Here is a 55,952-nt window from a genome sequence, read left to right on the forward strand (position 1 = left end):
GGTCGTCACTCAGCCCACGCAACTCCTCGGCACTCGCCGGCTGCGGCAGCATGGCCTCCAGCGCCGCCGCCGAGCCGAAACGATTCAGGCAGTACTCGTTGAGCCATTGGTAGTCGCGCATGGGCGTTCCTTGCGGGTCAGAGGTTCATCACGTCGAGGAAGCGCGGCGTGGCGTTGTCGTCGATCTTCAGGTTGGCGAAGTCGAACAGGTTGCGGTCGGCCAGCTGCGACGGCACCACGTTCTGCAGGGCGCGGAACATGATTTCGGTACGGCCCGGGGTCTTGCGCTCCCACTCCTGAAGCATCTCCTTGACCACCTTGCGCTGCAGGTTTTCCTGAGAACCGCAGAGGTTGCACGGGATGATCGGGAATTCCTTGAGCCTGGCGTAAGCCTCGATGTCGGCCTCGTTGCAGTAGGCCAGCGGGCGGATTACCACGTTGCGCCCGTCATCGGCGCGCAGCTTCGGCGGCATGGCCTTGAGGGTGCCACCGTAGAACATGTTGAGGAAGAAGGTCTCGAGGATGTCGTCGCGATGGTGACCCAGGGCCATCTTGGTCGCACCGATCTCGTCGGCGAAGGTGTACAGGGTGCCGCGCCGCAGGCGCGAGCACAGCGAGCAGGTGGTCTTGCCCTCCGGGATCTTCTCCTTGACCACCGAGTAGGTGTCCTTCTCGACGATGTGGTAGGGCACGCCGATGGCGTCCAGGTAGGCCGGCAACACGTGCTCGGGGAAACCGGGCTGCTTCTGGTCCATGTTCACCGCGACGATTTCGAACTTGATCGGCGCGACTTTCTGCAGGTAGAGCAGCACGTCGAGCATGGTGTAGCTGTCCTTGCCACCGGACAGGCAGACCATGACCTTGTCGCCGTCTTCTATCATATTGAAATCGGCAATGGCTTCGCCGGCCTGGCGGCGTAGGCGTTTTTGCAGTTTGTTCTGGTTGACCGAGAGGGTGCCCATGGTGCGCTGGAGTCCGGAAAGTAGTGCTAGAGCGCGACATTTTACGCAGAAAGCGCGCTGCACCCCACCCCATTGGCGGCGAAGTGATAGGCTCAATCCATGAATGATGAACTCGACCCCGACCTCGAGTTGGCTGACCAGCTGTTGCACTTGCTGCAAACCGCGCCCGCCGGGCTCAGCGAGTATGAGCTGATCCAGCAGCTGAAAAGCAGCCACTCTACCCACATCCCCAATCTCCCCCTGCTCGACAACCTGGTGCTGTTTCGCACCCACTTTCTGGTGTTCAACGCGCTCTACCAGCTGCGCGAGCGCCTGTGGGACGAGCAGCGCGCGCACCTGGACATCAGTCCGCTGTGCATCCAGCTGCAACCCTACCGAAGCGGCGGCGCCGGGCTCACCGAGCACGACCCGCTGCGCGACTACTACCTGGACATGGACAACCTGCGCAATACGGACGCGGACGACGTGGAGAAGCTGCTCACCAGCTTCTGGACGCGCATGCAAGGCGGCGAGGAAAAGCAGGCGGCGCTGGAGCTGTTCGAGCTGCACGACCACCAGCATCCGCTCAACCTCGCCACCATCAAGCACCGCTACCGCCAGCTGGTGAGCCTGCACCACCCCGACCGAGGCGGCAACACAGAGCGCCTGCAGTCGATCAACAAGGCGATGGAAATACTAGAGCGCTATTACAGCTGACGTTGAGAGATCAATTTGCTCTAACTCCCTCCCCCGCGCGTCATCAAGCTCTTGCCTATACTGCGACATACGGTCGCATAGGTTCGGCCTGGCACCCGGTGGCGCTGTTCACGCACGCCGGGCGCTCCGCTGGGGGGCGATCGCTATAACAATAGGAGGTGTTTGGCATGATCCACCATGTTTGGGGGCTCTTCACCCATCCTGACCAAGAATGGCAAGAAATCCGTGGCGAGGAAGAAACCATCAGCCACATGTATCTCACCCACATCCTGGTTCTCGCGGCAATCCCTGCAATCTCCGCGTATATCGGCACCACCCAGGTAGGCTGGTCGATTGGCGACCGAGCACCGGTGATGCTGACCGAGGCCAGCGCGTTGCAAATGACCATCATGTCTTACCTGGCAATGCTCGCCGGCGTCGCAGTGATGGGCGCCTTCATCCACTGGATGGCGCGTACCTACGATGCCAGCCCCAACCTGACGCAGTGCGTGGTGTTTGCCGCCTACACCGCGACCCCGCTGTTCGTCGGCGGCCTGGCGGCGCTCTACCCGCACCTGTGGCTGGCGATGACCGTTGGCACGCTAGCGATCTGCTACACCGTCTACCTGCTCTATGTGGGCATACCGACCTTTATGAACATTCCCAAGGACGAAGGGTTCATGTTCTCCAGTTCGGTACTGGCGGTGGGGCTGGTGGTGCTGGTGGCGATGATCGCCAGCTCGGTGATTCTCTGGGGCTTTGGGGTAGGCCCGGTGTACACCAGCTAGCGCATTGACCGTAGCAACAGGACGAAACCACCTGCGGGTGGTTTCGTCGTTTTCGGGCTGTGGTTGGCGACGCGCTTGGGCATAATCGGGCGGCATTTTTGAGACCACCGCCATGCCCGAACGCATTCATGCCCGCGTCGAGGCCTGTTACCAGCAGGCCGAGACCTTCTTCAAGCGCCCCTTCACCCGCCCCGAGGTGAGTTTCAAGCTGCGTGGGCAGAAGGCTGGCGTGGCCCATCTGACCGAGAACAAGCTGCGTTTCAATCCGCAGTTGTACCGCGAGAACCAGGAAGATTTCCTCAAGCAGACCGTGGCCCACGAAGTGGCCCACCTGATCGCCCACCAACTCTTCGGACCGGATATCCAGGCCCATGGCGAGGAGTGGCAGCTGATCATGCGCGGCGTCTACGAGCTGCCACCGAACCGCTGCCACACCTATGAGGTGCAGCGCCGCCGGGTCAATCGCTTCATCTACCGCTGCAGCTGCCCCCAGGGCGAATTCCCGTTTTCCTCGCAACGCCACACCCTGGTCGCCAAGGGGCGCCGCTATTACTGCCGGCGCTGCAAGGCGACCCTGCACTTTACCGGTGAGCAGCGCCTGGTTTGATGCCCGTACCGGGCTGGGCTCTGCGCGGCGAGTGACCAATCAGCCGAGCAGACGCTGGTAGACCTGCAGGTCGCCAGCCGAGAAACAGCAGAAGATCACTTCCTCGATCCCATCGAAGTCCCTAAGTGTTTCGCGAACCGTATTGACGGCCGTCTTCGCCGCCAGGTCGAGCGGGTAGCCATAAACCCCCGTGCCGATGCTCGGAAACGCCAACCGTCGAACGTCGTGGGCGGCGGCGAGGCTTAAAGCGTTTCGATAGCAGGCCGCCAGCAACTGCGGCTCACCGCAATTACCACCCTTCCAGACCGGACCGACGGTATGAATGATGTAGCGGGCGCGCAGGTTGTAGCCCTCGGTCAGCCTGGCCTCGCCCGTCGGGCAGCCACCTAGCTGGCGGCAGGCCTGCGCCAGTTCCGGCCCGGCTGCGCGATGAATGGCCCCATCGACCCCGCCCCCTCCGGCCAAGGCACTGTTCGCGGCATTGACGATGGCGTCCAAGGACAAGGTGGCGATATCGGCACGTATGGCGCTGAGTTTGGCTGGCATGACCTGGCAGACCTCCTGCAATCGGGACCTTCCGGCAAGTTTAGCGGCCCCGAGACAGTGCGTGTCTCCCAAGAAGAACTTCGCACCGGACGCGGCTTCGAGCCCCGAACCCAAGCCCGCGGCAGGGGCCCGGAAACGCGAGAAATGGCCCAAGACCCATGCCCCACGGCCCCGGACAGGCGCCCCGGCGGCCCTGGGCCAGGCCTGAGAAATTGCAGTGCTATACTTCATCTCGACTGCAGTCAGTTCGCAATCTGTTCCACGGGGGAGCAATTACCAACTGCATGTATTTTCAATTATCGGCTTCAGGATGGAGGGGGTCTGGGCCAGGCACTAGATGAGAGGTGTGTCATGAATCGACACTATTACATCAGTGAAGATCTGGACGATCTTGAAACCGTTGAAAGCGAGTTGGAAGCCAACGGCATCAGCACGGAACAAATTCATGTGCTCAGTGAGAAAGATGCCGACGTGGAACATCATCACCTGCACGACGTCCCCTCCTTCATGAAACAGGACGTGGTCCACTCCGGCGAAATCGGCGCGGCGATCGGTGCGGTACTGGCCGCCGTGGTACTCGGCGGGGCCTACCTGCTGGGCTGGACCGAGTCGGCAGCCGGCTGGGTGCCCTTCATCTTCCTGGCCATCGTCCTGTTCGGCTTCTGCACCTGGGAGGGCGGCTTCTTCGGCATCCAGGTACCGAACGCCCACTTCCGCCACTTCCGCCAGAAGCTCAAAGAAGGCAAGCACGTGTTTTTCGTCGATGTCGAGCCGGAACAAGAGTCCATCCTGGATCGGGTCGTGCAGCACCACCCGGCTCTGGTGGATGCCGGCACCGGCGCCGCCTCGCCGCACTGGATAGTGGCCTGGCAACAGAAGTGGCATCAGTTCAAGCGCACCATCTGACCCGCCCCAGCCTTCCCTGTTAAGCCCTCCCGGATGACCGCAGCGGTCATCCGGGAGGCGCGCTAGTGGCCGAAGAAGAACTCCCGGCTCAGCAAGATGTAATCCGCTTCGGCCGCCATCAGCCCGACCAACACCAGCAGGCACAGCGGCGGCACCAGGATGGCATAGACCATGGCGAGCCGCTCCCAGGCCATGTGCATGAAGATGGCGACTATCAACCCTGCCTTGAGCAGCATGAAGATGATGATCAGCGACCAGCGCAGATAGCCGACGAAGTGGAAGTAGTCGACCAGATAGGAAAGCGTGCTGAGGACGAACAACAGCCCCCATATTTTCAGGTACAGGCTGATCGGATGTTGCTGGCCCTGTGCATGTGCCATCGCCCGGGCTCCTCTATAGATTCACCAGAGATAGAAAAAGGCAAAGATGAACACCCACACCAGGTCGACGAAGTGCCAGTAGAGCCCGGCGATCTCGACGATCTGGTAGTTGCCGGATCGCTCGTAGTCCCCGCGCAACACCTTGAGCGCGACGATGAGAAGGTAGAGCACCCCGATAGACACGTGCAGCCCGTGAAAACCGGTGATCATGAAGAAACTCGCACCGAACTGCGCCGCGCCCATGGGGTTACCCCAGGGCCTGACGCCCTCGGAGATCAGCTTGCTCCACTCGAAGGCCTGCATGCCGACAAAGGTCAGGCCGAAGGCGGCGGTGGCCAGCATCAGGGCGGCCGTCCTGACGCGATCGCGGCGATAGGCGAAGTTCACCGCCATGGCCATGGTGCCGCTGCTGGTGATCAACACGAAGGTCATGATGGCGATCAGGATCAGCGGGATCTCGGCCCCGGCGATGGTCAGGGCAAACACCTCGCTGGCGTAGGGCCAGGGCTCGGTGCTGCTGATGCGTACCGACATGTAGCCGGTCAGGAAGCAGGTGAAGATGAAGGTATCGCTGAGCAGGAATATCCACATCATCGCCTTGCCCCAGGACACCTGCTTGAAGGCATCCTTGTCCGACGACCAGTCGCGGGCGATGCCGCGCCAGCCCGGCGCCACGGCTTCGGCGGGGTTCAGGGGGGTGCTGCTAGGCGCTTCGGATGAGGGTCGATCGGCAGCCATGGCGTCATCACCTCAGGCCGCAGAACGCGGCGATGGCCCGATAGGTTTCCGGCGTACTGGTCAGCAAGGCGAACAGCAGCAGCCAGAGCCCCAGCAGGTAATGCCAATAGATGGCGCACAGCTCCACGCTGGCGCGCAGCTGCGCCGCCGGTGCCGGGCGCAGCAGCTTGCCCAGGGTGCGGCCCCAGGCCACCAGCCCGCCCAGCAGGTGCAGGCCGTGCAACCCGGTCAGCAAGAAGAAGAAGCTGTTGGCCGGATTGCCGGCGACGCCATAGCCCCAGGCGACAAACTGCCGCCACAGCCACAGCTGTCCGAGCAGGAAGGCCAGGGCGAAGCCACCGCCCAGGGCGAAGGCCAGCGTCGCCGCAGCGGACGGCCCCTGCCGAACCGCTATCCGCGCCCATTGCAGAGCGACGCTGGCGGCGACCAGCAGCGCCGAGTTCAGCCACAGCTGCCAGGGGTGGGCCAAAGGTGCCAACGGCTCTGTCAGGGGCTGCCAGTCAGCGACCTGGGAGCGGACGATAAAGGCGACCAGAAACAGCAGGAACAGTGAGCTCACCACCACCAGGAACAGCCGCAACCCGACCCGGACAGTACGCGCACGCTCCATGCCGGGAGCCGTCAGTCCGCCCGGTTCATGGCTCCAGCTACCGCCCGGCTCGGCACCGGCAGCATCGCGCAACAGCAACTTGTTCATGGTTTGGCATCCGCGGGGTTGGGGGCGGCGACCCGATGACGCCAGTGCTCCAGCTCCTCGGCCGACACGGTTTGCGGCACGAAATCCTGCTCGATGCCGGGCACGCTGTAGTCATAGGCCCAGCGGTGCACCACCGGCAGCTTGGCGCCCCAGTTGCCGTGCACCGGCGGGGTATCGGGGGTCAGCCATTCCAGGCTGGTGGCGCACCAGGGATTGGCCCCGGCCGGCTTGCCCTTGAACAGGCTCCAGGCCAGGTTGAACAGAAACAGCAGCTGGGCCACCCCGACGGTCAGCGCCGCCACCGTGATGAAGGCGTTCAGGTCCTGGGCCGACTGCGGAATGAACTCGTAGTTCTCGTAGGCGTAGTAGCGCCGCGGCATGCCCAGAAACCCCAGGTAGTGCATGGGAAAGTAGATGGCGTAGGTGCCGAGGAAGGTGATCCAGAAATGCAGCTTGCCCAGGTGGTCGTTGAGCAGGCGCCCGGTGATCTTGGGATACCAGTGATAGATGGCGCCGAACACCACCAGGATGGGCGCCACGCCCATGACCATGTGGAAGTGGGCGACGACGAAATAGGTGTCCGAGAGCGGGATGTCGACGATCACGTTGCCCAGGAACAAGCCGGTCAGGCCGCCCACCACGAAGGTGACGATGAAGGCCAGGGCGAACAGCATCGGTACGGTCAGGTGGATGTCGCCGCGCCACAACGTCAGCACCCAGTTGTAGACCTTGAGCGCGGTCGGCACCGCGATCACCAGGGTGGTGGTGGCGAAGAAGAAGCCGAAGTACGGGTTCATGCCGCTGACATACATGTGGTGCGCCCAGACCACGAAACTGAGCACGCCGATCGCCACGATGGCCCAGACCATCATGCGGTAGCCGAAGATGTTCTTGCGCGCATGGGTGCTGATCAGGTCGGAGACCAGGCCGAAGGCCGGCAGCGCGACTATGTAGACCTCCGGGTGGCCGAAGAACCAGAACAGGTGCTGGAACAGGATCGGGCTGCCGCCCTCATGATCCAGCGCCTGCCCCAGGGAGACGATCGCCGGCATGAAGAAACTGGTGCCCAGCAGCTTGTCGAACAGCATCATCACCGCGCTGACGAACAGCGCCGGGAAAGCCAGCAGCGCCAGGATCGAGGCCATGAAGATGCCCCATACCGACAGCGGCATGCGCATCAGGGTCATGCCGTGGGTGCGCGCCTGCAGCACCGTGGTCACGTAGTTCAGGCCGCCCATGGTGGCGGCGACGATGAAGATTGCCAGGGACACCAGCATCAGCACGATGCCCCATTCGGTGCCCGGCGAGCCCGCGGTAATGGCCTGGGGCGGATACAGGGTCCAGCCGGCGCCGGTGGGCCCGCCCGGGACGAAGAAGCTGGCCAGCAGCACCAGCACCGACAGCAGGTAGAACCAGTAGCTGAGCATGTTGACGTAGGGGAAGACCATGTCCCGGGCGCCGACCATCAGCGGGATCAGGTAGTTGCCGAAACCGCCGAGAAACAGCGCGGTGAGCAGGTAGATGACCATGATCATGCCGTGCATGGTCATGGCCTGGTAATAGGCGCTGGCGTCCATGAACTCCAGGCTGCCGGGAAAGCCGATCTGCATGCGCATCAGGCCGGACAGCACCAGGGCGATGAGGCCGACGAAGATGGCCGTCAGCGAATACTGGATGGCAATGACCTTGTGGTCCTGGCTCCAGATGTAACGGGTCAGGAAGCTTCTAGGCTCGTGCAGCAGCGCTGATTCAGCTTGCTCTGCATAGGCCATCGGATCACCCTCCCGGAGAAGCGTCGCAGGACCTGAACTAGTCCTGCGCCTTCACCTTGCCGGCGTCAGCGTTGCTGTCTGCCTTGGATTTGATCAGCGCGATCAGCGCCTGCAGCTCGTCGTCGCTCGGGGCGTAAGCCGGCATCATCGGCGCGTAGCCCTTCACGACCTGGCTGTTGGGATTAAGGATAGATGCTTTTAGGTAGGCCTCATCGACCCGCACCTGGGTGCCGTCGGCCAGGGTTGTCTGACGGCCGAACAGGCCCAGCCAACTCGGGCCGACCCGCGGGCTGCCGTCGACGCTGTGGCAGGCAAGGCAGCCGAGGGATTCGGCCAGCTGCTGTCCCTTGAGCAGCGGATCGGTCGCACCGGCGCCGGTCTCCGCCTCGGGCGCGTCGCTCAGCGACTTGATCAACGCCAGCAAGGCATCCAGCTCGTCCTCGCTGAACGCATAGGCCACCATCACCGGCGGATAGCCCTGGACCAGCTTGGCCTTGGGCTCGCGGATCGACTCCTTCAGGTAAGCCTCATCGGCCAGCACGCTGCTGCCATCGGCCAACGTTGCCCGGCGACCGTACAAACCCTTCCAGCTGGGGCCGAGGCTGGCGCTGCCATCCAGGCTATGACAGGCCTGGCAGCCGTGGCTTTGGGCGAGCTGACGGCCCTTTTCCAGCAAGTCGTCCGGACCGGGTTTGGCGGCCGCGGCCAGGGTTTGGGCGAAGGTCGGCTGGGTCGCGAGCCATTGCTCGAACGCGGCCTCCGGCTCGACATGCAGGAAACCGCGCATGTTGTAGTGGCCGACGCCGCAGTATTCGGCGCACAGCACTTCGAATCTGCCGGTCCGGGTCGGGGTAAACCAGAAGTACGACACCATGCCCGGGACCATGTCCATCTTGCTGCGGATCTGCGGGATATAGAAATTGTGCAGCACATCCTTGGAGCGCAGCAGCACTTTCACCGGGCGGCCTAGGGGCAGGCGTATCTCGTTGCTCTTGATCAGCACATCGTCCTGACCGGCCGGGTCACTGGCATCGACGCCCAGGGGATTGCCGGCATCGATAAATCCGACATCCGACTTGCCCAACTGGCCATCGGCGCCGGCAAAACGAAACGCCCACTGCCACTGCTGGGCGACCACTTCCAGTTCGTAGGCGTCCTTCGGCACCCGCACGAAGTCGTCGTAGACCACCAGGCCCGGCGCCAGCATGCCGACGATGCCGACGCTGGTGACGCCGATCAACCACCACTCGAGCTTCTTGTTTTCCGGCTCGTAGGCCGCCCGCCGACCTTCGCGGTGACGGAAGCGGATGATCGCCACCGCCATGAACAGGGTGACGGCGACGAAGAAGATGCCGGTGATGATCAGGGTGAGCAGCAGCGTAGCGTCTATCGAGCCCCAGTTGGAGGCGGCCGGGGTCAGGTGCCAGGGGCTGAGCAGATGAAACAGGACCGACGCGACGACGATTAGAATCAAGATAATTGCAATTGCCATTGTCTTTTCATCCTGTCTTCGTTGGCACTTGGCAAGGCCAGTGCGGCACGGATTAACAGCGGCACGCAATTGATCTCAGCCCATCTCCCAACGGTGCAAGCCCGCATTGACGCTGCCGGAGGCGAAGTCAGCGAAAGTATAGTGCACGGCACAAAGGGCAAGCGCGGGGGGCGATTCGCGAGGCGGCGCATTGCCGGGTTGGGCCAGGCTCAGGCGACGACCTTGCTGGCCCTGAGTTCGGCGATCTGCTCGGGCGAGTAGCCCAGTTCGGCCAGCACCTGCTCGGTGTGCGCGCCGAGCGCCGCGCCGATGTGCCGGGGTGCGGGCAAGCCGGCGGAGAACTTGATCGGGCAGGCGAGCTGCCGCTGTGCGGCCGCCTCGTCGCGCGGCACCTCGGTGACCAGCTGGCGGGCCTTGAGCTGGGGATGCTCGAGGGCCTCGGCCAGGCTCAGCATGGGCTCGACGCAGGCGTCCACCGAGGCGAACAGCCGGTTCCACTCGGCGAAGTCGCGCTTTTCGATCTCGATCTCGATCTCGCGCTTTAGCGCGCTCTGCTGGGCGGGATCGGCCGAAAGCCCGCGCCCGGCCAGTTCCGGACGGCCGATGACGGCACAGAACTGCTGCATGAACTGCGGCTCCAGGCTGCCGACCGACAACCAGCGGCCGTCGCGGGTGCGGTAGTAGTCGTAGAAACTGCCGCCATTGAGCGCCTGGCTCTCCATGCCCGGCTCGACGCCGGCGGCCAGGTAGCCTGCCCCGGCCATGCCGTGCAGGCTGAAGGCGCAGTCGGTCATGCTCACGTCCACCTGCTGCCCTTGCCCGCTGACCTGGCGCTGGATCACTGCCGCCAGCAGGCCCATCACCCCGTGCAGGGAGCCGCCGGCGATATCGGCCAGCTGCACGCCCAGGGGCAGCGGTCCGCTCTCACGCCGGCCGGTGTAGCTGGCGAGGCCGGCCAGGGCCAGGTAGTTGATGTCGTGGCCGGCGCGATCCCTGTAGGGACCGGTCTGGCCGTAACCGGTGATCGACACGTAGATCAGCCGCGGGTTGACTGCCTTGAGCGCTTCGTAGCCAACACCCAGCTTGTCCATCACCCCGGGGCGGAACTGCTCCAGGACGATGTCGTACTCGCCCACCAGCTGCTTGACCAGCGCCACCGCCTCGGCGCGCTTGAGGTCCAGGGCGATGCAGCGCTTGTTGCGGTTGAGGTAGGCATGGCTGGCCGAGACGCCAGCATCGTGGGGCGGCAGCACGCGCACCAGGTCCTGGCGACTGGGCGACTCGACGCGCAGTACCTCGGCGCCCATGTCGGCGAGCAGCAGGGAGGCGAACGGCCCCGGCAGCAGGGTGGAAAAGTCGAGAATCTTCAGGGAGGACAGCGGGCCGTTCATTTCAGCTCCTCGGATGGAAAACAGCACCCGGCGGGCCACGGCATCCGCGCAGGCGCCGGCAAGGCAATTCGGCTCAGGGCAACAAGTCAACAGGTTAGGCGCCGTCCACCCCTCTCACAATGACCCGGGCGCTCGGCCTCGATTGACCCATTCGCTCGGCCGGCTTGTCCTGGCGCAATGCAACTGCCTACCATCGGCGGCCTGAACAGGAGCCTGCCCCATGCGCGAACGCACCATTGCCAGCCATTTCGTCCGCGCCGCCCTGCGCGGCGGCGAGCGCCAGGGTCTGGACTGTGCACCGCTGTTGCGCCAGGCCGGCATCCAGGCGGCGCTGCTCGACGAGCCACGGGCGCGCATCGCCCCCGAGCAATTCACCCACCTGTTGCAGCTGCTCTGGACGAGTCTCGACGACGAATACCTGGGTTTGGGCCGCTTGCGCAGCAGACGCGGCACCTTCGCCATGATGTGCCACGCGATCATCCACAGCCGCACCCTGGACAAGGCCCTGGCGCGCGGCGCCTTGTTCTACGGCCTGTTTCCCGAGGCGCCGGGCATTCGCCTGAGCCGCGAGGGCGACTGGGTGCGCCTGAGCGTCGAGGATGCGCGCCTGTGGGACCCGGATCACTTTCTGGTGGAGAGCCTGCTGGTGATCTGGCACCGCCTCGCCAGCTGGCTGATCGGCCAGCGCATCCGCCTGGAGCAAACCAGCTTCCGCTATGCCGAACCGTCCCATGCCAGCGAATATGCGCTGCTGTTCCCCGGTCACCGCTGCTTCTGCGCCGACAGCAGCAGCCTGCTGTTCCATGCCCGCTATCTGGCGATGCCGCTGCTGCAGGACGAGCGCACGCTCAAGCAGTTTCTCCAGCACTCGCCGGCCGACCTGCTGGCCCGGCCCGACAGTGGTGACAGCCTGAGCGGCCAGATCCGCCGCCTGCTCGGCCGCGACTGCCGGCATTGGCCGGACCTGGACGGCGTCGCCCGCCAACTGCACATGAGCCCGCCGACCCTGCGCCGCCACCTGCGCGAGGAAGGCTCGAGTTTCCAGGAATTGAAAGACCAGCTACGCCGCGACCTGGCGATCTTCCAGCTGGGCCGCGACGAGCTGTCGATCCAGGTGATCGCCGAGCAGCTCGGCTTCTCCGAGCCCTCGGCCTTCCACCGCGCGTTCAAGAAGTGGACCGGCCTGACCCCGGGCGCCTACCGCGCCCAGGAACACTAGCCGCCGACCGGTCCTCGCGCCCTACAGCCGCCCTGCGCGCCAGGTGGCCAGCAGGAACAGGCTGGCCAGCACCGCCAGCAAGGGCAGCCAGCCGGCGTGTTGCCACACATAGCCGCCGACATAACCGACCAGGCTGGAGCCCAGGTAGTAGGCGCACAGGTACAGCGCCGACGCCTGAGCCTTGGCGCCCTGGGCACGCTGACCGACCTGGCCGCTGGCCACCGCGTGGGCGGCGAAGAAGCCCAGGGTGAACAGCGCCAGGCCGCCCACCACTGCCGCCAGCCAGGGTGTGGCGCAGAGCCCCACGCCGACCAGCATGATGCCGATGCCCCCCTGCAGCACCTGGCGCGCGCCGAGGCGCGGCACCAGGCGCCCGGCCCAGCCGGCGCTGAAGATCCCCAGCAGGTAGACGCTGAACAGCAGGCCGATGGCGCTCGGCGACAGGTTGAACGGTGCCGCTGCCAGGCGAAAGCCGATGTAGTTGAACAGCGCGACGAAACCGCCCATCAGCAGGAACGCCAGCAGGAACAGGCTGCGCAGTTCCGGGTTGCGCAGATGCGTGGCGAAGTTGCCGAGCAGACCGCGCAAGGACAGCGGCTGCGCCTGGAAATGCCGGGAGGGCGGCAGCAGCCAGAGAAACAGGGCCAGGGCCAGCAGTCCCAGCCCGGCGATGCCGCCGAGGGCCAGGTGCCAGCCGCCCAGGTCGCTGAGCACGCCGGCGAGCAGCCGCCCGAGCAGGCCGCCCAGCGCCGTGCCGCCGATATACAGGCCCATCGCCGCCGGCAGCGCCTGCGGGTCGAACTCCTCGCCGACATAGGCCATGGCCAGAGCCGGCAACCCGCTCAGGGCCAGGCCGAGCAGCGCCCGCAGGACCAGCAGGTAATCCCAGGTTTCGACCAGGGCGCAGCCGAGCCCCAGCACGCTGGCCAGCGCCAGGGCCGCGGCCATCACCGGCTTGCGCCCCCAGCTCTCGGCCAGGGCGCCGGAAACCAGCAGGCACAGTGCCAGGCTGAGGGTCGCCAGGGACAGGGCCAGGCTGCTGGTCGCGGCCGACACCGCGAATTCGGCGGCCAGTTGCGGCAGCAACGGCTGCACGCAATAGAGCATGGCGAAGGTGGCGAACCCGGCGCAGAACAGCGCCAGGGTGGCGCGCCGATAGGCGCCGGTACCGCGCTGAAGGTGCGCGCTGACAGGAGAGGAAGACATCGACAAGGCTCACAAGACCGGCCACCAGCAGGCCGCCGGCAAGCCTAGCACGGACACCCGCCCGCACGGCACACGACAGCCCCCTCCATAGGTCTAGACCGCACCTGTTGGCCCGACGCCAGGGGTCGATTGGCGCCACTGCGCATTACCCGCCTGTGGCACTATTGCCGAGCAGCCGGGTGACCCGCAGTGCGCCATTGGTACAAGGAAGAAGCCGCTTGGAAACCTCCGTATTTCTCGCCGTGATGGCCGCCGCCGCGCTGCATGCGTGCTGGAACGCCCTGCTCAAGATCGGTCTGGACCGCTTTCTCACCGCCTGCCTGATCCAGATCGCCGCCGGCGCGGTGGCACTCTGCACCCTGCCCTTCGTGGCCTTTCCCCAGGCATCGGCCTGGCCGTGGATCGCCCTCTCGGCCCTGCTGCACATCGGCTACAACAGCTTTCTCGCGCGCGCCTACCAGCACGGCGACCTCGGCCAGGTCTACCCGATCTCTCGCGGCAGTTCGCCGCTGATCGTCGCCCTGCTGTCGGTCACCCTGCTCGGCGACCACCTGCCCGCGGGCCAGTGGCTCGGGCTGCTGGCCCTGGTCACGGGCATCTGGCTGATGGCCCTGCGCGGCGGCCACCTCGCGACGCGCTTCAATGCGCCTATGCTGTCCAGCGCATTGCTGACCGCCTGCTTCATCGCCGGCTACACGCTGTCCGACGCGGTCGGCGCGCGCAACAACCAGAATGCGCTGTCCTACTCGATGTGGCTGTTCAGCGTCAGCGGCCTGGTCATGGCCGTGGTGCTCGCGGCGAGCCGCGGGCCGCGGGTATTCCTGCGACTCGGGCCACACTGGAAAGGGGGGCTGATCGGCGGCGCGCTATCGCTGGCGGCCTACAGCATCGTCATCTGGGCCATGACCCAGGCGCCGGTGGCGCTGGTGTCGGCGCTGCGCGAATCCAGCGTGCTGTTCGCCCTGCTGATCGGCAGCCTGTGGCTCAAGGAAAGCTTGGCGCCGATCCGCCTGCTGGCGTGCGGCCTGATCCTGATCGGCATGCTGGTGATGAAACTGGCCTGAACCTCCTGTCCCCAGCGCAGACAGCCATGTCCGACAACGGTCTGCCGCCGATCACACTCGGCGGCACACTGACCCGGCCCGCCGACAGGCGCCTCGATCCAATTGGAGGCGCTGGCGGGTCGTGCTACTTCTCAACGTGTTGCTACTCTAGCTCCGCCTCCAAAGGTTCGACGCTGACCGAGAAGCTGCGTATGCGCCCCTGCTCCTCGATCTGGTGCACCCCTATGCCCGTGACGGTACCCGTCGCGCCCAGAGGGAAGGTTCCGGCATCCTCGGACTTGATCTTGAAGTCACGGTCCGATTCGCAGTCGCAATCCTCAGCGCCGACGAAGGGTCCAGGGTTGAAGGTGCCATCGTTATGGAAGTGGGCGAACCCGGGGTGGGCATTCTCGACGAACTCGTTCTCGTCATCGTCGAGTTTTTCCGTGTTATCGAAGGCCATTCCCTCAATGCCACGGAGTAGCTTGTAGTTGTTGTTGAGGGTCAGGTTCCAGGTGATACGCAGACCGAAGCTGTCCTCGGCAGGTGCCATCTCCTGAACGAAGTTGATGTCGATGGGTTTGCCGTTGGCGACATTCAGGGTCAGGTCGAGCGTACCCTTGTTGCGTCCCGTACCGGCATTGCCGGTGAAAACGCAGTTGCTCACCTGGGTATCATCGAAGGTCAGCATCCAGCCTGTATCCCGACTGCCGTCTGCCAGCTCGCAGGTGCCCGCGCTGGCCGGTCCGGCGAACAGACCTGCCCCGGCAATGCCGAGGGCCAGTGGCACCGAGTAGATTTTCAACCAATGAGTGAACATGGTGTCCTCCATTCTCTGCACAAAGCCCCAGCCTTTGCGTTTGTTCCCTCCCAGGACGTTGGAAAAAGCCGAATAGCTGCCTTGCCTCTCTACTCCGGAAAGCCAAGGCCGGCGCCTCGCCCCCTGCTTGCGTGGGTGACGCTGCCCGAGTGGCAGTATAGGGTTCAGACTAAAGTCTGATTGTGCTGGCGTTGCGAAACACTATGCGTCTTCTGGGCAAGGCCGATGTTCGGACGGGTTCAGACGGTATTGCGAGGGGGTGACGCCAATGCGCTGGCGGAACAGTCGGGTGAAGTGCGAGGCGTTGCGAAACCCGGCGGCGCTGGCCACCTCGCAGATCGTCACATGGGGATTGCCCAACATCTTCAGGGCCCGCTGCAGCCGGTATCGGCACAGGTACTCACGAAAGGTCAGGCCGTGGACGCGCTTGAAGCTGCGACTGAGCTCCCAGACGCTCATGCGACAGCAGCGGGCGACATCCTCGAGTCGCAGCACCTCGGCATAGTGGCGCTGCACATAGGTCAGCGCTTCCTCGGCCACGCGCTCGGAGCGCCCCGGCGCCTCGATGCGCGCCTCCTGGGGAATCAGCGGTGCCGGCATGGCAATCTGCCGCCCGGCGTCCTGGCTCGCCGGCAACACCTGCAACAACTGGCCGATGCGTCGCCACAGGTCCTGCTCCGATACCGGTTTGACGAGGTAATCCCAGACCCGCGTGCGAAACGCCCACACGGCCAACGCCTCGGAATGGTGGAGGGTGAGCATCAGAATCGGCAGGGCCGGGAAGGCCTGCTTGGTTGCGCGCAGGGTTTTCAGACCATTCAGGCTGGGGTAGTCGAATTCGAAACAGGCCAGCAAGGGAGCGCCCCGCTCGATGCCCTGAAACAGGGTCGCCGTGCCGACCTGATGCAGCAGCCGGACATGGGCTTCGAGCTCGCCCACTGGACTGGGCTCCAGCGTGTTACTGCGCAAGTCGGCCCACATCAGGCAGGGCACAGCCATCATATGCCTCTCATCGAATTCATCCTGCCCCGCATACGGGGCCACGGGCCCGACATCGACACGGGCTCGCGGCCACTGCCCGGACGCAAGCTCATCGCAATCAGACCCCAAAAAGTATAGGTCGGCTGCTGGCACACCGTGCCCAGAAGGGGCGGAGCCCGGTACGGGCCGTAGTCTGCAGCGCCGCACTGGAGCCTAGCTGACCCGGCGATGCCGTCGGTCAATCGGGCAAAAAAAAGGCTATGTACCAATAGCGTGTTGCAGGGTTCTGCCTACCGCCTCCTGAATGCAGTGAGCCGGCCGAATATTCCGCTGATAGCGCTCTAGCATGCGGCGCCAGCCCAGGTAATTCGGGAGGTAGCGGGTGGCCACGCCGTGAAAGCGGGTCATCCAGCTCTTCAAGCGGCTGTGGTAGGCGTTGACGTTCTGAATATGGAAAGCGCCTTGGCGCACTCGCTGGCCGGGGCGGGCATGCACGACCTGATGGGTGATGCCCTGTGCCCGGGCAAAGCTGGCATAGACTGCCGCCCCGTCACTGCAGAGCACGGCCTCCCGGTCGATCAGCGGCATCAACGCCTCTCGCACATGATTGGCATCGAGCTTGGCCAACTTGAAGTCAGCGGTGTGGCCCTCCCGGTCGCGCACCACCATCACCGGGATCTGGTCTTTACCCGTGCCGCGGGTCACGCTCACCCCACCTCGTTTACGGGGCGGCCGAGGCAACTGCCTCTGGCCCTTGAAGGACTCCAGAAAGAACGTCTCATCCACTTCGACAATCCCTGCCTCATGCGTGGCGTGATGCTCAGCCGCTGCAGCCAGGAAGCGGTGCCTCCAGAGGAAAGCGGTGTTTTTGCTGATGCCGCATGCCTGGGCCGCCTTGCGCACGCTAAGCCCGTCAATCAGTGCCTGGGCGTAGTCTTTCCAGCGTTCGGGGTAGTGCAGGCGGGCAAGGCCTGTTGCTGAGCGCGCGGTGCAAGTCCGTCGACAACTACGGCAACGATAGCGGCGCAGACTGCGCGACCAACCCCAGGGCGCAAGCTGATTCGCATTGGTCTGGCAATGCGGGCAACGCTGCAGCGCCGGCAGGCAATCGAGCACTTCTGTCGCCGGCGGGTTCCGCAGTGCCTGATGAAGCGTAGATTTCTGATGGGCGCTGAGTTGGCTCAGTTGAGCCAGCCAGTGGTGAAAGGCTTGAGTATCCATAATCGGCAGACCTCCTGATTGGAACTCTGCCGTTTAGATTAGTACTCGCAACACATCGTTGGTACATAGCCAAAAAAAACGGGAGCCCAAACGGGCTCCCGTACTCGAATCTGAGAAAAGGTCGGGGCCGGCAGACACCGGCACCAACTACAACCTCACCTGCGTCCCCGAAGAAACGCGAGCTCAGTCTGGCAAAAGCCCAGTCAACTATCCGTTTAGCTTTGTTGCGGTTTTGCAAAGAAATGTAAGTGCGCCGGTGGCTGGCAGGCGCGGGCGGCGCGCGGCAGAATGCCGGCATGAGCCAAGCCTACCTGCCCTCCTGCTGCACCCCGCTGAGCGATCATTGGCCACTGCCGCAGACGCTGTCTGGCGTGCAACTGATCAGCACGCGCTTCGATCCCGAGCGCCTGGATGCCGATGATTTCAGCCGCTGCGGCATTGCCCCGGTCCGCGGCGTGGCCAAGCGCCAGAGCGAATACCTCGCCGGTCGCCTGTGCGCCCGCGAAGCCCTGCGGCGCCTGACTGGCGAGGGCCTGGTGCCGGCGGTGAGAGAAGACCGGGCGCCGCAGTGGCCCGCAGGTCTGGTTGGCTCGATCAGCCACGGCAACGGCTGGGCCGGCGCCCTGGTGGCGCGCGGCGAGGCCTGGCGCGGCCTCGGTCTGGATATCGAGCAGGTCCTGAGCAGCGTCCGCGCCGAGCGCCTGGCCGCAGAAATCCTCACCCCGGGGGAACTGCAGCAGCTGCAAGCGCTGCCGGCCGAGCAGCGCGCCTGGCGGGTCAGCCTGACCTTCTCGCTCAAGGAAAGCCTGTTCAAGGCGCTCTATCCCCTGGTACTGCGGCGCTTCTACTTCCACGACGCCGAGCTGCTCGGCAGCCAGGACGACGGCCGCGCGCGCCTGTGCTTGCTGATCGACCTGGGCGCCGACTGGCCGGCTGGCAGCGAACTGCAGGGGCAGTTCGCCGAGTGCGACGGCCAACTGCTCAGCCTGGTCAGCATCCCGGCCTGAGCCCCGCGCGGGGGCCCCGGGCACCGGCGCGACACAGGCCGCGCCATCGCCACCGACAAATCCGATAAACTCCGCGCATTGCCGCCAGGAGTGCCCCATGCGCGAAGAACTGAACCAAGGCCTGATCGAGTTTCTCAAGGCCTCGCCGACGCCCTTTCATGCCACCGCCGCCCTCGTCCTGCGTCTGCAGGCGGCCGGCTTCCAGCCGCTCGACGAGCGTGCGACCTGGCACACCGAGGCCGGCGGCCGCTATTACGTAACCCGCAACGACTCCTCGATCATCGCCTTCAAACTGGGCCAGCGCCCGCCCGTCGAGGGCGGCCTGCGCCTGGTCGGCGCCCATACCGACAGCCCCTGCCTGCGGGTCAAGCCCCATCCGGAGCTGCAACGCCAGGGTTTCTTCCAGCTCGGCGTGGAAGTCTACGGTGGCGCGCTGTTCACCCCCTGGTTCGACCGGGACCTGTCGCTGGCCGGTCGGGTGACCTTCCGCGAGAGCGGCAAGGTGCAGAGCCAGCTGATCGATTTCCAGGCGCCGATCGCGGTGATCCCCAACCTGGCCATCCACCTCAACCGCGAGGCCAACCAGGGCTGGAACATCAATGCGCAGAACGAGCTGCCGCCGATCCTGGCCCAGCTCACCGGCAGCGAGGCGGCGGATTTCCGCGCGCTGCTGGCCGACCAGCTGGCCAGCGAACACGGCCTGAGCGCCGACGCGGTGCTGGATTACGAACTGAGCTTCTACGACACCCAGGCCGCCGCGGTGATCGGCCTGAACCGCGACTTCATCGCCGGCGCCCGCCTGGACAACCTGCTGTCCTGCTACGCCGGGCTGCAGGCGCTGCTGGCCGCCCCGGATGCGGAGAGCTGCGTGCTGGTGTGCAACGACCATGAGGAGGTGGGTTCCACCTCCGCCTGCGGCGCCGACGGGCCGATGCTCGAGCAGGTGCTGCGCCGCGTGCTGCCGGAGGGCGATGGCTTTGTGCGCTGCATCCAGCGCTCGCTGCTGGTCTCCGCCGACAACGCCCACGCCGTGCACCCCAACTACCCGGACAAGCACGACGAAAACCACGGCCCCAAGCTGAATGCCGGCCCGGTGATCAAGATCAACAGCAACCAGCGCTACGCCACCAACAGCGAGACCGCCGGATTCTTCCGCCACCTGTGCCTGGAAAACGAGGTGCCGGTGCAGAGTTTCGTCACCCGCAGCGACATGGGCTGCGGCTCGACCATCGGCCCGCTGACCGCCAGCCAGCTCGGCGTGCGCACGGTGGATATCGGCCTGCCGACCTTCGCCATGCACTCGATCCGCGAACTGGCCGGCAGCCAGGACCTGGCCCACCTGGTCAAGGTGCTGACCGCCTTCTACGCCAGCGCCGAGCTGCCGTAAGCAGGCAGCGCTACTCCGGCACCTCGACGCTCACGTGCAGGGCGTCGTGGCGCCAGAACTCCAGGTCACAGTCGATCAGTCGCCCGTGCTGGTCGCGATTGACCCGCACGATGCGCAGCGCCGGGCTGCCCAGCGCCACCTTCAGCGCCGCCGCGGCCTCGCTGTGCAGGGCCGTCGGCACCATGTCGAAACGCACCCGGCCGTAGCGTACTCCGTACTCGCGCTCGTACAGCTCTGTCAGCGAGCGGGTCAGGTCAAATCCCAGGATGCCCGGAAAATAGGCCGGGTTGAGGTAGTGCTCGACATACAGCACCAGGCGCCCGTCGATGCGCCGCGCCCGGCGAATCTGGTAGACGCTGGACAGCGCCGGCAGTGCCAGCAGCTGGCAGATTTCCGCATTGGCCGGCATCAGCCGCGCGCTCAGCACCTCGGTGGCCGGCACCCGGCCCTGCTCGCCGACCATGGCATGGAAATGGCTGCGTACCAGCGGGTTGTAGGCCAGTCGCGGCGGCGAGACGAACCAGCCGCGGCGCTCCTCGCGATAGACCAGTCCCTGGGCCTCCAGCTGGCCCAGCGCCTCGCGCAATGTGATGCGCGTGGTGTCGAACAGCTCGCTGAGCTTGCGCTCGGCCGGCAGCTTGCTGCCGGAGGGCAGCAAGCCATGTTCGATCTGTTCTTCCAGTGCTCGGCAGATGGTGGTCACTGCACGTGGCGCTTCTTCGCGCATCGACGCTTCCCCTTATGGACTAGTCCAGCACCGTTTCGAGGCCCAGGGGCCCGAGTCGGGCCCCTCAACGCTAGCGCTGCAAGATAGGCAGTCTAGATGACCGGTAGATGACAGCGGGCCGACAGCCGTCACCCTGGTCGCCAGCGATAATCCGCCACGCCACGTTGAATCAGCCCCCCAGCCATGGTCTACGCTTGCTGAGCGCCGGCTTGGCAATAGGCCTGGACACCCGCGTGGGCGCGACAGACACGAAACTGTCACCTCGGCGGCCTAAATTGGCTTCGATCCTTCTGATCTAGACCAACACCCTCATCGCAAAGGAGTTTCCAATGAAACAACTGCTGCTGGCTTCACTGATGGGCGCTGCCGTCGCCCTTGCCAACTCGGCCATGGCGGCCGACATGGACATGCAGGCGCTGGAACAGGCCGCTCGCGCCGAGGGCGCGGTAAACAGCGTGGGCATGCCCGACAGCTGGGCCAACTGGAAGGACACCTGGGCAGACCTGAACAAGCTGTATGGCCTCAAGCACCTGGACACCGACATGAGCTCGGCCCAGGAAATCGCCAAGTTCGCCGCCGAGAAGGACAATGCCACCGCCGACATCGGCGACGTTGGCGCCGCCTTCGGCCCCATCGCCGTGCAGCAGGGCGTGACCCAGCCGTTCAAGCCGAGCACCTGGGAGCAGATCCCGGCCTGGGCCAAGGATCAGGATGGCCACTGGATGCTGGCCTATACCGGCTCCATCGCCTTCATCGTCAACAAGAACCTGGTCAAGGACATCCCGCACTCCTGGGCCGAGCTGAAGGAAGGCAAGTACAAGATTGCCATCGGTGACGTCAGCGCTGCCGCCCAGGCGGTCAACGGCGTGCTGGCCGCGGCCATCGCCAACGGCGGCGACGAGAAGAACATCCAGCCGGGCCTGGACTACTTCGCCAGCATCGCCGAGCAGGGTCGCCTGTCACTGTCCAACCCGACCATCCAGACCCTGGAAAAGGGTGAAGTGGAAGTCGGCGTGGTCTGGGATTTCAACGGCCTCAGCTACCGCGACCAGATCGACCCCAGCCGCTTCGAAGTGCTGATCCCCGCCGATGGCTCGGTGATCTCCGGCTACAGCACCATCATCAACAAGTACGCGAAGAACCCCAACGCCGCCAAGCTGGCGCGTGAATACATCCTCAGCGACGCCGGCCAGATCAACCTGGCCAAGGGCAATGCCCGGCCGATCCGCGCCGAGCACCTGACCCTGCCGGCCGAGGTCCAGGCCAAGCTGCTGCCCAACGCACAGTACGTCAAGGTCCAGCCGATCAAGGACGCCGCCGCCTGGGAAGCCACGTCCAAGGCCCTGCCGCAGCTCTGGCAGGAACACGTGATCATCAATATGGAGTAAGCGGCGTTCGCCATCCGCACGCGCCGGAGGGGCTGCGCTGGAGACAGTCCCTCCGGTTCACCGTCAAACGAACGCAATCGGGGTCAATAGCAACGATGAAACACAACGTCATCCTGGTGGTCCTGGATGGCCTGAACTACCAGGTCGCCCGCCATGCCCTCGGCCACCTGCAGGCCTACTGCGACGCCGGCCGCGCCGCCCTGTACAAGCTCGACTGCGAGCTGCCGTCGCTGTCGCGTCCGCTCTACGAATGCATCCTCACCGGCGTGCCACCGATCGACAGCGGCATCGTGCACAACGACGTGGTGCGCCTGTCCAATCAACGCAGCATCTTCCATTACGCCCGCGATGCCGGCCTGAGCACCGCCGCCGCGGCCTACCACTGGGTCAGCGAGCTGTACAACCGTGCGCCCTTCGTGGCCGCCCGCGATCGCCATACCGAGGCCTCCGAGCTGCCGATCCAGCACGGCCACTTCTACTACGCCGACCACTACCCGGATTCGCACCTGTTCGCCGACGCGGAGAGCCTGCGCCAGCGCCACAGCCCGGAGTTCCTTCTGGTGCACCCGATGAACATCGACGACGCCGGCCACAAGCACGGCCTCGACAGCCCGCAGTACCGCAACAGCGCCCGCCGCGCCGACATCGTCCTGGCCGACTACCTGGCAGGCTGGCTCGAGGACGGCTATCAGGTACTGGTCACCGCCGACCACGGCATGAACAACGACCGCTCGCACAACGGCCTGCTGAAGGAGGAGCGCGAAGTGCCGTTGTTCGTCCTCGGCGACGCCTTCAGCCTCGATAGCCTGGCGCAGCCGCGGCAGACCGAGCTGTGCGGCACCGTGTGCGAGCTGCTCGGCGTGCCCCACGACAAGCCCGTCTGCCGCGAGTTGCTGAAATGAATACACCACTGGAGGAAACGCCCAAGGCTCCGGCCGCACTGCTGCCTGAGCGGGTGGCCGCGCCGCGCGCGCGCCTGCGCATCCCGGGCAAATGGCTGGCCATGCTCTGCCTGCTGCCCTTCGCCCTCTTCTTCCTCGCCTTCCAGATCGCGCCGCTGGTCTGGGTTGCGGTGCACAGCCTGAGCGTCGGCGACGGCTGGGGACTGGGCAATTTCGAGAAGATATTCAGCTCCAAGTTCTACCTGCAGGCGATCAAGCACAGCCTGCAGATCGCCTTCTGGTCCAGCCTGTTCGGCATCGTCATCGCCATCCTCGGCAGCTACTCGCTGCGCCAGGTGGACTCCAAGCTGCGCGACTTCGTCATCGCCTTCTCCAACATGACCAGCAACTTCGCCGGGGTGCCGCTGGCCTTCGCCTTCATCATCCTGCTGGGCTTCAACGGCGCGCTGACCATCCTGCTCAAGCAGATCGGCGTGATCGAGGACTTCAACCTCTACTCCAAGACCGGTCTGATCGTGCTCTACACCTACTTCCAGATCCCCCTCGGCGTGCTGCTGCTGTACCCGGCCTTCGACGCCCTGCGCGAGGACTGGCGCGAGTCCGCCGCCCTGCTCGGCGCCGGCACCTGGGACTACTGGCGGCACATCGGCCTGCCGGTGCTGACCCCGGCGCTGCTCGGCACCTTCGTCATCCTCCTGGCCAACGCCCTGGGCGCCTACGCCACGGTCTACTACCTGACCACCGGCAACTTCAACGTGCTGCCGATCCGCATCGCGGCGATGGTCTCCGGCGATATTTCCCTCAATCCGGACATGGCCAGCGCCCTGGCCATGGTGCTGGTCGGCCTGATGGCGGTGATCACCGTGGCCCATCAGCTGCTGCTCAAGAGGAGCTACCATGTCACCCGCTGAAGCCAAACCCGGCGCGCTCTACCACCGGGTGATCGTCTGGCTGCTGTTTCTGATCCTGCTGCTGCCGCTGGCCGCCACCCTGCTTTATTCGCTGTCCACCAGCTGGGGCGCGACCATCCTCCCCGATGGCCTGACCTTCAAGTGGTACCTGGCGCTGTGGAGCGACGCGCGCTTTCTCGCCGCCTTCGGCCAGTCGCTGCTGGTGTGTTTCGCCGCCCTGCTGCTGTCGGTGCTGCTGATCCTGCCGCTGCTGTTCGTGGTGCATTACCACTTCCCCCGGCTGGACGCGCTGATGAACATCCTCATCCTGCTGCCCTTCGCCGTGCCGCCGGTGGTGTCCTCGGTGGGCCTGCTGCAGGTCTATGGCTCCGGCCCGCTGGCCATGGTCGGCACGCCGTGGATCCTGATCGGCTGCTACTTCACCATCGCCCTGCCCTTCATGTACCGGGCCATCACCAACAACCTGCAGGCGATCAACCTGCGCGACCTGATGGACGCCGCCCACCTGCTCGGCGCCAGCACCTGGAAGGCGGCCTTCCTGGTGGTGCTGCCGAACCTGCGCAAGGGCCTGATGGTGTCGCTGTTCCTGTCGTTCAGCTTCCTGTTCGGCGAGTTCGTCTTCGCCAACCTGCTGGTCGGCACGCGCTACGAAACCCTGCAGGTGTACCTGAACAACATGCGCAACAGCAGCGGCCACTTCAACAGCGCCCTGGTGATTTCCTACTTCTTCTTCGTGCTGCTGTTCACCTGGGCCGCCAATCGCCTGAACAAGGACAAGACATGAGTTTCCTGAGCATTCAAGGCCTGCATAAAAGCTACGGCCAGACCCCGATCTTCAGCGACATCGACTGCGAGATCGGCCAGGGCGAGTTCGTCACCCTGCTCGGCCCCTCCGGTTGCGGCAAATCCACCCTGCTGCGCTGCATCGCCGGCCTGACCTCGGTCAATGGCGGACAGATCCTTCTCGATGGTCAGGACCTGGTGCCGGTGCCGCCGCAGAAGCGCGGCATCGGCATGGTGTTCCAGAGCTACGCGCTGTTCCCCAACATGACCGTGCGCGAGAACGTCGCCTTCGGCCTGCGCATGCAGCAAGTGGGCAAGAGCGAGAGCAACCAACGCGTCGGCGAAGCCCTGGACATGGTCGAGCTGGGCGAGTTCGCCGAGCGCTACCCGCAGCAGCTATCCGGTGGCCAGTGCCAGCGCGTGGCCCTGGCCCGCTCGCTGGTCACCCGCCCGCGCCTGCTGCTGCTCGACGAACCGCTGTCGGCGCTGGACGCCCGCATCCGCAAGCACCTGCGCGAACAGATCCGCGCCATCCAGCAGGAGTTGGGCCTGACCACCATCTTCGTCACCCACGACCAGGAAGAAGCGCTGGTGATGAGCGACCGCATCTTCCTGATGAACGCCGGCCAGATCGTCCAGAGCGGCGATGCCGAGACGCTTTACACCGCGCCGGTGGACGCCTTCGCCGCCGGCTTCATCGGCAACTACAACCTGCTCGAGGCCGAGGCCGCCAGCCGCCTGCTCGGCCGCCCGGTTGGCGGGCGCATCGCCATCCGCCCGGAAGCCATCGCCCTCGGCGCCCAGGGCCAGATCGAGGCCCTGGTGCGCAGCCACAGCCTGCTCGGCAACGTCATCCGCTACCGCGTCGAGGCCCGCGGCGTGGAGCTGCTGGTCGACGTGCTGAACCGCTCGGTGGCCGACATGCACCCGAGCGGCCAGCGCGTCGCGCTGGACATAGCGCCCCACGCCGTTCACGAGGTGGCCTGATGGCCCTGGCAATCTTCGACCTGGACGACACCCTGATCGACGGCGACTGCGCCAGCCTGTGGAGCGCCGAAATGGCCAAGCTCGGCTGGGTCGACGGCGACAGCTTCCTGGCCCGCGACCGCGAACTGATGGCGCTCTACGCCGAAGGCAAGCTGGCCATGGAGGACTATATGGCCTTCAGCCTCGCGCCCCTGGTCGGGCGCAGCGCGGAAGAAGTGGCGTACGTCGTCGAACCCTTCGTCGAGGAGGTGATCGAACCGCTGCTCTACAGCGACGCGACCCGCTGCCTGGCCCGGCACCGCGCGGCCGGCGAGCGCATTCTGGTCATCTCCGCCTCGGCGCATTTTCTGGTCAGCGCCATCGCCGCTCGCCTGGGAATCGACGAGGTGCTGGCGATCGAACTGGAACAGCGGCACGGCGGCTACAGCGGCCGCACCCAGGGCGTGCTGACCTACCGCGAGGGCAAGGTCACCCGCCTGCAGCGATGGCTGGAGCAACAGGGCGAATCCCTGGACGGCGCCTACTTCTACTCGGACTCGCGCAATGACCTGCCGCTGCTGCAACGGGTCAGCCTGCCCCACGCGGTCAACCCCGACCCGGTGCTGCGCGCCCACGCCGAACAGGCCGGCTGGCCGATCCTCAACTGGCGTTAAGGCTTCCTCGGACAAACGCCTGTCTGTAAGGTGGCGCCTTTCAGGCCCAGGCCTGCCCCCTGACCGCGGAGCCCTCATGCCCCAGCCCGATTCGCAACAACACCTGGCCGCGCGCCTGGCGATTCTCGATCACCCGGATGCTCAGGACTGCACCGTCTACCGCCCCGACGAGCAGGACCCGGATGCCGAGGAACTGGACCTGGGCGACGCCAAGATCGTCTTCACCGGGGTATTCCAGCCGCCTGCGGACTGGGATGCCGAGCAGCGCAGCGAGTTCTACGGCGACAGCGCCCCCGAGCTGTTCATGACCGCCGCCCTCGAGTGCGAGGCCAAGCCCCTGTCGGCCGTCTACTTCACCGCCGAGATCGGCGACTACGTGGCAACCATGCCGGGTCTGGGCGAGGTAGTGATGTTCTATGTGCACGACTGCCTGGACGGCGAAAACGGCCGTACCTATGTGCTGCAGCGTGACGACGAGTCGCTGGACTGAGCCGGGCAACGCCGTCTGAAAGGGGCTCGGCAACAGCCGCAGCGGGCGCTCAGCGCGCGTGAGGGGATTGTCCAAGCTCCGCCTGGAACCAGTCGATGACCGGTTGCACCAGGCGGCTGTTGCGATGCCGGCTGGCCAGCAGATAGCCGTGGTCGCTGCGGATCACCTCGGGCTGCAAGGCGACCAACTGCCCCTCGGCCACCGCCTGCTGCACCAACTCGGCCCACCCCAGGGCCATGCCCTCGCCCCGCAGGACCGCACTGATCAGCAGCGGATAGTTGTTGAACTTGAAGCGTGCCGTCTCCTGCGCCGGGGCAAGCCCGGCCAGCACACACCAGCCGGCCCAGTCCAGCCAGCGCGGATTGTTCTGGTCCATGTGCAGCAGCGGCACTCGCGACAAGACCTGCTCGTCGACCCGCCCCGTCAGGTCGTGGCGCTGGGCAAAGGCCGGACTGCAGACCGGGAACACCACCTCCCGCACCAGCTGCACCTCGTTCGCGCGACAGCTGCTCAGGGCGCCGAAGCGAATGGCAATGTCGGCCTCGCCCATCTCCAGGGCGGACTCGGAATCGGCCGGCGCGATTTCAAAGCGGTAGCGCGGAAAGGCCTGCTGCAAGGCACCCAGGCGCGGCAGCAGCCAGGCGTGGGCAAAGCCGAAATTGGCGGCGATCGACAGGCTCGGGGGCACATCCAGGGCCTCGTCGCGCAGCTTCTCCACGGCGGTATTGATACTGCTCAGCGCGCTGGACAGCTCGGCGAAGAGGAAGCGTCCCTGGTCGGTTGGCGTCAGCCGGTTGCCCGTGCGATCGAACAGCACCCGACCGATGCTCTCCTCCAGCGCGCGAATGCGCTGCGAGATCACCGGCTGGGTGGTGCCCTGCTCCTGGGCAGCGGCGGTCATGGAACCGAGGCGAAAAGCGGCCTCGAAAGCGATCAGGGCCTTCATGGAGGGAGGATGGTTGCGCTCAGAGACCATAAATTTCGTGCATGCCTTGGCATCAATAAATACAGCTGGGCAGCCCGGCCAGGGCTTGCATATGCTGACTGGCGAGTCGCATATTAGCGCCCGGCGCATGTCCGCCGGGCTGATCGTTGCACATTTGTGCCGTGACGACCAACCGGCGACCAATGCCCCCATAGCATTCGCTGACCCACAATAAAAACAAGGGACAACATTATGGACCTGGCACACCTTCTCAAGCTGGTATCTGCCCGCCCGCGCCCGCTGCGTGAATCCCAAGGCAAGTCGCTGGCCAGCTCCCGGCAGCAACCTGGCCGTTCGTCGCAACAGTCATTCGCCGGCGAGCGCCACCAGCCCCTGGAAATACCCACGCAGCGCTGGCTGACCCCGCCGCTGATCTAGGCCTATACCGATGCCCCTATCCGTAGAACAAATCGTCGAGAACGGTCTATGCATCGGCTGCGGCCTGTGCCGCTCGATCGCCGAACCCGCACAGATCGACATGGTCCTGACCCCGGAGGGACGGGAACGGCCACTGGTTCACGGAACCTTGTCCGAGGCCACCCTGGAGCGGATCAACGCGGTCTGTCCGGGCACCCGCATCGAGGGCGCACAACCGGAGAACCAGAGCGCAGAGGCCCAGCACGACCTGGTCTGGGGCGCGGCCGAGCAGCTGGCGATAGGCTATGCCGGCGACCCGCAGGTGCGCTTTCGCGCCTCCACCGGCGGCGTATTGACTGCCCTGGGGCAGTTCCTGCTGGACAGTGGCCGGGTGGATTTCATCCTCCACGTCGGCGCGTCGCGCCAGCAGCCGATGCGCAGCGAACGTCGCCTGAGCTTCGACGCGGCCTCGGTGCTCGAAGGCGCAGGCTCGCGCTATGGCCCGGCGGCCCCGCTGATCGACTTCACCGAGATTCTCGAACGCCGCCAGCCCTTCGCCCTGATCGCCAAGCCTTGCGACATCGCCGCGGTGCGCAACCTGGCGCGACTGGACCCACGGGTGGACGCATACATGAAGTACGCGCTGACCCTGGTCTGCGGCGGCGCCTCGGACCTGAGCAAATCCCAGGAAGTCCTCGCCCAGTTCGGCATCGACGAGGACCAGCTCAGCCTGTTTCGCTACCGCGGCAACGGCAATCCCGGGCCGACCCGAATGGAAACCAAGGGCGGCCAGGCCTTCGAGCTCAGCTACCAGGACATGTGGGCGAACGAAGACAAATGGATGATCCAGCCACGCTGCAAGATCTGCCCGGACGCCATCGGTGAAAGCGCCGACCTGGCCGCCTCCGATGTCTGGCCGGGTGGCGGCCCCACTGGCGAGGACGAGGGGTTCAACGGCATCATCGTGCGCACCCGGCGCGGGCTCGAGCTCTACCAGGCGGCCCTCGCGGCGGGTGCGATCAAGGTCGAACCCACGGCCGTCGGCTTTCGCGACTTCGACCTGTTCCAACCCCACCAGGTGCGCAAGAAGCGCGCGGCGTGGGCACGGCTGGCCGGCATGAAGGCCGCCGGCAAGCCCGTCCCCGAGCTGCACAACCTGCGTCTTATCGAATGCGCCCAACTCAACTCGGTAGCCGACAACCTCAGCGAGGCCCGCGGCACGCGCCTGCGCGCCAAGAACGGACGGCTGAGCGAGCCGCGCCCCAGCCCGCGCGGCCCCGAAAGCCTCGTCACACCCCAGCGCGGCTAACCGGTACGGCCCATTTCCCAACGTCCGCAGACCAGGGAAATGGGTCTGCCGCACGCGCAGTGACGGGTCGAGTCACCGGATTGGTCGACGCAATGGCGACTGTCCGCGCCCCTTGCCGAGACATCACCCGCCCCTCAGCTAGCAGTCTCGGTCACGTCGCGCACGCACAGTGGCAGGCACTGGCGCGCCTCGTTTTCAGGTACACCGGCCAGGTCATAAGTTTTTTGCATGCCTTCGCATCAAATTAGGGTGCTGGGCCGCCATTACGTCAGATGCGACCATTCGCGTGCCGCCTGCGACCGCCGCAGCGCCGGCAAACCTCGGCAAGGCCGCCGCAGAGCGGAATGACCATGCAACGACATTGGCCTCAGCGCGCCAGTCCAAGCGCTCGAACGACTGCCCCACCAGCACCGGCATCATGGGATACAGGCAATGAATAGAATCGAGGTCATCTTCCAACAGACCCCACCCGCGGTGAGCGTTCGCGCCAATGGCGAAATACTCGAACTGCACGCCCTCTGGCTGCGCGAACGCAGTCAGGACCCGGCGCAACTGGATCGCCTGACCCAGCAGCGGCTGTTCGACTCCCACGCCATCGATCCGGAGATCACCCTGCTTGCGGTAGATCCGATAAGCGCGCTGCAGGCGCGGCTCACATTCAGTGACGGTCACCAGTCCCTGTATGACTTTTCCTTCCTGCAGGCCGAACTGGACGCGGACGACGCCTTCCCCGCCGCCCAGGGCTGGGACAGCAGCCTCGACCAGACCGCGGTGCGCTTCGCCTGGCCGGACATGCAGGCGCCCGCGCACTTCCTGACGGCGCTCGAGACCTACCTGCGCTATGGCTTTATCGTGCTGACCCAGGTGCCTACCGCGCCGGAGAGCATTCTCGACGTGGCCGCCAAGTTCGGCTACCTCAAGGAAACCAACTTCGGCCGCTACTTCGAGGTCTACTCCAAGCCGGACGCCAACGACCTGGCCTATACCGGCTTCCATCTCGGCCCCCACACCGACAACCCCTATCGCGACCCTGTGCCGGGTATCCAGCTGCTGCACTGCCTGATCAACGAAACCAGCGGCGGCCTGTCGACCCTGGTGGACAGCGTCAGCGTGGTCCGCGAACTGGCCGACAAGGATCCCGAGGGCTACCGGCTGCTCAAGGACACCTCGGTCAAATACCGCTTCATCGACCGCGGCACCGAGCTGGTCAGCCACAAGCCGATCATCAAGACCGATGCTCAGGGCCGCACCCTGGGCGTGCACTACAGCCCCCGTCTCGACGGCTTGCCGCTGCTTGCGCTGGACCAGATGAAGGCCTACCACCGCGCCCGCAAGCGCCTGGGCGAGCTGTTCTGCGACCCGGCCTACGAGATTCGCTTCCCGCTGCAGGCCGGCGAGCTGATGCTGTTCGACAACAGCCGGGTCCTGCACGGTCGCAGCCGCTTCGACCCATCCGAGGGGCGCAGGCATTTGCAGGGTTGCTATATCGACCTGGACGGCCCGCGCGAGCGCTATGCCAGCACCCTTATCCAGCTAAAAACCATTAAGGAAGTCGCCTGATGAACACCGTGCAATTCACCCAGATGAAAGATGGCACCCGCGAGGAGTACGAATTTCTCGACCATCTGGAACAAGAGTTCAACCAGGCGCTGCCCGAGCGCATTCTCAAGGCGCTGAGCGAGCTGGAACACAGCCTGAGCGGCTATCAGGTCAGCCGCTTGCAACACTCGCTGCAAACGGCAGCCAGGGCCGAGGCCGATGGCGCCGACGAGGACATGATCGTTGGCGCGCTGATTCACGATATCGGCGACGAACTGGCCCCCTACAACCACTCGCAGCTGGCGGCATCGGTCATCAGGCCCTACGTGCGCTCGGAAGTGACCTGGGTGCTGCACCACCACGGGCTGTTCCAGAACTTCTACTACGCCCACCACTTCGGCGGCGATCGCCACGAGCGCGACAGGTACAAGGACCACCCGGCCTACCCGCTGTGCGTCGACTTCTGCGAGAAGTGGGACCAGGCCTCCTTCGACCCGGCCTACCCCACCCCGGCTCTGGACCATTTCGCGCCCATGGTGCGGCGCGTATTCAGTCGCAAGCCCTTCGATCCCTCGGTGATTGGCCAGGAATACAGCCTGGCTTAACGACGGCCCTATACAGTCGAACAGCGCGGCATGCCGAGCGTGCCGCGCTGTTGCCGTACTCAGGAAACTGCCCAGGGAGGGCGAGGTTCAGGAGCGAGCCGTCTCGCCGCGCTGCGCGGACATCAGCGCGCAGCTGACCCGTCCACGGCCCTGTTTCTTGGCTCGATAGAGTTGCGCGTCCGCCAGGGTGATCAGCGCCCCGCAGGGCTCGCTCGAATCCGAATTCAGCACCGAAGCGCCAATACTGATGGTCACCATAGGGGCGACGCTGGAGTCGAGGTGCTCCAGGTTGAGCTGGCGCACCGTTTCCACCAGACGCTCGGCGATGACCCGCGCGCCAGCGGCATCGGTCTCCGGAAGCAGGAACGCGAACTCCTCACCGCCGTAGCGTGCCGCCAGATCGCCGGGACGGCTCATGTTCTCTCTGAGCAAGGCCGCGATCTTGCGCAGGCAGTCGTCGCCGGCCTGATGACCATAGCGATCGTTGTAGGGCTTGAAGAAGTCGACATCGATCATCAGCAGCGCCAGCGGGGTTTGGTTGCGCCGGCTGCGCCGGTATTCCAGGTCAAGCCGCTCCTCGAACTGACGTCGATTGGCGATGCCGGTCAGGCCGTCGACGAAGGCCATCTCGCGCAGGCGGTCGGCCTGAAACTTCAACGCCAGGTGGACATTGACGCGATTGCGCAGGGTCAGCGGGTTGAACGGCTTGTTGACGAAATCGACGCCACCGGCGTTCCAGCAGGCGGTTTCCTCGTCCAGGGACTCATAACCGGTGACGAAGATCACCGGAATCTCCCGTGCATCAGGCAGCTGCTTCAGCAGCCGACACAGCTCGAGTCCGTCCATGCCCGGCATCATCACGTCCAGCAGGATCAGGTCCGGGGCCGAACGCTCATAGATCTTCAGGGCTTCCTCGCCATTGGTGGCCATAAAGACCTCATGCTCGGCAGAGAACAGCTGGTGGATCAACCGGACGAAGATCGGCTCGTCGTCGACCACCAGCAGGCGCCCACGCCGACCGCCGAGGTTGTAAGGGCCTGGCTCACCGCCGCTGCCGATGCTCATGGCGCCTCCCCGCTATCCAGCAGCGCCTGACATTGCGCCGCGGCCGCGGCGAAATCGAGTCGCTCAATCATCTCCCCGAGCTGCTTGAATGCGTGCAATGACGTCCCCTGATAATGCTTGCGTAATCGATCGTACAGGCACAAAGCGTCCATGTTATTGGCCTCGAGCAGTCGCCACAACGTCAACAGGTCAGTTCTGCCGAGCGCGTCGCTGATCTCCGCAGCTGGCGCCGGCTCCTGATCGTGGCCTGGCTCGTGCAGCGCGCCCGCCGCGGCCGCGGCCGCGCGGCCGGCGAGGTCCAACTCGCCTCGCAAGGCCAGCCAGCGCGCCGGCGAACAACCACGGACCAACAGCTCACAGGCCTCACTCGCCAGCGCGGCGAACGCCTCGGCACCGATGGTCGCGGCCAGCCCTTTCAAGCTGTGCAAGCGGTGCAGGACCGGCCCCCTGTCCTGGTCAAGCGTAGCCGGCAGTTCGGCCAGCCGCGCGGGCGCGTCGCTGGAGAACTTCGCCAGCGCCTGCCGGTAGATCGCCTGGTTACCGTCAAAACGGCGCAGCGCGGTAGTCTCGTCCAGTACCGGCCGTGTCTCGCCTGGGGGCGCCACGGCCGCGCGGGCCACAGCCCCCCCGGCACGTCCGCTCAGGCGCTGGATCACGCTGACCAGTGCGGCCAGCTCGAACGGCTTGCCGACATGCTCGTTCATCCCTGCTTCCAGCGCCGCAGCACGATCGGCCGGCATGGCATTGGCGGTCATGGCGATGATCGGCAGCTGCTCAGGGCCATAGTGCCGCCGGATCTCACGGGTGGCCGCATGGCCGTCCATGCCGGGCATCTGTATATCCATCAGCACCGCATCGAACGGCGGATCGGCCTGTTTCACGGCGAGGACACCTTCATGGCCGTCATTGGCGACTGCCACCTCCGCGCCGGCGCTGAGCAGCAGTTCGCGGGCCACCAGCTGATTGGTTGGATTGTCCTCGACCAGCAGCACGCGCAAGCCGGACAGGGCTCGTGGGCGGGCGCGGGCAGCGCGCGATACCGGGACAGCTGCGGTGGACGACGGCGCCGCTTCGCTCGGCGTTTCGGCCGGCAGCTCCATCCCATGGGGCGCCAGCGGACACTCGAGCGTGAATCTGAAGCTGAGGCGCTCATCGGGCGAACGCTGTACCTCCAGGCTACCGCCCATCTGGCGGACCAAACGTTGACTGATCGCAAGCCCCAGTTGGTTGCCGCCGGAATGCCGGGCACTGCCGCCCTCGGGTACGCCAGTGACAGCTTGCTCGCGCAGCTCGGCCGGCATATTGATGCCGGTGTGGCGCACGGCGAACGCCAGTCGGACTGGCTCGTCCGTGCGCTCGAGCTGGCTTACGCTCAGGAGCACTTCGCCCGGATCGGCAGACTGCATGGCGCTCTCAATCAGGTTGGCCAGAACCTGCTGCAGGCATGGCGCATCGCCGACGATCCAGGCCGGCAACGCGGGGTCGAGACTGACCAGCAACTCGGCGCCCTGCTCACCGGCATCGGCCGAAACGGCAGTGGCCAGGTCACGCAGCAGGTGCTCCAGGCTGAAGGGCTGCGGATCGAGCCTGCACGCTTCGGCTTCGGCTGGCGAAGAGTCGAGAATGCCCAGCAGCGCCTGGCCGGCGGCCTCGGCCTGAGCGGCATATTCCGCCTGGGTCGCGTCCAGGCGACTCTGTTGCAGCAATGCAAGCGTACCGAGAATGGCATTCATCGGCGTGCGGATCTCATGGCTCATGTTGGCGAGGAGCGCCGCCTTCGCCGCGCAGGCTTCGTCGGCCTGTTCCTTGGCCCCGCGCAGCGTCGTCTCCAGCTCGCGCTGCGCACTGATATCGCGATTGATACCGGTGACGCACAAGGCCTTGCCCTGCTCATCGCGCTCGACATAGGCACCGGCCTGGATATGGCGAATACGCCCGTCCGGCAGGACGATGCGGAACTGCGGATCGTAGTCCTTGCGGCCCTCGACGGCCGCCATCAGCGCCGCCTCGGTTGCGGCCACATCCGCGGGATGAACCCGCGAGCGCCAGTGTTCGTAGTGCAGGCCCTGCGCGCGCAAACTGAGCGGCTGCTGATAGAGCTCGAACATGCGCTCGTTCCAGGTCAGCGCGTCGTCCGCCAGCCGCCAGGTCCAGATGCCGAGTTCGGCCAGCTCGGCGGCCTTGCTCAGCTGATCGCGGGCCGCCAACAGCTCACGCCGGCTCTGCTGGCGCCGGGAAATGTCCGAGGCCATGCCGATGAAGCCCTGGAGCACCCCCGCCTCGTCGCGCAGCGCGCTGATCACCAGCAGCACCGCCAGCCGCGAACCGTCCTTGCGTATCACCGTCCACTCGTGCTGATTGGGCAGGCCGCAACGGGTCTTGGCGACCAGCACTTCGAGTCCGGGCGCCAGTGGCTGGTGCAACTCCTGGGAAAGCGCCTCGGCACGCGCCGCGAGTTCCTGAGGATCGTGCCAGAGCAGCATCGTCTGACGCCCCAGCAGCTCCTCGGCGGTATAGCCGAACATGCGCTCGGCCGCCGGATTGCACAGGGTGATCGCGCCTTCCAGGTCGGTGGCGAGCATGGCGTAGCCGGCATCGGCGACTATTGCCCGGTGCAGGGAGGCAAAGCGTTCGAACTGTCGCGTGCGCTCTTCCACCTGACATTCGAGCGAGGCGTTCAGTTCGCGGACTTCGCGCTCTGCCAGACGCTGTGCGCTGATGTCGCGGATGGTGTCGGCCAGGCCGGTGACACCACCAGACTCCGTGGCAACGGCGGTGACGGCCAGGGACACCGCGACCTCGCTGCCGTCCTGGCGCTGGCGCACGGTTTCGAAGCTGGGAACCGGCTCGCCACTCGCCGCCAGGCGGCGCATCGTCCGATCTTCCTCTATCCGCCCCTCCGGCAGGATCAGCTCGGCCAACGGCCGGCCGATCGCCTGCTCGGCGCGGTAGCCGAACATCCGCTGCGCCGCCAGATTCCAGCTACTGACCAGGCCGTCCAGATCGGTACCGATGATCGCGTCCTGGGAGCTGCCGACAATGGCAGCCAGTTCGGCCTGCCGGCGATGCAGGGTGCGCCGCTGGCGCTGATAGAGGAAGGCCAGCAAGGCGGCGAGCAAGCCGCCGCCCAGCATCGCCAGCAAGGCGTTGCTGCGCGCAGTCGCCACGGCGGCGATCACCGGCGCCTCGGTCACCGCCATGGTCACGGTCAAGCGACGACCGTCGCCGCGACCGGAATTGAGGCGCAACTGGCGGGTGACCGCGTAGGCCTGGCTCGAGGCATTCTGCAGCAGCTGCATCTTGCGTGAACCGGCCGGCGACTGGAGCGCGTGGAACTCGTCCTGCCAGCGCCAGGTACGGCCCGCTTCGAAGGCAATTGTCTTGTCCCGGTCCGGATGCAGCAGGAAGCGGCCGTGTTGATCGGTGATGTAGACGCGCAGCTGCTTCTCGTCCGGACCGGTCTGCATCGTGGCCAGCAAACCGCTGGCGTCCAGATCGACCAGGACTATGGCAAATGGCTTGCCATCCGCGGCAAATACCGGGGTGGCCACGCGCATCGTCGGCACCAGTGGCGACTGACGGTCGCCGTACTCGCGGCTCAGTTCGATGTCGGAGACGTACACCTCGTTGTCGCGCAACCTGAGGGTTTCCCTGAAGTACGCGGCATCGCCGCGCCGCTGCAGCATGGGCGGCGCCAGTACCTCCACCCGTCCCTTGCGCTGAATGACGCGAATCAGCTCGCGCCCGCGGTCGGCGACATCGAGCAGGCGCACTTGCAGCACATCGGGGGTGGTGCTGGCGAAGGCGCTGAAAATGGTCTCCAGGCGGCCCTGCCACAACTCGACCGTGCTTTCGCCCTCCGGGTCGAGTCCCCGGTTGCTGCTGGCGCGCACCATGCCCAGGGCCGGCGGCGTCCTGGCGAGCAGGCGCACCTGCTGGCGACGACGGTCGATCTGCCGCGCCAGCGACTCCACACGCAGCCGACTCAACGACTGCAGCTCACTGTGCATAAGCATGAGCGCGTGTTGTCGCTCGCTGCGACCGGCGATGAAGGCGACCGCCACGGCCAGCAGCGCCCACAGCAACAGCGCACCGAGCGCCAGTCGCCAGTCGAGGCTGCGCAACAGCTTGGCTGGGGTTGGACGCACGTGGTAGCTCCTTCGGCTCAGATGATACGGCGACGCGCCGACAGTTCACCGGTTTGCCGGCGCAGGCTGCATGCTGCCTGCGCATCGCCCGAAGCTCAAGCCGCCGGGACGCCACAATCCCAAAGATGGGCAATTTTCGCAGCGACGGTAGGCGATAGCCCTCCGCCGGAGGCGCGGGGGGGCTGGCGGGAAGCAGCAAGCGCCGCCTGCCTTGTGGGCAGTGGGCGCTTGCGCAGGAGGGAGTCGAGGCAACCTTGGTCGGCACGGTCGGCCGTTCAGGCAGGCGAGCGCCGGAGGCGCTCGGCACACCAGTCGGGATCACCGCGCCGGCATGCCTTGGAAAGCGGAGGCTCAGGCGTTGGCGTAGACCACCAGCTCCACCAGCATTTCCTCGCGGGCCAGGCCGGCGATGACCATGGCCGCGCGATTGGGGTAAGGCACACTGAAGTACTCGGCATAGACCGCGTTGACCGTGGCCAGGTAGCTGCGATCGGTCACGTAGATCAGCACCTGGGTCACGGCGTCCATCCCCAGCCCCGCGCACTCCAGGGTGTGTTTGAGGTTGTCCAGGGTCTGGCGGGTCTGCGCCTCGATGCCGCCGGGCACCACCTGGCCCTGGACGTCGATGGGGATCTGCGCGGTGTACAGGGTGCCGTTGCCGATCACGGCCCACTCCAGCGGGGCCTTGGACGGGAACAGCTGGGTTTTCACGGCCTGTTTCATGGCGTGCTCCTGATCTGCGGGGGGAATAAAAAAGAGGGAGGCGGCTTTCGCCACGCTCCCCCGAAAGTTGCGGGGATTAGAGCCCTTGCTCGTCGGCCATGCGCCGGGCGATCTGCGGGGCATTCCACAGCGAGGGCAGCAGGATCAGCGACACCGGCACGGCGGTGATGACGATGAACGATTGCAGCGCGCTGATGCCGCCGGAGCCGATGGAGATCAGCAAGGCCGCCACCACGCCCATCATCACGCCCCAGAACACGCGGATCTCGGCGCGCGGGTGATCGGTGCCGGTCATCACCATGGAGATGGTGTAGGTCATGGAGTCGCCGGTGGTGGTGACGAAGATCACCGTGAGGATCAGAAACAGCACCGACATCAGGTAGCCCAGGGGCAGCTGCGCGGTGATCGCCAGCAAGGCGCCTGGCAGGTTGAAGCCGGCGAAGGCTTCGGACACCGAACCGGGGTTGCTGAGTTCGAAGGCCAGGCCGCTGCCACCGACAATGGTGAACCAGAAGCAGGTGATCAGCGGCGCCACCACCGAGATGGTCAGCACCAGCTCGCGCAGGGTGCGACCGCGGGAGATGCGCGCGACGAACATGGCCATCAGCGGGCCGTAACCGAGGAACCAGCCCCAGAAGAACACCGTCCACCAGTCCAGCCAGGCCGGGTCGGCGCGGAAGGTGGCCATGGGGATGAACTTGTCCAGGTAGATGCCCATGGCCTGCAGGTAGGCGTCGACGATGAAGCCGGTCGGGCCCAGCAGCAGGATGAACAGCATCAGCGCCACGGCCATGACCACGTTGATCTGGCTCAGCCACTGGATGCCGCGGGCCACCCCGGACACCGCCGAGAGGGTGTAGACGGCCACCAGCACGCCGATGATGGTCACCTGGGTGCCGTAGTCGTTGCTGATGCCGAACAGCTTCTCCAGGCCGAAGCTCACCTGCAGGCCGAGGAAGCCGATCGGGCCGATGGTGCCGGCGACCACCGCCAGCACGCAGCAGGCGTCGACCAGCGCGCCCAACCAGCCGGTCATGACCCGCTCGCCGAACAGCGGGTACAGCAGGGTGCGCGGCTTGAGCGGCAGGCCTTTTTCATAGTGCAGGTGCATCAGCACGATGCCGGTCAGGCTGCCGAGGATCGCCCAGGCCAGGAAGCCCCAGTGCATGAAGCTCTGCGCCAGCGCGTTGTAGGCGGCCTGCGGGGTACCCGCTTCACCGCCGTGCAGCGGTGGCGGCGAGAGGAAGTGGGCCATCGGCTCGGCGGCGGCCCAGAACACGCCGCCGCCGGCCAGCAGGGTGCACATGATCACGCAGACCCAGGTGAAGGTCGGCATTTCAGGCTTGGCCAGGGCGCCGAGGCGCACCCGGCCGGTGCGGCCGGCGGCCAGATAGAGGCCGATGCCGAAGGTCAGCAACAACAGCACCTGCCAGTAGGCGCCGAACAGCTTGGTGGACCAGGCGAAGGCGCCGTTGACCCACTGGGTCATCAGTTCGATGTCCAACAGGGCGAGGATGGCGAACAGCAGGACGAAGCCGCCGCTCATGAGGAACACCGGGACATCCACGCCCTGCAGCAGTTTGCTCTTCTCGGTGATCACGGGAGCCCCCGTTTGGGTAGCCGATTGGGTGCTATTCATTACAGCCTCCTGACAAGAATCTTGTACTTGTTGGTTGTTCAGGAACGTTACGGGGCAGGCTTGAGGCCTTGCTCCAGGGTGTTGAGCCAGTTGAGCCCCATCACCTTGGCGGTGTCTTCTGCGCTGAAACCGCGCTGCAGCAGACCCTGGGTGATAGTGGGGAAGTCGCGGCTATCGCCGAACCAGCCGAGCGGCTTGGGCCAATCGGCGTTGCTCGCCGAGCCCTCGCCGTAGTCGACCTGCTTGGACCAACGGCCGCTGCGCATCCACTCCAGCACCGACTGCGGCTGGTTCTGGCACAGGTCGGTGCCGATGCCGATGTGATCGATGCCCATCAGGTCGGCGGTGCGCGCGACCATGTCGCAGAACTGATCCAGGCTGCAGTCCGAGCCGTTGTGCAGGTGGAAGGGGTACAGGCTGAAGCCGAGCAGGCCGCCGGAGTTGCCCAGCTCGCGCAGCACGGTCTCGGATTTGTTGCGCTTGGCCGGGTGGAAGAACGCCGGGTTGGCGTGGGAGATGATGATCGGCCGGCTCGACAGCTCGATCGCCTCCAGGGTGCTGCGCTCGGCGCTGTGGGACATGTCGATGAGCATGCCGACCCGGTTCATCTCGGCGATGGCCTGCTTGCCGAAGCGGGTGATGCCGCTGTCGCTGCCCTCGTAGCAACCGGTGGCCAGCAGGCTCTGGTTGTTGTAGGTCAGCTGCATGATCAGCAGGTTGAGCTGGCGGAATACCTCGATCAGGGCGATATCGTCCTCGATCGGCGAGCAGTTCTGCGCGCCGAAGAACACCCCCACCTTGCCCAGCTCCTTGGCTCGGCGAATGTCGGCGGCGCCCGCCACCGGCATGATCAGGTCGCCGTGCTGCTCGAAGCGGCGGTTCCACTCACCCAGGCGGCTCAGGGTCTCGCGGGCGTTCTCGTGGTACACCAGGGTCACGTGCACCGCAGTGACCCCGCCCTGGCGCAGTTGGCTGAACAGCTCGCGGTCCCAGTTGGAGTACTGCAGGCCGTCGATCACGATCAGGTCGTCATGCATGGCGCACACCTCAGGCACGGATGTAGGTGGTCTTGACCACGGTGTAGAACTCGCGGGCGTAAGTGCCCTGTTCGCGCGGGCCGAAACTGGAGTTCTTGCGGCCGCCGAACGGCACGTGGTAATCGGTGCCGGCGGTCGGCAGGTTGACCATCACGCAGCCGGTCTTGGCGCGGCGCTTGAAGTCGCTGGCGTACTTCAGCGACTGGGTCATGATCCCGGCGGTGAGGCCGAAGTCGGTGTCGTTGAGGGTGGCCAGGGCCTGCTCGTAGTCAGCGACCTTGATCACGCAGGCGATCGGGCCGAACACCTCGTCACGGTTGATCTGCATGTCGTTGCGGGTATCGACGAACAGCGCCGGGCGCATGTAGAAGCCCTCGTACTCCTCGTCGATGCGCTCGCCGCCACAGGCCAGCACCGCGCCCTCGGCCTTGGCCTGCTCGATGTAGCGCAGGTTCTGCTCCAGCTGCTTGCCGTCGATCACCGCGCCGATCTGCACGCCCTCGCGCAGCGGGTAGCCGACCTTGAGCTGGCCCATGCGCTCGACCAGCCTGGCGACGAAGCGGTCGTGCACGCCGGCGGTGACGATCAGCCGCGAGGAGGCGGTGCACTTCTGCCCGGTGCCGAAGAAGGCGCCGTTCAGCGCGCACTCCACCGCCTGCTCCAGGTCGGCGTCGTCGAGCACGATCAGGGCGTTCTTGCTGCCCATTTCCAGCTGGCAGCGGACGAAATTGGCGGCGGTGGCCGCGGCCACCTTGCGCCCGGTCTCGACCGAGCCGGTGAAGCTCAGGGCCTGGATCTTCTGCGAGTGGATCAGCGCGTCGCCGACCGTGGCGCCGCTGCCCATCAGCAGGTTGAAGGTGCCGGCCGGCAGCCCCTGGCGGGCGATGATCTCGGTCAGCGACCAGGCGCTGGCCGGCACCGCGTTGGCCGGCTTGAACACCACGGCATTGCCGAAGGCCAGGGCCGGGGCGATCTTCCAGGCCGCGGTGGCCATGGGGAAGTTCCAGGGGGTGATGATGGCGACCACGCCCACCGGCTCGCGGCGGGTCTCGATCTCCACGCCCGGACGCACCGAGTCGGCGGTCTCACCCATCTGGCGCAGCACTTCGGCGGCGTAATAGTGGAAGAACTGACCGGAGCGGTAGACTTCACCCATGCCCTCGGCCAGGGTCTTGCCCTCCTCGCGAGCCAGTTGCTCGCCCAGCTCGGCCTTGCGCTCGATCAGTTCGTCGCCGATGGCCATCAGCACCTGGTAGCGCTGCTCAAGGCCGCTCTGCTGCCACTGCTCCTGCCCGGCCTGGGCGGCGGCCAGGGCCTGCTCGACCTGCTCGGCATCGGCCTGGGCGTACTGGCCCAGCACGTCCTGGACGTTGGCCGGGCTGACGTTTGCCACGCTGCGGGTGCCGGTGACCCATTCACCGTTGATGTAGTTGCGGAAGATATCAGTGGACATGTGCGCCTCCTCTCAAGCTGTAGCCGAATGGTAGGCGCCGTCCGAAATAAACTAAAATTAATAGTAAATATTGTTTGATAAGGAAAACTTACCATGCTGCCCGAGCTGAAGATCGCCCAATTGCGGCATTTCGTCTGGGTCGCGGAGCTCCAGGGTTTCCACGCGGCGGCGGAGAAGGCGCACCGCACCCAGCCCGCGATCTCCCTGTCGATCCGCGACCTGGAGGGCAAGCTCGGTCAGTCCCTGTTCGAGAAGCGCAACGCCCGGGCGGCGCGGCCGGAGCTGACGCCCTTCGGCGTGCAGTTCATGGTCTACGCCAAGGAGCTGATCGCCCACCACGACCGGGTGGTCAACGACATGAGCCTGATCGCCCAGCACAAGTCCGGGCATCTGCGCATCGCCTCGGTGCCGTCGATCGCCAGCCGCCTGCTGCCGGACATCCTCGCCCGCTTCATCGGCGACGCCACCGACCTGCATGTCAGCCTGTTCGACGACAGCTCCGAGGCGGTGCTGGCGATGGTCGAGAACCAGCAGGTGGACTTCGGCATCGCCAGCCTGTGGGAGGCGGACAGCGACATCCGCTTCACCCCCATCTGGGAGGACAGCATCGGCGTGGTCTGTCGCGGCGACCATCGCCTGGCCGGCGAGGCGCAACTGAGCTGGCGGCAGCTGCGCGGTGAGCGACTGATCGCCAACGGCACCTCGCGCCTGCTGTCGGGCACCGAGGCCGAAGAGCTGGTGGCCGACTCGCAGTTCTATATGTCCAACATGATCTCGCTGCTGGCCATGCTCGAGGCGGGCATGGGCATCACCACATTGCCGCGCTTCGCCTTCCCGGCCGAGCACGGCCAGTTGCGCTTCATCCCCCTGAGCGATCCGCTGGTCAGCCGCGACATCGGCATCGTCTGCCTGGCCAACCGCTCGTTGCCGGTGGCGGCCCAGGCGCTGTACGAATTCATCCTGCGCGATGCCGAATTGAATCCGGCCCGGGCAGACAAGGGATCGCACTGATCGAAACTGCCATCCAGATAAGTTTCACTTATCAGGCGATAGGCCGATCTGAATTGCTCCGGGCCAGGCGTTGCACCACCATCGGCGGCAGATAAAAACAATCTGCCGCACCCTGCGGGTCGAACCGCCGGGTGTGCACCGCATCACTCGAGGGCAAGCCTATGAGCACTCCATCCAGCATCGATCCGGGCACCAGCGGGGCCAGCACCCTGCGTCTGCGTCCGCCCCACGTGGTGATGGACCTGGAACGCCTCGGCAGCCTGCACCAGAGCCGGCTGAGCTTCATGCGCTGCCTGGTGCGCAAGATCATGCGCGAGGGCTGGCGGATCGAACCGCGGCGCTTCGAGCTGGATGACCAGGGCTACGGCACGGTGATCTACCGCATCCAGACCAGCGGCGATCTGTTCAGCTTCGTGCTGTTCTCCCAGTACCTCGACCCCGACAAGCGCAACGACCGGGTGATCGCCAGCGAATGGGACCTGACCATGGCCCTGTGCGAAGGCGAAGTGGACGAGGACTACGTCGAATTCCTGCGCCGCAACGTGCCGCTGCAGGAAGCCGGACGCCTGGATTCGCGGGTCATGGTGCTGTCGCGGGCCAACCGCAGCGTGCGCAACTTCGACAGCGTGGTGGACGCCCTGAGCGCCGGCCGCCAGCCCGAGGTCGAGCAGATCGCCAAGGTCGGCTACCTGTACCGCACCACCGCGGTCTACGGCAGCGGCAAGTTGGGCATGGCCGACTGGGAGAAAGTCAGCAGCAAGCACCCGGACTTCGCCCGGCCCTTCGCCGCGGAGATGTTCAACTGCTTCATGCTGCGCAACTTCAGCCTGCAGCAGGCCGAACACATCGCCCGCCGGCGTGCGCCGGACACCGCGGTGGTGCTGCAGCCGCAGCTCAAGCGCTACTTCGGCATCGGCAACTCCACCGGCCTGGGCATGGCGCCCTACCTGATCAACCACCCGCAGCTGATCGGCCGCTGGATCGAGATGCGCGAACTGGCCCTGGCGCGGGTGCGCAGCCTCGGCCAAGTCACCGCCGAGCGCCTGGCGCGCCTGCACGGCCTGGTCGAGCGCGGCATCCAGCACATCGAGCAGACCGTCACCGAAGACGCCTGGCAGACCGAAAACAACCGGGTGGTGCTGGAGGACTTCGCCGCCCTGCAGGACTGGCTGGCCAGCCAGCGCCTGGAAAGCTGGGCGCAGCTGCTGGCCTGGTCGGAACGCCAGCTCAGCCTGCAGGCCCAGGAGCTGCTCAACTGCATCCTGCTGGAGCTCTATCCCGAGCTGGTCGACAACCTGGAGGACCGCTTCGCCCTGGTCGAGTCCCTGGAGCTGCAGCCGCAGATGCCGGCCGCCGCGCTACGCAGCCTGATCGAGCAGCACTACGCCTGGGCCCTGGCCATCGACTTCGACGCCGACGGCGCCACCGAGACCTTCTGGTACCGCTCCGAGGAGAAGCAGGAGCCGCGCCTGGGCAACTGCAACCTGGAGAGCGGCCGCGACAAGCAGATGCCCCTGGGCATCGGCTACCTGGCGCAGCAGTGCCACCGCCAGCTGTGCGCCTACCTGGCCGAGCACCCCGGGCAGTGCACCGCCAGCTTCCTCCTGCGCCATCCCGAGCAGCGCGGCATCGTGCGGCGCATGCAGGGCATGGCCAAGACCCATTACGGCGAGATCCAGGCCAACCTGCTCGATCGCGACGTGCTGCCGATGCACCTGCTGCGCTGCAAGCTGGCCTTCTTCGGCGTCAGCAAGTTCGACCCGCGCTCGCGCCTGTGGGTGCGCAACACCATGTTCCAGGGCGCGCCGCTGCTCGAGGACATCGGCCAGCCGTTCGAGGACGACTGGTTCCTGCCCCTGGCCCCGACTGTGGAGACGCGCTGATGCTGATTTCATCGAATGAACTGACCGCCCTGCTCAAGCGCGTATTCGAGGGCATGGGCTACCCGGTCGGCTACTACGAGGATGCCGCCGCCCTGGTCAAGTGGCTGCAGGTGCACGGCGAGCAGGGCTTCGGCGAGCTGCAGCGGGCGCTGCCCTACGTGGCCGACTGCCAGCGCCCGGGGCCGGAGCTGCTCGCCGAGGAAAGCCAGGCGCTGCTGTTCGACTGCTTTGGGCGCAGCGCCCTGAACTGCCTGCCGAGCATCGTCGAGCTGGCCGAGACCAAGGCCCTGGAACAGGGCTGCGTCAACGTCAAGGTGCGCAACTGCCACAACCGCAAGTTCGTCCTCAAGCTGCTGGTCGACTGCGCCCGCCAGGGCATCAGCGGCCTGGCCTACTGGCAGAACGGCAAGCAGCCGGTGAGCGAGCACGTCGCCAGCATCGCCGCCGGCGCCGCCTACCCGACCTACAGCGAAGCCCTGCTGGTGGACCCGGCCAGCGCCGACACCCAGACCCTGACCCTGCTGCTGAGCACCCGCATCGACCTGCTCGGCCAGCTGCACGGTAACGCCAGCCAGCGCAGCGGCTACCGCCAGGTCATCCCCGAGCAGTTCGCCCGGGCCTACCAGGGCGCCCTGGAAGGCGGCATGGATATCTCCATCGAGCTGTGGCAGCAGCTCAATCAGCTGGCCGAGGCGGTGCTGGTGGAGAACTCCGAGCAGTCGCGCAGCGGCGCCGGCGGTCGCTGAAACCCACGCCCGAGTCCCCGAACCATGGCCTACAGTGCCGTCGACTGCCTGGCGCTGCTGATCGTGCTGGGCGGCAGCCTGGTGCAGGCCCTGCTGGGCATCGGCTTCGCCCTGCTCGCCGCCCCGCTGCTCTACCTGCTGGACCCCGGCTATGTGCCTGGACCGGTGCTGCTGCTGGGCTTCGTCCTGGCCTGCTGCATGCTGCTCGGCAACCGTCGCGCCCTGGCCTGGCGTCGTCCCATGCCGGCGATTCTCGCGCGCCTGCCGGGTGCCTGGTGCGGCGGCCTGCTGCTGGGCCTGCTGCCCGGCGCCTGGCTCGGCCTGCTGCTGAGCGCCTGCGTGCTGCTCGCGGCACTCTCCAGCTATCGCTGGCTGGCGCTGCCGTGCAGTCCGCGCAACCTGGCCGTCGCCGGCTTCTGCTCAGGACTGATGGGCACCGCCACCGCGGTTGGTGGTCCGCCCATGGCGCTGGTCTATCAGGCCCGCGACCCGCTGGACGCACGGATCGAGCTGGCCGCCTTCTTCCTCCTGACCACCCCGGCGTCGCTGCTGGCGCTGCTCTATCAGGGACGCCTGCCGCTCGATGCCCTGCTCGCCAGCGGTCTCAAGCTGGCCCCCGGGGTGCTCGTCGGCTATGGCCTGGCGGTCTGCCTGCAGGGCCGTTTCGACCGTCAGCGACCGCGCCAGCTGCTGCTGCTCATGGCCCTGCTGGCCGCCGGGGGCCTGCTGCTGCTCAGCCTGTGGCGGCTATGGAGCGGGGGCTGAGCGCCCCTCAATAACCGGTCATCTCCAGATAGCCCACCCCCGAGTGGCTGCCGCCGAAGCGGATCGGCCCCTCCCAGTAGGGGAAGCGCGTGGCCATCCAGGCCTGCTCCTGCAAGGGGGTGGTGTCGATGGCCAACTGTTTGCTGATGATGCTCAGGCGCCAGGCGGTCGGCAGGCGCCGCCCCGCGACCTGGCTATGGCCTGTCGGCGTCAGCTGGATATCCGAGGCCTGCAGGGCCTGACTGCTGCCGTCGGCGTTGATCCAGGTGCCGGCGCGGTAATGGCGGCCATCGGCGTGGCGCAGCTGGAACAGCATCAGCTTGTCGCCCGAGTCGAGGTGCAGGGAAAACCAGTCCCAGCCCCGTTGATCGGCGGCCAGCGGTTGGCTGCTCCATTCGCGGTCGAGCCAGGCCTGGCCCTCGACGGCATAGTCCTGGCCGTCCAGCTCGACCTCGCCCACAACCCGCAGGAACGGCTGACTGTAGTAGTAGGACGCCTGGCCCTGGCCGGACTTCTGGCTGTAGCCCTGGCGGCCGTGCAGCACCGGCCCCTGGTCGCTGGTCAGGCGCAGGCGATAGGCGAAGTCGCCGCCCCTGGCCCGCAACTCCAGTTCGCCCAGGCCGTCCTGCTCCGGCGACAGGCTGCGCAATTGCCAGTCGTCGATCCAGGCGCGCAGCGGCGTCGACTCCACGCCGGCTTGGCCGACACCACCGCGGGCGAAGGTCTCGGCCACCCGGTGGCCGCCGGGCCCGGTCAGCGCGGCGTGGCCCATCCACAGCTGGCGGTTGCTCCAGTCCGCCGCGTTGGCGCCGACTCGCAGGGCGTTGCGAAACAGCGTCCACTGCAGGCCCCAGGCACGCCCCTGGCGGTCCTTGAGGTTGGCGGTGAGGTACCACCACTCGATGCGATGGTCCGGGTGCGCGCCGTGGTCGGCGGGAAACACCAGGGGCCTGCCCGGTTCGACCCGGGCGAAGGCCTCGGCGGCGCTGCCGAGCCCGGCAAAACCCTGGGGCGGCGGCGCCTCGCGCTCGCAGGCCAGCAGCAACAGGCCGACCAGCGCCACGCCGACGCGCCTAGCGTTCATCGGCGAAGCTCCGCAACAGGGCCACAGGCGCACTGCGCGCCAATCGCCACAGCGGCCAGGCGGCCGCCAACAGGCTGGCCAGCAGCGCCAGGCCGAGCAGCTGCAGCAACTGCCAGGGGAAGACCTGCAGCGGCAGGCGCCAGCCGAAAGCCTGGACATTGATCACCGCCACCAGCCACCAGGCCAGCAGCAGCCCCAGGGGCAACGCCAACAGCAGCGTCAGGGCGGTCAGCAGCAGGGTCTGGGCGAGGCTCAGCCAGGCCAGGCGGCGGCGCGTCACCCCTACCGCCCAGAGCGGCGCCAGCTGGTTCAGGCGGCTCTGGCCGAGGGTCAGCAGGCTGATGAACAACGCTGCCCCGGCAACCCCCAGGGTCAGGCTGTTGAGCGCGGAGGTGGCGGCGAAGGTGCGCTCGAACACCCGGCTCGACCAGGCCTTGAGCGCGGCCTGGTCGATCAGCCGGCTGTCGTCCAGGGCGAAGCGCGCCTGCAGGGCCTGCATCAGTGTCGGCACCGAAGCCTCGGGCAGACGCAGGCTGAAGCTGCGCGGCGCAAGCCCCGGCCAGTAGCGCTGCAGGGCCGTTGTGTCGACCAACACATGGCCCTTGGGATTGCCGTAGTCGGCATAGATGCCGAGCACCTCCAGGGGCCAGTCGCCCTGGGGGGTGGCCAGGGTCAGGCCCTCGCCCAGCTCCAGGTCCAGGCGCCGCGCCAGTTGCTCGCTGAGCAGCAGGCCCTGGCCGGCTGCCAGGCGCTCCCAGGCATCGGCTGAGGCGCTGAGCAGCGGCCAGTGCGCGCGGTAGTGGGGATGATCGCGGATGCCGGTCAGCTCGACCGGCCAGCCCTGCACCGGCAGCTCGACCCGCCAGCTCGGCAGCAGGGCGCGCACCTCGGGGCGCTGCTGCAACCAGGCCTCGATGGCCCCGGCCTGCTCGGCGTCTGCCGGCGTCAGGTACAGTTCGGCGACCAGGCGCTGGTCGAGCCAGGCGCTGAAGGTGCGGCGAAAGCCCTCGGTCATGCTGCCGACCCCGACGTTCGCCGCCAGCGCCAGCAGCAGGGCCATCAGGGCCAAGGCCAGGCCCGGCAGCTGCTGCCGGCTGTCGGCGACGAACCACTGGGCCAGCGGTCCGCGACAGTACGGCAGCACGCTCTTAAGCAGCAGGTTGAGCAGCACCGGCAGGGTCAGGGCCGCCCCCAACAGCAACGCGGCGAGCCCGGCGAAGCCCGCCTCCAGGCTGTCGCCCAGCGCCAGCGTCATCAGCGTCAGCGATCCCAGCGCGGCGGCCAGCCAGGCCTGCCACCGCAGGCTGTGCGCCTGGCTCTGCTGCCAGGCTTGCGCCTGGGCCAGCGCCAGCACCGGCAAGCGCGCGGCGCGCAGCAGGCTGCCAGCGCCGGCGAGCATGGCGCCGAGCAGACAGATCCCCAGCGCGCCGAGCCACCAGCTCGGCGCCAGGCTGAGCTGCCCGGCCACCTCGGCGCCATACAGACCGCGCAGGCTGGCGACGACATCCGGCAGCAGCCACGCGGCCAGGGCATAGCCGCTGGCCAGACCGGCCAGCCCACCGATCAGCCCCAGCACCGCCAGCTCCAGGCCGAGCGCCAGGAGCAGCCCCCGCAGGCTGACGCCACAGGCCCGCAGGCTGCGCAGCAGCGCTCGGCGTTGCTCCAGGGCCAGGCCGATGGCGGCGTGGACGATAAACAAGCCGACCACGAAGGCCAGCAGGCCCAGGGCGCTGAGGTTGAGATGAAAGCTCTCGGTTAGCCGCGCCAGATCCGCCGTCTCACCGCTGCGGCGCAGCACCAATTGATCGGCCAACCCCGCGGGCAGCTGAGTGTCGGCGAACTCAGCATCGAGCAGCAGCTGCGACAGCTGCCCGGGCGCCTCGAGCACGCGCTGGGCCACGCCGATATCCACCAGCAGCACGCCAGGCGCCAGGTCTGGCCAGGCCTGCAGGGGCGGCAGCATCTGGCCGGTCTCGCTGAGCGGCTGCGCACCGGGCGTCAGGCCCAGCTGGGCCAGGGTCTCGGCGGCGATCCAGGTGCACCCGGGCGGGCCGAGAAAGATCGTCAACTGCTCACGCCCGGCCGCCTGGCCCGCCAGCCCGCTGCCGGCCGGCAGCGTCAGGGGTTCGATGCCGATCAGCTGCAGGCGCAGCTCGCTCTGCCCGCGCAGCCGCAGACGGCCCTGCAGCAGCGGAGACACCGGCCAGCCGGCGCGGCGCAGCGCGACGAAAGCCTGCTGGTCGAACAAGCCGCCGCGGCGGGCGATGAGGGCCGGCTGGCGCTCGCCGCCGAGCAACTGGTTGGCCCGCGCGTAACTGTCGCGGGCCTGGCCGTTCAGCGCCTGCACCCCGGTCCACAGGGCACAGGCCAGCCACAGGCCAGTGAGCACGGCGAACAGCTGCACGGGGTGGCGCCGCCAGTGACTGGCCAGACAGTGCAGGGTCCACCAGAGCACGCCCACCCTCAGCGCTCCCCCGATTCCAACAGGCGACCGCCATGGAGCACCAGACGGCGCTGCAGGCGCGCCGCCACCCGCTGGCTGTGGGTCACCATCAACAGGCTGGTGCTGCTGCCGGCCAACAGGTCCAGAAGCAAGTCCAGCACCTCGTCGGCGCTGCGTTCATCCAGGCTGCCGGTGGGCTCGTCGGCCAGCAGCAGCGGCGGTCTCGCCGCCAGCGCCCGACCCAGGGCGACGCGCTGCTGCTGACCGACCGACAGTTGCTCGGGGTAGCGCTGCAGCAGGGTCTGCAGGCCCAGGCGCGCGCTCAGCTCGGCCTGCCACTGCGCATCGTGGCGCCCGACCAGGCGCGCCTGGAAGGCCAGGTTGTCGGCGACCGACAAGCTGGCGATCAGGTTGAACTGCTGGAACACCAGGCCGATGCCGGCGCGCCGCCAGGCTGCCCGCGCGGATTCGTCGAGTCGCTCCAGGGCGCGTCCGTCGACCCGGATGCTACCGGCGTCGGCGCGGTCGAGGCCGGCCACCAGGTGCAGCAGGGTGCTCTTGCCGCTGCCGGACTCCCCCATCAGCGCCAAGCTGGCGCCGCTGTCCAGCTGCAGGTCGACACCGCGCAACACCGCCAGCGGCCCCTGGGGCGTCGAGTAGTTCTTGTACAAGCCTTGAATGCTGAGCATCGGCAAGCCACCTTGGCGAGCCCCGCCCGGCGGTGAATGCCGGGCAGCGGCCAGGAACAGTCTAGCGCCGCGGGGCATTCGACCGGGCGAAACGCCCAGAAGCTGATTTACTGAAGAGGTGCAGCGTCGCGCTCACGCAACCGAACAGGAGAGCCACAATGAAAGTTCTGTACTCGACCCAGGCCACCGCCACGGGTGGCCGCACCGGCCAGGCCAGCACGGCCGATGGCGCCCTGTCCCTGACCCTGACCACGCCCGAGGAACTGGGCGGCCCCGGCGGCGAGGGCAACAATCCGGAGCAACTGTTCGCGGCCGGCTATTCGGCCTGCTTCCTCGGCGCGATCAAGTTTGTCGCCGGCAAGCAGAAGGTCACGATCAGCGAAGACAGCACGGTCACCGCCACCGTCGGCATCGGTGCCCGCGACGACGGCGAGGGCTTCGGCCTGGACGTGGCCCTGGAGGTCCGCCTGCCGGGCATCGATCACGCCCAGGCGGAGGCCATAGTGGGCCAGGCCCATGTGGTCTGCCCCTACTCGCACGCCACCCGCAACGGCCTGGTCGTGCGCACGATCGTGCTCTAGACGAGGCCCGGCAGGGCCGCGGGACGGGCAAAAAAAAACGGCTAGCCCTGGGGTTAGCCGTTTCTCTGTGCGGTCGGGCGATCAGCCCATCAGACCGAGCGGATCAGGTGATCGAAGGCGGAGAGCGAAGCCTTGGCGCCCTCGCCCACGGCAATGACGATCTGCTTGTACGGCACGGTGGTCACGTCGCCGGCGGCGAAGATGCCCGGCACCGAGGTCTCGCCGCGCGAATCGACGATGATCTCGCCACGAGGCGACAGCTCGATGGCGCCCTTGAGCCAGTCGCTGTTGGGCAGCAGGCCGATCTGCACGAAGATCCCTTCCAGCTCGAGCGTGTGCAGCTCGTCGCTGTTGCGATCCTTGTAGACCAGGGCGTTGACCTTCTGACCATCGCCTTTGACTTCGGTGGTCAGGGCGCTCTTGATCACGCTGACGTTGGCCAGGCTGCCCAGCTTCTTCTGCAGCACCGCATCGGCGCGCAGCTGGCTGTCGAACTCGATCAGCGTCACATGGGCGACGAGGCCAGCCAGGTCGATGGCCGCCTCGACACCGGAGTTGCCACCGCCGATCACCGCCACCCGCTTGCCCTTGAACAGCGGGCCGTCGCAGTGCGGGCAGTAGGCCACGCCGCGGCCACGGTACTGCTGCTCGCCGGGCACGTTCATTTCCCGCCAGCGGGCGCCGGTGGCGAGGATCAGGGTCTTGGCCTTGAGGCTGGCGCCACCGTCGAACTGCACTTCATGCAGGCCGCCGGCACTGCTGGCCGGGATCAGCGCGCTGGCGCGCTGCAGGTTCATGATGTCGACCTCGTACTGCTTGACGTGCTCTTCCAGGGCACGGACCAGCTTCGGCCCCTCGGTCTCCTGTACCGAGATGAAGTTCTCGATGGCCATGGTGTCCAGCACCTGACCGCCGAAGCGCTCGGCGGCGACGCCGGTGCGAATGCCCTTGCGCGCGGCATAGATGGCGGCCGCGGCGCCGGCCGGGCCACCGCCGACCACCAGCACGTCGAACGCGGCCTTGGCGTTGAGCTTCTCGGCGTCACGGGCGCTGGCGCCGGTGTCGAGCTTGGCGAGGATCTGCTCGACGTCCATGCGACCCTGGCCGAACAGCTCGCCGTTCAGATAGATACTCGGCACCGACATGACCTGGCGCTCTTCGACCTCGGCCTGGAACAGCGCGCCGTCGATGGCGACGTGGCGGATACCGGGGTTGAGCACGGCCATCAGGTTCAGCGCCTGGACCACGTCCGGGCAGTTCTGGCAGGACAGCGAGAAGTAGGTCTCGAAGCTGAACTGACCTTCGAGGCCCTTGACCTGCTCGATTACCTCGGCCGCGAGCTTGGACGGATGGCCGCCGACCTGCAGCAGGGCCAGCACCAGCGAGGTGAACTCGTGGCCCATGGGGATACCGGCAAAACGCAGGTCGATGTCCGCACCCGGGCGATTGAGCGAGAAGGACGGCACGCGGCTGTCGCGGCCATCGGTCTTCAGGGCGATCTTGTCGCTCAGGCTGACGATGTCCTGCAGCAGCGCGAGCAATTCACGGGATTTGTCGCTGTCATCGAGGGACGCGACGATCTCGAACGGCAGGGTGACCTTCTCGAGGTAGGCCTTCAGCTGGGTTTTCAGATTGGCGTCCAACATGGCGAAATGTCCTCAATGACGAAATTCGGGCAATAAAATGCCCGGGCGGATCGCGCCCGGGCATTCGGGCACTAAAAGGGCTGGGTTGCAGCCCTAGCAGCGCAGAGGGGTTTCCCGCCCAGCAGCAGCAGCAGCGGCTGCGGCTGCGGCTGCGGAGCGGGAGGGCGGCAGATTTAGATCTTGCCGACCAGGTCCAGCGACGGGGCCAGGGTGGCTTCGCCTTCTTTCCACTTGGCCGGGCAGACTTCGCCCGGGTGAGCGGCGGTGTACTGAGCGGCCTTCAGCTTGCGCAGGGTCTCGGAGATGTCGCGGGCGATCTCGTTGGAGTGGATTTCCACGGTCTTGATCACGCCTTCCGGGTTGACCAGGAAGGTGCCGCGCAGGGCCAGGCCTTCTTCGGCGATGTGCACGCCGAAAGCGTTGGTCAGGGCGTGGGTCGGATCGCCGATCAGCGGGAACTGGGCCTTGCTGACTGCCGGGGAAGTCTCGTGCCAGACCTTGTGCGAGAAGTGGGTATCGGTGGTGACGATGTACACCTCGGTGTTGGCATCACGGAACGCGGCGTAGTTGTTGGCGGCGTCTTCGATCTCGGTCGGGCAGTTGAAGGTGAAGGCTGCCGGCATGAAGATCAGCACCGACCACTTGCCCTGCAGGGACTGCTCGGTGACTTCGATGAACTTGCCATTGTGGAAAGCGTTGGCCTTGAACGGTTGTACTTGGGTGTTGATGAGGTTCATCTCTGCTTCCTTTTGAGGGTTGAGAATTTTGACTGGGCGAATCTTATAGATAGATCTTCTAAAAATCCTATTGAATGAACCCATGGGAATGATTGGCTGACTCAATCGAGCCCCATAGCGTTCATCAAGATATCTATCCGGGGCATTGCTACAGGCGCCGGCCATGCCCCCGCCCGGGCTCAGACCAGTCTGTCGTCGACCAGCAGCACCAGCTTGCCGTTGACCTGGTTGCTCGCCAGTTCGGCGAAGGCCAGCTCCGCCTCCTCGATCGGCAGGCAACGCTCCAGCTGCGGCTTGAGCCGCCCCTCGGCGAACAGCGGCCAGACGTGCTGCTGCAGATCGCGCAGCAGGTCGGCCTTGAACTGATCGTCGCGCGTGCGCAGGGTCGAGCCGATCAGCTGGACACGCTTGCCCAGCAGCAGGGCCAGGTCCAGCTCCGCCTTACGCCCGCCCATCAGGCCGATGTTCAGCCAGCGGCCGTCGCGCGCCAGCAGCTCCAGGTTGAGCGCGGCATAGCTGCCCCCTACCGGATCGAGGATCACATCGAAGGGCCCGAAGTCGCGCAGCGCCTGCAGACCGTCGTCGCCACGCAGCACGCCGCCCTGGGCGCCCAAGGCTTCGCAATAGGCCAGGCGCTCGGCGGACCCGACGCTGACCCAGCAGGGGTTGCCGAACGCCTTGCACAACTGGATGGCCGCAGAACCCACGCCACTGGCGCCGGCGTGCACCAGCACCTTTTCCCCCGGTTTCAGGCCGGCCAGCTGGAACAGATTGAGCCAGGCGGTGGCGTAGACTTCCGGCACGGCCGCGGCCTCGGCCAACGACAGTCCCTCGGGCAGCGGCAAGGCATGCCGCGCGTCGACCACCACTTCCTCGGCCATGCCGCCGCCGGCGAGCAGGGCGCAGACCCGGTCGCCGACCTGCCAGTCGCAACCTGCGCCGACCTCGCTGACGATGCCGGCACATTCGAGGCCAAGCACCTCGCTGGCGCCCGGCGGTGGCGGATAGAGTCCGGCGCGCTGCAGCAGGTCGGCCCGGTTGAGACCGGCGGCCGCCACGCGAATGCGAATTTCCCCTACATCACAGTCCGGGCTGGGCTGCTGCACCCATTCCGCCCGGCCTTCAACGCCTTGCAATGCCTTCACGCTGCCTCCATAGTGGATTTGAACCGGGCCCTGCGCTCTGCGCGGGCCTCTGCTTTGCGCCCATGGAACTCGGCGCCTCTTTAGACGGCCTAATATGCGTTATCAATTACCCCCGCGTCGAATCAGCATGAAGCGCTCACTGCTCTGCGCCACCCTCGCCTTTGCCTTCAGTCTGGGCGCGCTGCCACTGGCCGCGAAAACCACCCAGGACAACCCTTGGGAATACCTGCAGCCGGATCGCGAGCAGGTCATCGCCAGCCTCAACGTCGTGGAGCTGCTCAAGCGCCACCACTACAACAAGCCGCCCCTGGATGACGAGCGCTCGGCGAAGATCTATCAGGGCTATCTGAAGATGCTCGACCCGGCACGCAGCTACTTCACCGCCGGCGATATCGCCGAGTTCGACCAGTGGCGCGACCAATTCGACGACCTGCTCAAGAGCGGCAACCTGGAGCCCGGCTTCGCCATCTACAAGCGCCAGCTCGAGCGCCTGCAAGGGCGCCTGCAGTTCGCCCTGAATCTGCTCGACCAGGGCATCGACAAGCTCGACTTCAGCCGCGACGAAAGTCTGCTGATCGACCGCGAGAATGCGCCCTGGGCGAAGAACTTCGACGAGCTCGACGAGCTGTGGCGCAAGCGGGTGAAGGACGAGGTGCTGCGCCTGAAGATTGCAGGCAAGGAACCCAAGGACATCCAGGAGCTGCTGACCAAACGCTACAAGAACCAGCTGGCGCGCCTGCAGCAGACCCGCGGCGAGGATGTGTTCCAGGCCTACATCAACGCCTTCGCCACCTCCTACGACCCGCACACCACCTACCTGTCGCCGGACAACGCGGAAAATTTCGACATCAACATGAGCCTGTCGCTGGAAGGCATAGGCGCCGTGCTGCAGACCGACAACGAGCACGTCAAGGTGGTGCGCCTGGTGCCGGCCGGCCCGGCCGAGAAGAGCAAGCAGATCGCCCCGGCGGACAAGATCATCGGCGTGGCCCAGGGCAACGGCGAGATGGTCGACGTGATCGGCTGGCGCCTGGACGAGGTGGTCAAACTGATCCGCGGCCCGAAGGGCTCGCTGGTGCGCCTGGAGGTGATACCGGCGAACAACGCGCCGAACGACCAGACCAGCAAGGTCGTCAGCATCACCCGCGAGGCGGTCAAGCTGGAGGAGCAGGCGGCGAAGAAGTCGGTGCTCGAACTCAAGCATGAAGGGCGCGATTACAAGCTGGGGGTCATCGAGATCCCGGCCTTCTACCTGGACTTCAAGGCGTACCGCGCCGGCGACCCGAACTACAAGAGCACCACCCGTGACGTCAAACGCCTGCTCAGTGAGCTGGAGAAGGAAAAGGTCGACGGCGTTCTCATCGACCTGCGCAACAACGGCGGCGGCTCCCTGCAGGAGGCCACCGAGCTGACCGGGCTGTTCATCGACCAGGGGCCGACCGTGCTGGTGCGCAACAGCGACGGCCGCGTCGATGTGCTGGCCGACGAGAACCGCGGCACTTACTACGCCGGGCCCATGGCCGTGCTGGTCAACCGACTGTCGGCCTCGGCCTCGGAAATCTTCGCCGGCGCCATGCAGGACTACCACCGCGCCCTGATCCTCGGTGGCCAGACCTTCGGCAAGGGCACGGTGCAGACCATTCAGCCGCTCAACCATGGCGAGCTGAAGCTGACCCTGGCCAA

The 55,952-nt window shown here is 66.3% G+C and carries 52 protein-coding genes (2 of these 52 only partly in view); 25 read left to right on the plus strand and 27 right to left on the minus strand.

Going from position 1 to position 55,952, the window contains the following annotated elements; genetic code table 11:
* Together KDW96_RS04210 and ttcA are read right to left on the minus strand one after the other, a co-directional pair.
* On the minus strand, window positions 1–121 hold the 5' end (the start) of the coding sequence (locus KDW96_RS04210; protein ID WP_255839175.1) for a DNA-3-methyladenine glycosylase I. It extends 551 nt beyond the left edge of the window; the window shows 121 of its 672 coding nt (coding positions 1–121); its start codon is at window positions 119–121; its stop codon lies off the left edge, out of view.
* Between the two features lie 16 nt (window positions 122–137).
* Window positions 138–962, minus strand: coding sequence for a tRNA 2-thiocytidine(32) synthetase TtcA (gene ttcA / locus KDW96_RS04215; RefSeq protein ID WP_255839176.1), 825 nt, complete (start codon window positions 960–962; stop codon window positions 138–140).
* Between the two features lie 99 nt (window positions 963–1,061).
* On the opposite strand from ttcA, the gene KDW96_RS04220 reads away from it, so the two are divergent.
* From KDW96_RS04220 to KDW96_RS04230, 3 genes are all read left to right on the plus strand, one after another.
* Window positions 1,062–1,658: a DNA-J related domain-containing protein gene (locus tag KDW96_RS04220; protein ID WP_255839177.1), complete on the plus strand. Its 597-nt coding sequence runs from the start codon at window positions 1,062–1,064 to the stop codon at window positions 1,656–1,658.
* Between the two features lie 167 nt (window positions 1,659–1,825).
* Window positions 1,826–2,425, plus strand: a complete 600-nt coding sequence (locus KDW96_RS04225; protein WP_255839178.1) for a Yip1 family protein — start codon at window positions 1,826–1,828, stop codon at window positions 2,423–2,425.
* A 112-nt stretch (window positions 2,426–2,537) separates the two neighbouring features.
* The gene (locus KDW96_RS04230) at window positions 2,538–3,032 is read left to right on the plus strand and encodes a SprT family zinc-dependent metalloprotease (protein WP_255839179.1); all 495 of its coding nucleotides are present in this window, start codon (window positions 2,538–2,540) and stop codon (window positions 3,030–3,032) included.
* Window positions 3,033–3,071: 39 nt separating this feature from the next.
* Here KDW96_RS04230 and KDW96_RS04235 read toward each other — a convergent pair whose 3' ends face one another.
* A complete protein-coding gene (locus KDW96_RS04235) occupies window positions 3,072–3,578 on the minus strand; it encodes an O-acetyl-ADP-ribose deacetylase (RefSeq protein ID WP_255839180.1) in 507 nt (168 codons plus the stop codon).
* A 351-nt stretch (window positions 3,579–3,929) separates the two neighbouring features.
* Here KDW96_RS04235 and KDW96_RS04240 point away from each other — a divergent pair, with 351 nt between their 5' ends.
* Complete coding sequence (locus tag KDW96_RS04240) at window positions 3,930–4,484, plus strand: magnesium transporter (protein WP_255839181.1); 555 nt, start codon at window positions 3,930–3,932, stop codon at window positions 4,482–4,484.
* Between the two features lie 62 nt (window positions 4,485–4,546).
* Here KDW96_RS04240 and KDW96_RS04245 read toward each other — a convergent pair whose 3' ends face one another.
* From KDW96_RS04245 to KDW96_RS04270, 6 genes are all read right to left on the minus strand, one after another.
* Window positions 4,547–4,864, minus strand: a complete 318-nt coding sequence (locus KDW96_RS04245; protein ID WP_255839182.1) for a cytochrome C oxidase subunit IV family protein — start codon at window positions 4,862–4,864, stop codon at window positions 4,547–4,549.
* Between the two features lie 21 nt (window positions 4,865–4,885).
* On the minus strand, window positions 4,886–5,602 hold the full coding sequence (locus tag KDW96_RS04250; RefSeq protein ID WP_255839184.1) for a heme-copper oxidase subunit III family protein: 717 nt from the start codon (window positions 5,600–5,602) through the stop codon (window positions 4,886–4,888).
* Between the two features lie 7 nt (window positions 5,603–5,609).
* Entirely contained in the window at window positions 5,610–6,299 is a 690-nt protein-coding gene (locus KDW96_RS04255) for a cytochrome c oxidase subunit 3 (RefSeq protein WP_255839185.1), read from the minus strand.
* Entirely contained in the window at window positions 6,296–8,071 is a 1,776-nt protein-coding gene (gene ctaD, locus KDW96_RS04260; RefSeq protein WP_255839186.1) for a cytochrome c oxidase subunit I, read from the minus strand. The genes KDW96_RS04255 and ctaD overlap by 4 nt, the downstream gene beginning before the upstream one ends.
* Window positions 8,072–8,108: 37 nt before the next feature.
* Entirely contained in the window at window positions 8,109–9,563 is a 1,455-nt protein-coding gene (locus tag KDW96_RS04265; protein WP_255839188.1) for a cytochrome c oxidase subunit II, read from the minus strand.
* 209 nt (window positions 9,564–9,772) lie between these two features.
* Window positions 9,773–10,954 (minus strand): CaiB/BaiF CoA transferase family protein, encoded by a 1,182-nt coding sequence (locus KDW96_RS04270; RefSeq protein ID WP_255839189.1) that lies wholly within the window; start codon window positions 10,952–10,954, stop codon window positions 9,773–9,775.
* 220 nt (window positions 10,955–11,174) lie between these two features.
* Here KDW96_RS04270 and KDW96_RS04275 point away from each other — a divergent pair, with 220 nt between their 5' ends.
* Window positions 11,175–12,173, plus strand: coding sequence for an AraC family transcriptional regulator (locus KDW96_RS04275; RefSeq protein ID WP_255839191.1), 999 nt, complete (start codon window positions 11,175–11,177; stop codon window positions 12,171–12,173).
* A 21-nt stretch (window positions 12,174–12,194) separates the two neighbouring features.
* Here the strand turns inward: KDW96_RS04275 and KDW96_RS04280 are convergent, their stop codons facing one another.
* Window positions 12,195–13,379 (minus strand): MFS transporter, encoded by a 1,185-nt coding sequence (locus tag KDW96_RS04280; protein WP_255839192.1) that lies wholly within the window; start codon window positions 13,377–13,379, stop codon window positions 12,195–12,197.
* A 218-nt stretch (window positions 13,380–13,597) separates the two neighbouring features.
* Here KDW96_RS04280 and KDW96_RS04285 point away from each other — a divergent pair, with 218 nt between their 5' ends.
* Window positions 13,598–14,443 (plus strand): DMT family transporter, encoded by an 846-nt coding sequence (locus KDW96_RS04285; RefSeq protein ID WP_255839193.1) that lies wholly within the window; start codon window positions 13,598–13,600, stop codon window positions 14,441–14,443.
* Between the two features lie 142 nt (window positions 14,444–14,585).
* Here KDW96_RS04285 and KDW96_RS04290 read toward each other — a convergent pair whose 3' ends face one another.
* From KDW96_RS04290 to KDW96_RS04300, 3 genes are all read right to left on the minus strand, one after another.
* Window positions 14,586–15,242, minus strand: a complete 657-nt coding sequence (locus tag KDW96_RS04290; RefSeq protein WP_255839194.1) for a hypothetical protein — start codon at window positions 15,240–15,242, stop codon at window positions 14,586–14,588.
* Window positions 15,243–15,443: 201 nt separating this feature from the next.
* A complete protein-coding gene (locus KDW96_RS04295) occupies window positions 15,444–16,181 on the minus strand; it encodes a response regulator transcription factor (protein WP_255839195.1) in 738 nt (245 codons plus the stop codon).
* Window positions 16,182–16,481: 300 nt separating this feature from the next.
* Window positions 16,482–17,444 (minus strand): IS1595 family transposase, encoded by a 963-nt coding sequence (locus KDW96_RS04300; protein ID WP_255837515.1) that lies wholly within the window; start codon window positions 17,442–17,444, stop codon window positions 16,482–16,484.
* A gap of 296 nt (window positions 17,445–17,740) precedes the next feature.
* Here KDW96_RS04300 and KDW96_RS04305 point away from each other — a divergent pair, with 296 nt between their 5' ends.
* Window positions 17,741–18,451, plus strand: coding sequence for a 4'-phosphopantetheinyl transferase family protein (locus KDW96_RS04305; protein WP_255839196.1), 711 nt, complete (start codon window positions 17,741–17,743; stop codon window positions 18,449–18,451).
* 97 nt (window positions 18,452–18,548) lie between these two features.
* On the plus strand, window positions 18,549–19,838 hold the full coding sequence (locus tag KDW96_RS04310) for a M18 family aminopeptidase (RefSeq protein WP_255839197.1): 1,290 nt from the start codon (window positions 18,549–18,551) through the stop codon (window positions 19,836–19,838).
* Between the two features lie 10 nt (window positions 19,839–19,848).
* Here the strand turns inward: KDW96_RS04310 and KDW96_RS04315 are convergent, their stop codons facing one another.
* Entirely contained in the window at window positions 19,849–20,565 is a 717-nt protein-coding gene (locus KDW96_RS04315) for a UTRA domain-containing protein (RefSeq protein WP_255839198.1), read from the minus strand.
* A 329-nt stretch (window positions 20,566–20,894) separates the two neighbouring features.
* On the opposite strand from KDW96_RS04315, the gene KDW96_RS04320 reads away from it, so the two are divergent.
* The 7 genes from KDW96_RS04320 to KDW96_RS04350 all read left to right on the plus strand — a co-directional run bounded on the left by KDW96_RS04320 (window position 20,895) and on the right by KDW96_RS04350 (window position 26,679).
* Window positions 20,895–21,953: an ABC transporter substrate-binding protein gene (locus KDW96_RS04320; protein ID WP_255839199.1), complete on the plus strand. Its 1,059-nt coding sequence runs from the start codon at window positions 20,895–20,897 to the stop codon at window positions 21,951–21,953.
* 95 nt (window positions 21,954–22,048) lie between these two features.
* Window positions 22,049–22,855 carry an alkaline phosphatase family protein gene (locus tag KDW96_RS04325; protein ID WP_255839200.1) on the plus strand — a complete coding sequence of 269 codons (807 nt, stop codon included), beginning with the start codon at window positions 22,049–22,051 and terminating at the stop codon, window positions 22,853–22,855.
* A gap of 101 nt (window positions 22,856–22,956) precedes the next feature.
* Entirely contained in the window at window positions 22,957–23,766 is an 810-nt protein-coding gene (locus tag KDW96_RS04330) for an ABC transporter permease (RefSeq protein ID WP_255840473.1), read from the plus strand.
* The gene (locus KDW96_RS04335; RefSeq protein WP_255839201.1) at window positions 23,753–24,550 is read left to right on the plus strand and encodes an ABC transporter permease; all 798 of its coding nucleotides are present in this window, start codon (window positions 23,753–23,755) and stop codon (window positions 24,548–24,550) included. The genes KDW96_RS04330 and KDW96_RS04335 overlap by 14 nt, the downstream gene beginning before the upstream one ends.
* Window positions 24,547–25,536, plus strand: a complete 990-nt coding sequence (locus KDW96_RS04340) for an ABC transporter ATP-binding protein (protein ID WP_255839202.1) — start codon at window positions 24,547–24,549, stop codon at window positions 25,534–25,536. Before KDW96_RS04335 ends, KDW96_RS04340 begins: the two co-directional genes overlap by 4 nt.
* Window positions 25,536–26,189 (plus strand): HAD family hydrolase, encoded by a 654-nt coding sequence (locus KDW96_RS04345; protein ID WP_255839203.1) that lies wholly within the window; start codon window positions 25,536–25,538, stop codon window positions 26,187–26,189. The genes KDW96_RS04340 and KDW96_RS04345 overlap by 1 nt, the downstream gene beginning before the upstream one ends.
* Window positions 26,190–26,265: 76 nt before the next feature.
* Entirely contained in the window at window positions 26,266–26,679 is a 414-nt protein-coding gene (locus tag KDW96_RS04350; RefSeq protein ID WP_255839204.1) for a hypothetical protein, read from the plus strand.
* Window positions 26,680–26,728: 49 nt separating this feature from the next.
* Here KDW96_RS04350 and KDW96_RS04355 read toward each other — a convergent pair whose 3' ends face one another.
* Window positions 26,729–27,625: a LysR substrate-binding domain-containing protein gene (locus tag KDW96_RS04355; RefSeq protein ID WP_255839205.1), complete on the minus strand. Its 897-nt coding sequence runs from the start codon at window positions 27,623–27,625 to the stop codon at window positions 26,729–26,731.
* A gap of 231 nt (window positions 27,626–27,856) precedes the next feature.
* Here KDW96_RS04355 and KDW96_RS04360 point away from each other — a divergent pair, with 231 nt between their 5' ends.
* The 4 genes from KDW96_RS04360 (at window position 27,857) to KDW96_RS04375 (ending at window position 31,474) form a co-directional block, all read left to right on the plus strand.
* On the plus strand, window positions 27,857–28,042 hold the full coding sequence (locus KDW96_RS04360) for a hypothetical protein (protein WP_255839206.1): 186 nt from the start codon (window positions 27,857–27,859) through the stop codon (window positions 28,040–28,042).
* Between the two features lie 10 nt (window positions 28,043–28,052).
* Window positions 28,053–29,330, plus strand: coding sequence for a Coenzyme F420 hydrogenase/dehydrogenase, beta subunit C-terminal domain (locus KDW96_RS04365; RefSeq protein ID WP_255839207.1), 1,278 nt, complete (start codon window positions 28,053–28,055; stop codon window positions 29,328–29,330).
* Between the two features lie 432 nt (window positions 29,331–29,762).
* Window positions 29,763–30,890 carry a TauD/TfdA family dioxygenase gene (locus KDW96_RS04370; RefSeq protein ID WP_255839208.1) on the plus strand — a complete coding sequence of 376 codons (1,128 nt, stop codon included), beginning with the start codon at window positions 29,763–29,765 and terminating at the stop codon, window positions 30,888–30,890.
* On the plus strand, window positions 30,890–31,474 hold the full coding sequence (locus KDW96_RS04375) for an HD domain-containing protein (protein WP_255839209.1): 585 nt from the start codon (window positions 30,890–30,892) through the stop codon (window positions 31,472–31,474). Before KDW96_RS04370 ends, KDW96_RS04375 begins: the two co-directional genes overlap by 1 nt.
* Window positions 31,475–31,561: 87 nt before the next feature.
* On the opposite strand, the gene KDW96_RS04380 is transcribed toward KDW96_RS04375, so the two are convergent.
* The 6 genes from KDW96_RS04380 to KDW96_RS04405 form a co-directional block, all read right to left on the minus strand.
* A complete protein-coding gene (locus KDW96_RS04380; protein WP_255839210.1) occupies window positions 31,562–32,539 on the minus strand; it encodes a GGDEF domain-containing response regulator in 978 nt (325 codons plus the stop codon).
* Window positions 32,536–36,687: a PAS domain S-box protein gene (locus tag KDW96_RS04385; protein ID WP_255839211.1), complete on the minus strand. Its 4,152-nt coding sequence runs from the start codon at window positions 36,685–36,687 to the stop codon at window positions 32,536–32,538. Before KDW96_RS04385 ends, KDW96_RS04380 begins: the two co-directional genes overlap by 4 nt.
* 351 nt (window positions 36,688–37,038) lie before the next feature.
* Window positions 37,039–37,410 (minus strand): RidA family protein, encoded by a 372-nt coding sequence (locus KDW96_RS04390; protein ID WP_255839212.1) that lies wholly within the window; start codon window positions 37,408–37,410, stop codon window positions 37,039–37,041.
* A 76-nt stretch (window positions 37,411–37,486) separates the two neighbouring features.
* On the minus strand, window positions 37,487–39,049 hold the full coding sequence (locus tag KDW96_RS04395; protein ID WP_255839213.1) for a BCCT family transporter: 1,563 nt from the start codon (window positions 39,047–39,049) through the stop codon (window positions 37,487–37,489).
* 47 nt (window positions 39,050–39,096) lie between these two features.
* Window positions 39,097–40,086 (minus strand): membrane dipeptidase, encoded by a 990-nt coding sequence (locus KDW96_RS04400; RefSeq protein ID WP_255839214.1) that lies wholly within the window; start codon window positions 40,084–40,086, stop codon window positions 39,097–39,099.
* A 10-nt stretch (window positions 40,087–40,096) separates the two neighbouring features.
* Window positions 40,097–41,539, minus strand: a complete 1,443-nt coding sequence (locus tag KDW96_RS04405) for an aldehyde dehydrogenase family protein (RefSeq protein WP_255839215.1) — start codon at window positions 41,537–41,539, stop codon at window positions 40,097–40,099.
* Between the two features lie 93 nt (window positions 41,540–41,632).
* Between KDW96_RS04405 and KDW96_RS04410 the strand changes: the two genes are divergently transcribed.
* The 4 genes from KDW96_RS04410 (at window position 41,633) to KDW96_RS04425 (ending at window position 45,944) form a co-directional block, all read left to right on the plus strand.
* A complete protein-coding gene (locus tag KDW96_RS04410; RefSeq protein WP_255839216.1) occupies window positions 41,633–42,550 on the plus strand; it encodes a LysR family transcriptional regulator in 918 nt (305 codons plus the stop codon).
* A gap of 161 nt (window positions 42,551–42,711) precedes the next feature.
* Complete coding sequence (locus KDW96_RS04415) at window positions 42,712–44,433, plus strand: hypothetical protein (protein WP_255839217.1); 1,722 nt, start codon at window positions 42,712–42,714, stop codon at window positions 44,431–44,433.
* Window positions 44,433–45,179, plus strand: a complete 747-nt coding sequence (locus KDW96_RS04420) for a DUF3726 domain-containing protein (RefSeq protein WP_255839218.1) — start codon at window positions 44,433–44,435, stop codon at window positions 45,177–45,179. The genes KDW96_RS04415 and KDW96_RS04420 overlap by 1 nt, the downstream gene beginning before the upstream one ends.
* A gap of 24 nt (window positions 45,180–45,203) precedes the next feature.
* Window positions 45,204–45,944, plus strand: coding sequence for a TSUP family transporter (locus tag KDW96_RS04425; protein ID WP_255839219.1), 741 nt, complete (start codon window positions 45,204–45,206; stop codon window positions 45,942–45,944).
* Window positions 45,945–45,951: 7 nt separating this feature from the next.
* Here KDW96_RS04425 and KDW96_RS04430 read toward each other — a convergent pair whose 3' ends face one another.
* From KDW96_RS04430 to KDW96_RS04440, 3 genes are read right to left on the minus strand one after another with little or no spacing between them, the layout of a single operon-like run.
* Window positions 45,952–47,028, minus strand: a complete 1,077-nt coding sequence (locus tag KDW96_RS04430) for a lipocalin-like domain-containing protein (RefSeq protein WP_255839220.1) — start codon at window positions 47,026–47,028, stop codon at window positions 45,952–45,954.
* Window positions 47,018–49,489, minus strand: a complete 2,472-nt coding sequence (locus KDW96_RS04435; protein ID WP_255839221.1) for an FtsX-like permease family protein — start codon at window positions 49,487–49,489, stop codon at window positions 47,018–47,020. Before KDW96_RS04435 ends, KDW96_RS04430 begins: the two co-directional genes overlap by 11 nt.
* Window positions 49,490–49,491: 2 nt before the next feature.
* Window positions 49,492–50,160 carry an ABC transporter ATP-binding protein gene (locus tag KDW96_RS04440; protein ID WP_255839222.1) on the minus strand — a complete coding sequence of 223 codons (669 nt, stop codon included), beginning with the start codon at window positions 50,158–50,160 and terminating at the stop codon, window positions 49,492–49,494.
* 158 nt (window positions 50,161–50,318) lie between these two features.
* On the opposite strand from KDW96_RS04440, the gene KDW96_RS04445 reads away from it, so the two are divergent.
* Entirely contained in the window at window positions 50,319–50,741 is a 423-nt protein-coding gene (locus KDW96_RS04445; RefSeq protein WP_255839223.1) for an Ohr family peroxiredoxin, read from the plus strand.
* An 89-nt stretch (window positions 50,742–50,830) separates the two neighbouring features.
* Here KDW96_RS04445 and ahpF read toward each other — a convergent pair whose 3' ends face one another.
* The 3 genes from ahpF to KDW96_RS04460 form a co-directional block, all read right to left on the minus strand.
* On the minus strand, window positions 50,831–52,387 hold the full coding sequence (gene ahpF / locus KDW96_RS04450; RefSeq protein ID WP_255839224.1) for an alkyl hydroperoxide reductase subunit F: 1,557 nt from the start codon (window positions 52,385–52,387) through the stop codon (window positions 50,831–50,833).
* A 173-nt stretch (window positions 52,388–52,560) separates the two neighbouring features.
* Window positions 52,561–53,124: an alkyl hydroperoxide reductase subunit C gene (gene ahpC / locus KDW96_RS04455; RefSeq protein ID WP_255839225.1), complete on the minus strand. Its 564-nt coding sequence runs from the start codon at window positions 53,122–53,124 to the stop codon at window positions 52,561–52,563.
* 179 nt (window positions 53,125–53,303) lie between these two features.
* Window positions 53,304–54,269: an NAD(P)H-quinone oxidoreductase gene (locus KDW96_RS04460; protein WP_255839226.1), complete on the minus strand. Its 966-nt coding sequence runs from the start codon at window positions 54,267–54,269 to the stop codon at window positions 53,304–53,306.
* A gap of 127 nt (window positions 54,270–54,396) precedes the next feature.
* Here KDW96_RS04460 and KDW96_RS04465 point away from each other — a divergent pair, with 127 nt between their 5' ends.
* On the plus strand, window positions 54,397–55,952 hold the 5' portion of the coding sequence (locus tag KDW96_RS04465; RefSeq protein WP_370295322.1) for a carboxy terminal-processing peptidase. Its footprint extends 523 nt past the window's final position; 1,556 of the gene's 2,079 nt are visible here — the first part of the coding sequence; it begins with the start codon at window positions 54,397–54,399; the stop codon falls past the right edge of the window.

The sequence above is a fragment of the Pseudomonas benzenivorans genome, from assembly GCF_024397895.1.
GTDB classification, from domain to species: Bacteria; Pseudomonadota; Gammaproteobacteria; order Pseudomonadales; family Pseudomonadaceae; genus Aquipseudomonas; species Aquipseudomonas benzenivorans_A.

Coding starts and splice junctions, on each gene's coding strand:
- KDW96_RS04445 (WP_255839223.1), top strand. CDS start 50,319: ATGAAAGTTCTGTACTCGACCCAGGCCACCGCCACGGGTGGCCGCACC.
- KDW96_RS04440 (WP_255839222.1), bottom strand. CDS start 50,160: ATGCTCAGCATTCAAGGCTTGTACAAGAACTACTCGACGCCCCAGGGG.
- KDW96_RS04425 (WP_255839219.1), top strand. CDS start 45,204: ATGGCCTACAGTGCCGTCGACTGCCTGGCGCTGCTGATCGTGCTGGGC.
- ctaD (WP_255839186.1), bottom strand. CDS start 8,071: ATGGCCTATGCAGAGCAAGCTGAATCAGCGCTGCTGCACGAGCCTAGA.
- KDW96_RS04225 (WP_255839178.1), top strand. CDS start 1,826: ATGATCCACCATGTTTGGGGGCTCTTCACCCATCCTGACCAAGAATGG.
- KDW96_RS04310 (WP_255839197.1), top strand. CDS start 18,549: ATGCGCGAAGAACTGAACCAAGGCCTGATCGAGTTTCTCAAGGCCTCG.
- KDW96_RS04250 (WP_255839184.1), bottom strand. CDS start 5,602: ATGGCTGCCGATCGACCCTCATCCGAAGCGCCTAGCAGCACCCCCCTG.
- KDW96_RS04315 (WP_255839198.1), bottom strand. CDS start 20,565: ATGCGCGAAGAAGCGCCACGTGCAGTGACCACCATCTGCCGAGCACTG.
- KDW96_RS04395 (WP_255839213.1), bottom strand. CDS start 39,049: ATGAATAGCACCCAATCGGCTACCCAAACGGGGGCTCCCGTGATCACC.
- KDW96_RS04405 (WP_255839215.1), bottom strand. CDS start 41,539: ATGTCCACTGATATCTTCCGCAACTACATCAACGGTGAATGGGTCACC.
- KDW96_RS04240 (WP_255839181.1), top strand. CDS start 3,930: ATGAATCGACACTATTACATCAGTGAAGATCTGGACGATCTTGAAACC.
- KDW96_RS04235 (WP_255839180.1), bottom strand. CDS start 3,578: ATGCCAGCCAAACTCAGCGCCATACGTGCCGATATCGCCACCTTGTCC.
- KDW96_RS04230 (WP_255839179.1), top strand. CDS start 2,538: ATGCCCGAACGCATTCATGCCCGCGTCGAGGCCTGTTACCAGCAGGCC.
- KDW96_RS04350 (WP_255839204.1), top strand. CDS start 26,266: ATGCCCCAGCCCGATTCGCAACAACACCTGGCCGCGCGCCTGGCGATT.
- KDW96_RS04265 (WP_255839188.1), bottom strand. CDS start 9,563: ATGGCAATTGCAATTATCTTGATTCTAATCGTCGTCGCGTCGGTCCTG.
- KDW96_RS04380 (WP_255839210.1), bottom strand. CDS start 32,539: ATGAGCATCGGCAGCGGCGGTGAGCCAGGCCCTTACAACCTCGGCGGT.
- ahpF (WP_255839224.1), bottom strand. CDS start 52,387: ATGTTGGACGCCAATCTGAAAACCCAGCTGAAGGCCTACCTCGAGAAG.
- KDW96_RS04255 (WP_255839185.1), bottom strand. CDS start 6,299: ATGAACAAGTTGCTGTTGCGCGATGCTGCCGGTGCCGAGCCGGGCGGT.
- KDW96_RS04245 (WP_255839182.1), bottom strand. CDS start 4,864: ATGGCACATGCACAGGGCCAGCAACATCCGATCAGCCTGTACCTGAAA.
- KDW96_RS04420 (WP_255839218.1), top strand. CDS start 44,433: ATGCTGATTTCATCGAATGAACTGACCGCCCTGCTCAAGCGCGTATTC.
- KDW96_RS04300 (WP_255837515.1), bottom strand. CDS start 17,444: ATGGATACTCAAGCCTTTCACCACTGGCTGGCTCAACTGAGCCAACTC.
- KDW96_RS04325 (WP_255839200.1), top strand. CDS start 22,049: ATGAAACACAACGTCATCCTGGTGGTCCTGGATGGCCTGAACTACCAG.
- KDW96_RS04370 (WP_255839208.1), top strand. CDS start 29,763: ATGAATAGAATCGAGGTCATCTTCCAACAGACCCCACCCGCGGTGAGC.
- KDW96_RS04330 (WP_255840473.1), top strand. CDS start 22,957: ATGCTCTGCCTGCTGCCCTTCGCCCTCTTCTTCCTCGCCTTCCAGATC.
- KDW96_RS04340 (WP_255839202.1), top strand. CDS start 24,547: ATGAGTTTCCTGAGCATTCAAGGCCTGCATAAAAGCTACGGCCAGACC.
- KDW96_RS04390 (WP_255839212.1), bottom strand. CDS start 37,410: ATGAAACAGGCCGTGAAAACCCAGCTGTTCCCGTCCAAGGCCCCGCTG.
- ttcA (WP_255839176.1), bottom strand. CDS start 962: ATGGGCACCCTCTCGGTCAACCAGAACAAACTGCAAAAACGCCTACGC.
- KDW96_RS04415 (WP_255839217.1), top strand. CDS start 42,712: ATGAGCACTCCATCCAGCATCGATCCGGGCACCAGCGGGGCCAGCACC.
- KDW96_RS04375 (WP_255839209.1), top strand. CDS start 30,890: ATGAACACCGTGCAATTCACCCAGATGAAAGATGGCACCCGCGAGGAG.
- KDW96_RS04280 (WP_255839192.1), bottom strand. CDS start 13,379: ATGTCTTCCTCTCCTGTCAGCGCGCACCTTCAGCGCGGTACCGGCGCC.
- KDW96_RS04355 (WP_255839205.1), bottom strand. CDS start 27,625: ATGAAGGCCCTGATCGCTTTCGAGGCCGCTTTTCGCCTCGGTTCCATG.
- ahpC (WP_255839225.1), bottom strand. CDS start 53,124: ATGAACCTCATCAACACCCAAGTACAACCGTTCAAGGCCAACGCTTTC.
- KDW96_RS04320 (WP_255839199.1), top strand. CDS start 20,895: ATGAAACAACTGCTGCTGGCTTCACTGATGGGCGCTGCCGTCGCCCTT.
- KDW96_RS04400 (WP_255839214.1), bottom strand. CDS start 40,086: ATGCATGACGACCTGATCGTGATCGACGGCCTGCAGTACTCCAACTGG.
- KDW96_RS04360 (WP_255839206.1), top strand. CDS start 27,857: ATGGACCTGGCACACCTTCTCAAGCTGGTATCTGCCCGCCCGCGCCCG.
- KDW96_RS04275 (WP_255839191.1), top strand. CDS start 11,175: ATGCGCGAACGCACCATTGCCAGCCATTTCGTCCGCGCCGCCCTGCGC.
- KDW96_RS04365 (WP_255839207.1), top strand. CDS start 28,053: ATGCCCCTATCCGTAGAACAAATCGTCGAGAACGGTCTATGCATCGGC.
- KDW96_RS04345 (WP_255839203.1), top strand. CDS start 25,536: ATGGCCCTGGCAATCTTCGACCTGGACGACACCCTGATCGACGGCGAC.
- KDW96_RS04220 (WP_255839177.1), top strand. CDS start 1,062: ATGAATGATGAACTCGACCCCGACCTCGAGTTGGCTGACCAGCTGTTG.
- KDW96_RS04430 (WP_255839220.1), bottom strand. CDS start 47,028: ATGAACGCTAGGCGCGTCGGCGTGGCGCTGGTCGGCCTGTTGCTGCTG.
- KDW96_RS04335 (WP_255839201.1), top strand. CDS start 23,753: ATGTCACCCGCTGAAGCCAAACCCGGCGCGCTCTACCACCGGGTGATC.
- KDW96_RS04305 (WP_255839196.1), top strand. CDS start 17,741: ATGAGCCAAGCCTACCTGCCCTCCTGCTGCACCCCGCTGAGCGATCAT.
- KDW96_RS04410 (WP_255839216.1), top strand. CDS start 41,633: ATGCTGCCCGAGCTGAAGATCGCCCAATTGCGGCATTTCGTCTGGGTC.
- KDW96_RS04270 (WP_255839189.1), bottom strand. CDS start 10,954: ATGAACGGCCCGCTGTCCTCCCTGAAGATTCTCGACTTTTCCACCCTG.
- KDW96_RS04290 (WP_255839194.1), bottom strand. CDS start 15,242: ATGTTCACTCATTGGTTGAAAATCTACTCGGTGCCACTGGCCCTCGGC.